Genomic DNA, 57,671 nt, shown 5'->3' with positions numbered 1-57,671 from the left:
CGACCACGCCCGGGTAGTACCGGCCCTGCGACATGGCGGCGACCAGCAGAGACGAGGCAAATTCACCCACGCCTGCCGTCAGGGCGAGCGCGAGCGACGGTGATTCGTCGTCGATGAGGGGCGGTCGGAGGCGCATGATGGCAATCATAGGTCTTCGCGCCCGGGAGGGCGCAAGAATCGGCGAAGCCCGGTCCTCAGTCGAGGGGGAGCTCGGGCGTCGGGGCGGCCGTGGTGCCCTTACGTAGCGCGGGTAGGCCGATCAGCATGAGCACGACCATCGCCCACCCTGCCCCGGCCATGGTGAACAGGCCGCCGCGCGCGCCGATCGCGTCGATCGCGGGTCCGGCGATCGCCGTGCCGAGCGAGATGCCCAGGCTGATCGAGGTGGACATCCAGGTCAGGCCCTCGGTGAGCTTCGCGGGGGAGACGGACTTCTGGATGATGACGTTGACGTTCGTCATCGTGGGGGCGCAGGTAAGGCCCGTGATGAGGATGACGATGGCCATCGTCCAGACGTTGAAGGCCACGGGGAACAGGCTCATGCCGATCGCCATCGCGATCACGCCGATCACGAAGAGCTGCCAGGTGGGTCGCCTCCACGTGCGTGCGCCGTACACGAGGGCGGCCGTCAGCGAGCCGATGGAGAAGAGGGCGAGGAGGATGCCGCCGAGCGCGGGGGTACCCAGCTCCTCGGTGAAGCTGACCATCGACACTTCCATCGCACCAAACGTCATGCCCATGCCGATGTAGGTCGCCGCCATGACGAGGACGACGGGCTTGCGGATGACGGACTCGCGCGGGGCACTCGGATCGTGGGGGATGATCGCGGGTTCGGAGTCGCGGCGCGACAGGAACAGGAAGCCGCCCACTGCCAGGCTCGCGATCGAGATGATGAGGCCGGTCGCGGGGTGCAGGGCGGTGCCCAGGACGGTGGCCAGCACGGGGCCCACGATGTACACGAACTCGTCGACGGCGGATTCGAGAGCGTAGGCGGTCTGCAGCTGGCCCGGCTTGTGCAGGATCGTCGACCAGCGCGAGCGCACGAGCGCGCCGGGAGCTCCCCACGTGGCACCCGCGAGGGCGGCCGGGATGAAGAGCGTCCACGCGGGGGCGTGCATGATGACGGCCGCGACCAGAGCAGACATTGACAGGACTGAAATAGTCCAGGCTGGGCCCATGACGCGCAGCTGCCCGTGGCGGTCGACGCGGCGCGCGAGGATGGGCGCGCAGAGTGCCATGACGATGATGTTGACCGCGGCAACGGCGCCGGCCAGCGTGTAGTTGCCGTACTCGGTGCGCACCATCAGGATCGTTGACAGACCCACCATGGACATCGGCATGCGCAGCACAAGGCAAGCCGCGGAGAATTTCCAGGACTGGCGGTAACGCAGAATGTCAAGATAGGTGCCGAGCATCCATCCATTCTATCACCGGGGTAGCGTCCCGAAAGCCAAGCGGAATAGGGCGTTCGTAACCATTCGAACCCTCCGAACGGGGAGGGGAACCCGCGAAAAAAGCCACGGCCTCGTCAAAAAGGACGAGGCCGTGGCCGGGGAGCGGGGAAAGGTCTAGTCGGTCACCTCGAAGACGCCGAGCTGGCCCTTTTCCGCCAGGGAGAGAGCGTGGTTGACGAAGGCGTAGTGGCCGGCCTCGAGCGGAGTGAACTCGACGAAGCCGCCCTCGGCGGCGCCCAACGTGAGGACCTGTCCCCAGCCGCCGCCGCTTCCGCCGCCTCGGATCACGTAGGCACCTTCGCGCCACACGGTGTCGAACTGGGTGCCGACGACGTGGAAGGTGGTCGCCAGGTTCGGGCCCGCGTCCATGACCCACACGCGCACGCGCTCGTTGGTCTTGATCTGGATCGGGTGCGCCTTGTACTGGAAGGGCACGCCGTTGAAGGCCATCGCGTTGGGCTGCAGGGCCGACAGGAGCGAGGCGTCAGCGGGCTGCCCGTCCGCGCCCAGGTAGAGCTCGGAGGCGACCATGACGTACTCGCGGTCGACCTTATCCAGGTCGGTCGGGTCGATGATGACGGCGCCGAACATTCCGTTCGCGATGTGCATCGACATGGGCGCGGTCGAGCAGTGGTAGAGCCAGATGCCCGCGTTCTTCGCGACGAAGGTGTACTCGAGGGTCTGCCCGGGTTCGATCGAGTGCATGACGTTGTCGGGGGCGACGAGGCCCGCGTGGAAGTCCAGCGAGTGGCTCATCGTCCCGTTGTTGACGAGCGTGATGTGGAAGGTGTCGCCGATGTGTCCGCGCAGGATCGGGCCGGGAGCGTCCCCGTTGAAGGTCCACGACTCGCGCGTCAGCGAGCTCGTGACGTTGACGGTCTGCTCGGTGACCGTGAAGGTGTAGTGGCGCTCGGTCTCGTTCGTGGCCGGCGGCAGGACGGGGTCGCGCGCGTCGATGGAGGCCGCGTAGTCGGTGAGTTCCGTCGCCGTGGTCGGACCGCCGGTTGCATCCTCGCCGTGGTTGTGTCCCGCGTGGCCGCCCGAGGCCGATGCCCCCGACGAGGACGACACGCCAGAGGAGGAGGCGCCCGTGGCCTGCACGTGCAGCGTCATGCCCATCTCGCGGTGACCCGGCAGGGAACACCACCCCTCGACGTCGCCGCCGATGACGCCGAGATCCAGCTCCTTCGTCTCACCCGCCGCCAGGGACCCGGAGGATACGCCAGTCTCGAACACCAGGTCGTGGCGCTGGTCCCCCGAGTTCGTGAAGTCGATGATGAGGCGATCGCCGACCGGCACCTCAATGTGGTTGGGTGTAAAGGCCATGCCCTCGACGCCTACCGACACGCGGGTCGTGTGCCCGGTCGGCGTCACCGACGAGGCCGTGGTCCCCGAGGCGGTCCCCGTGCCCGACGTCGTGGGCGCGGACGGGTTGGACAGGAAGACCGCCAGCGCGAGCGCCACGACGGAGACGACGCCGATGATCGCGCCCGCCGTGCGGCTAATGGGCGAGTGGTCGCCCGCCGGGCTCATGCGCAGCTTCGGCGTTCCCGTCGAGCCGCCCGTCGAAGCGGACGACTTCGGGGTTTTTCCTCCCGATGAGGGTGACGCAGACAGGTTCAGGTCAGCCACGGTGGCCTCCTTGCGTGGTGGTGGGGGTTTGGGCGGCACGCTTGACGCGCGCCTGGGCCACGCCGCAGCGGGCCATGAGGATGATGTCGACGACGTAGGTGGCCAGCAGGACCACCCATGCGGCGATGGTGAGGCGCTCGGCGGACACGCCGCCCAGGGATGCGACGGCGAGGGCAAACACTGCGGCCACGTTGCGCGCCGCCTCCCGGATGGGAGCCCCGGCCTCGAGCACGCCGACCCCGACGCGCACGGCGGACGGGCCGCCGCCGATGACGACGGGCATCAGGTAGGTGAGCGCGCCGACGAAGAGCTGGCCCACGCCGGCCGCGCCGAGGATCGGCAGCCACGGCAGGAACGCCGCGCGCAGGCCGGTCGTGTCCGCTGCCTCGAAGGCACGCAGGGACGCTCCCGCGCCGGCGACGAGAATCCAGGCGGCACCCAGCGTGAGGGACCACGCGCCGTACTCGGCCGGACCCTTTGCGAGGGCCGCGCGAAGGAGCGGAACGCCGACGCCCAGCGCCGCCGCGCCCACGACGACGAGGAGACCCACCGACGCCACGCGCATCGACCCGGCGAGCGTGCCCGCACCCGCGACGAGGAGCGCAGCCACCCACAGAGGCAGGGCGCTCGTCGCGAAGGACACGGCCCGCGGATCCATGCGCGTGCGCATCGCGGTCGGCCCCAGCGTCACCAGGGTCCCGCCCATCGTCAGGCCCACCCAACCGGCGACACCCGCCAGCGCGTGGGCGACCGTCAGGCGGTCCCTGGCCGAGGCCAGCCACGCGGGCGCATTCGCGTCGAACATGGCCGCCGTGACGAAACCGGCCAGCGTCGCGCCGACCACCAGGAAAAACGCCGCCGCGATGTAGTAGCGAATAATCACCGCGAAACGCGACGCCAGGCGCTCGCGGGATGCAGTGAGCAGCGCCCACCCGTGCCATGCGGCAATCGCGCCGACAATGGTCGCGCCCGTGACGGTCGCGTGCCACACACCCGACCACATGCCGCCGATGAGGAGCAGGAGGGAAAGATTGAACGCAATGATGCGCACGGTGTTGTCGCGCCCCGCGCGCCGATCATCCGGGGCCAGGTGTGCGAGCGCGCGCGTGAAGTACCAGGACCACTGGAAGATCCCGTTTGACAGGACGCCGAGGGTTACCAGGTGGATCATCGTCCACAGGTTCTGCGGGATGAGGCCTCGGGCGACGATCGTGATCGCGGCGCACGCCGCCGCCACGCACATCCAGATGGAGGTCGCGCGGTCCGTGCGGGGGACGCGGGGCTTGCTCATCACACCTCCGTTCCGCCCGACGATGCGGGACCCGAGGAGGGCGAGTCGGCCTCGTCGATGAGGCGGCGTTCCCGCGAGACCGCGCGCGCCCGGCGAATCGTCACCGTCAGCGTCGTTGCGACGAACAGGAGGACGCCCACGACACCCAGGGTGCCGCCCAGGCGCCACGGGTAGGCAGCCTCGCGCGCGCCCGCGAGGAGGCGCAGAGCGAGGGAAACCTGGAGGAACGCGAAGGGCACCCACATGGCGACGTGGTAGGGGACCTCGCGCCGGGCGACCGCCGGGATGATGACGGGAGCGTGGGCCAGCAGCATCGAGACGACGAAACCGATCGTGATCGCGTGGACGCCGGCGTCGTAGCCGTACCCGTCGAAGGCCGGGGGCGCGACGACCCACATCAGCGCGGGCACGAGCGCCCACGCGTATCCGCTCAGCATGCACACGGCGGCCAGGCGCGGCAGGCCCTTCATGCGCACGGTGCCGCGCGCGACGTCGTGCCACGCGGTGTCGACCATGAGGGCACCCAGGCTCAGTCCGATCAGCGGGTAACCGATCGCGGGGGAGTAGAGCGCGACGGTCAGGCCCACCATGAGGGCCGCGCTCTCGGCGGTAATACGACGCTCGGTGGAGCCGGACGCGAAGGCGAGTCGCGCGAGTTCGACGCGCTCGCCGACGATCGTGACGATCAGGAACGCCAGCCACCACGGCACCGCGCGCGGCGTCTCGAGGCCTCGCCACCACAGGAGGATGCCGCCCAGGCCGATAAGCGCGCCCATCAGCTGGATGAGGACCGCGTGGGTCGCCTGGCGGCGCGCCCACACGTAGCAGTAGATGGCACACAGCGTCGCCATACCGAGGGTGATGAGGAATCCGGGCATCATGCGCTCGGGCGCGAATCCGGTCAGGTGGGCGGCGAGGAAACGCGGGATCGGCAGGTTCGCGAGCGCCTCGCGCACGCCCGCATTCACGGAGATGACGACCGCGCTGATACCGCCCGCGCCGGTGAGCAGGGGAGCCGCGTACGCCCACGCGCGACGCCCGTCGGACTGCAAGGCGACCGCGCGCTCCAGGCAGATCGCGGTACCCAGGAACCCGTAGATCATGAGGAGCCCGTGCACGGTCCCCAGGCTCGTCGAAGCCACGGGTGCGAGCGCCCCCAGGCGCACGAGGGAAGCGTCCAGTCCCGCCAGGAGCGCGATGCCGGCGAGGAGGAGGAACGCGAGGCGGCCGACGGGCAGGCGGGGGATGGGCGGCCTCGTCACTATCGACGAGGCGTGGGCTGGCGCATCCGGTCCCGCGTCGCGTGCGGGTGGGCGTGCCTCGCTCATGTGGGCTCCTGGAGGTGGTGGGCGTGAGTCGGGCCCCGGCGGGGCGACAGTGCCAAGGTAGCCGCCCCGTCACCAATTTTCTAGGGGTGTGAGCGGTAAAAATGTGCGATAGGGGAGTCAGGGTCCCCTGGATGAATGGGTGCGCATCAGGTTTCCGTCCGGTAATATTGTCCAGGTCACGCATCTATGAACACAGGAGTGGACGATGAGCGATCTTTCATTTGTTGCCGGCGAATTCCCTCGCCTCGCTTCGACGGCGCGCGAGGCCGCAGAGGCAGTTCGTTCGGCTCGCCCCGAGGGCGGAGCCAGCGCCTTCGCCTCGGCAATGCCCGGCACGAGCCTGTCGTCGCAGATGCAAGGCGTCGAAGATAAGTTTGCGGACCAGGCAACCAAGACGGGCACGAGCCTGGATGAACACGCTGACTCGCTCGAAGCTGCCGAGCGCGACTTTATCGCCACCGAAGACGAGAACAGCCAGCTCATCGGTTCCATCATCGACGGCAACAGCTACGGTGGGGGCTCCGGCTCCGGCGGTGGCAACATGCTCAGGGGCCACAGCATCGGCTCGGCCCTGTCGGGGCACAGCCTCGGCGGAGAGGCAATCGACGACATCATCAACGGTGGCGGGAGTGTCAGCGGCCACAGCTATGGCTCGGGTATCAGCGGCCACAGCTACGGCTCCGGTAACGGTGACTCGGGCGATGTCATCGGCGATCCCGATCACGTGATTAACCCCCATTTTGGCTCGCGCCCCGGAGACTGGCGCATGCCGGATCCTATTGTGGGAGGCCCCGCCCTGCCGCCTGACATCTCCGAACCCATCCGCGGTAAGGTCAACGAGGCCGTCGAGGGCGTCAAGGAGACCGTGAAGGAGTTCGTCGAGGGAATCGAGAATCTCGACCCGTCGCAGATTGCTGGCCCGATCAAGGCTCCCGACTCGTCGTGGCTGAATGATCTGTCCGGCAAGTGACGAACCGGCGCTCGCGCGGCCGCGCACATTCACGGTCGGTCGCGCACATCCGCGGCCACGCGTGACCAGCGAACATAGCAGGGGGGCGGCGCTCATATGAGCGCCGCCCCCCTCGCGCAACCCGCGTGAGCGGGCGCCGTCAGAGCATCAGCCGTTCAAGGCGTCGGACACGACCTGCTTGGCGGCCTCCTGGACCTGCGCCAGGTGCTCGGCACCCTTGAAGGACTCCGCGTAGATCTTGTACACGTCCTCGGTGCCCGAAGGACGCGCGGCAAACCACGCGTACTCGGTCGTCACCTTCAGGCCACCGATGGGCGCGTCGTTACCGGGCGCGCGCACCAGCTTCGCGACGATCGGGTCGCCGGCCAGCTCGGTCGCGGTCACGTCGTCCGCGGACAGCGCAGCGAGCTTCGCCTTCTCCTCGCGGGAGGCGGCCGCGTCGATGCGCGCGTAGGCGGAGGCGCCGAAGCGCTCAACCTGCTCCTCGTGCAGCTGCGACGGGGTCTTGCCGGTCACGGCCAGGATCTCCGAGGCGAGCAGCGCCAGGATGATGCCGTCCTTATCGGTCGACCACACGGTGCCGTCCTTGCGCAGGAAGGAAGCTCCCGCGCTCTCCTCGCCGCCGAAACCGACGGTCCCGGACAGCAGGCCGGGCACGAAGTACTTGAAGCCCACGGGCACCTCGATCAGGTCGCGGCCCATCGCGGCCACAACACGGTCGATAAGCGCGGAGGACACCAGGGTCTTGCCCACGGCCGCATCCGCACCCCAGCCGGGACGATGCGTGAACAGGTACTCGATGGCGACGGCCAGGAAGTGGTTCGGGTTCATCAGGCCATCAGGCGTGACGATGCCGTGACGGTCCGAATCCGCGTCGTTGCCGGTCGCGATGTCGTAGGGGGTGTTGCCCTCGGCATCGGGAGTCATGGCCTGACGCAGAGACGCCATCGCGTAGGGCGAGGAGCAGTCCATGCGGATCTTGCCATCCCAGTCCAGGGTCATGAACGGCCACGCCGGGTCGACCTCGGGGTTCACGACAGTCAGGTCGAGGCCGTAGTGCTCGCCGATGGCCGCCCAGTAGTCGATCGACGCGCCGCCGAGCGGATCCGCGCCGATGCGCACGCCCGCCTTACGGATGGCCTCGATGTCGATGACCTGATCCAGCTGCGACACGTAGAAGTCCAGGTAGTCGAAGGGCTTGATGTTCGGGTCGTGCAGCAGGTCCGAGCCGGTCACGCGGGGAACGTTCTTCCACTCACCCGAGTCGAGGAGCTCGTTGGCGCGCGCCGCAATCCAGCCGGTCGCATCGGTGTCGGCGGGGCCGCCGTGAGGCGGGTTGTACTTGAAGCCGCCGTCGCGCGGGGGGTTGTGGCTGGGGGTGACGACGATGCCGTCAGCCAGGCCATCGCCCTCGGCGCGCAGGTTGGCCGGCGCGCCGTTCGCGCCCAGGATCGCGACAGACACGGCGGGGGTCGGCGTGTAGGAGCCACGCGAGTCAATGCGCGTGTCGATGCCGGCGGCCGCGAGGACCTCCAGGGCGGTGCGCCACGCGGGCTCGCTCAGGGCGTGCGTGTCACGGCCGATGAACAGGGGACCGTTGATGCCCTGGGAGGCGCGGTACTCGATGATCGCCGCGGTGATGGCGATGATGTGCGCCTCGTTGAACTTACCGTCCAACGAAGCGCCGCGGTGGCCCGACGTTCCGAACGCGACGCGCTGTCCCACGTCGGTCGGGTCAGGGACGATGTCGTAGTAGGCGGAGATGACATCGTCGACGTTGATGAGGTCTTCTGGAAGGGCACGTGTGCCAGCTCGTTCATGCATAGTGACAGTGTTGCACGTTACGCCGCTTTGTGGCTAGCGCCGTCCCAGGGCGTGGACTTTTCCTTGTTTTCTCTTGTTCGAGGTTGTGGCTGGGAGGGCGCAAAAGGGCAGGTGGCAGCGGGGGTAGCTCCGGCCTCGTCCCCGAGAGAGGACAGGGGGTCTGCACGTTTTCCCAAAACCGCCAGCGAGCGACTATCCTATGAGATATCGGTCACCGAAGACCGTGACTGTGTCGTCAGGAGGAACACCGTGGGATGGTTTGATTCCATCGAACATAACCGTTGGCTGAGCAGCCACATGCAGGCGCTCATTGAAGAGGCAGAAGGCGCGATCGTCGCGACTGGTTTCGCGCACCTCGACGCTGATGGAAAGCCCGACCCGACCCGATCAATCGACCTGGCTGTCACGGGCCGCATGGCCTACGTGTTCTCGCTCGGCGCGCTCATGGGCCTGCCCGGCACACGCCGCTACGCCGATCACGCCGTCAAGGCGCTCACCGACTACTTCACGGACCCCGTCAACGGCGGCATGTGGTTCGCGATCAAGCCCGAACCCGACGAGGACGGACACGGCGTGCCATGGGACGAGGCCTCGCGCGTGAAATCGCAGTACCACACCGTGTACGCGCTGCTCGGCGCGGCCGCCGCGACCGTCGCCGACCGCCCCGGCGCCCACGAGCTGCTCAACCGCATGCTCGACGAACAGAAGGAACTGTGGACCGACGACTTCGGGCGCGTCTGGGACGAATACGACGAGGCCTTCACCGAGGCCGTCCCCGTCCACACGCTCGGCACCCTCATCCACACGATCGAGGCCTACATGGCCGCCGCCGAGGCCACGACCGAACCCGAGTGGCTCGACCGCGCCGAGAAGATGACAGCATTCGCCTACAAGGTCGCCTCCAAGAACGGATGGCGCATCCCGGAGTACTTCGACGAAAACTGGGAAGCCGACCACGAGGCCGGCAAACTCCTCAACGACGGGCGCCGCTACTACAAGGGCTACGTGACCGGCCACTCGATGCAGCTCGCACGCTTCGCCCTCCAGGTGCGCGCGGGCCTGCGCTCGATGGGGTGGGAGGTGCCCGACTACCTCCTCGAGATGGGGACCGAACTCTTTGAGCGCGCCCGCGTCGACGGATGGCGCCGCACCGACGCCTGCCCCGGCTTCTCCACCGGCGTGGACGACGAGGGCGACCCGATCCCCGGCGAAGACGAGCACCAGCAGTGGGTTGTCTGCGAGGGCGTATGCGCCGCTGTCGCCGTTCGTCGCGCGATGCTGGACGACGGTTCGCGCATCTCTGACGTCGAGCACTTCGAGCACTGCTACCGCTCCTTCGTCGACTACATCCACGACTACCTCATCAGCCAGCCCGGCCGCTGGGTGCGCCGCCTCGGCGCCCACAACGAGAACGTGCAGCCCGCCAAGTCCTCGCGCTGGGACGTCTACCACGCCATCCAGGCGACGCTGGCGATCCGTGTGCCGCTGTGGCCGCCGACAGCCCCCGCGATCTCACGCGGCCTCCTCGACCGCCCCGAGGAACCGGCCCCCGACAAGAAGTCCTGGAACTTCTTCGGCCTGCGCGGCTGACGCATCAAGTCTCTGATGGGCTCGGGCCCGGGGATGCGAGGGTCGCATCCCCGGGCCCAGTCCTGTAGGATGATCCGAGTCTGGAGGGCTGTCTGAGTGGCCGAAAGAGACGGTCTTGAAAACCGTTGTGTCAGCAATGGCACCGGGGGTTCGAATCCCTCGCCCTCCGCCGAGCCGACCGCCAATGGGCATCGCGGCGGGCGCACGTTCGCGCTCGCGGCAAAAATGCCCTAAAGTAGTCGGCACTGGAGACGTCGCATAGTCCGGTCGAGTGCGCCTCCCTGCTAAGGAGGTAGGGGTGCATAGCCCCTCGCGGGTTCAAATCCCGCCGTCTCCGCGCATGACCCCCGCGCTTCGAAAGAAGCGCGGGGGTTTTCGTATTCGCTGGGTCGTCGCATTGGCTCGCACGTGGGCCCGATAGGTGGTGGCCCGAGCCCTTTCATGCGCACGTTAACCCGATAGGTGGCGGCCTGGGCAGGCTGCCCACCATGCCACCAATAGGGTTTAGCTGCGCATTAGCGGGTTAAGGTCGCCAGTTGTGGGGCCCAGCTGCCACCAGTGCCGCACTGTCTCACCGCCTCACATGATCACTCCCACGGCGATGAATCCAGTTCTCACGACGCGACTCAGCCTCATGCGGGTTCCACCAACTCGCTCGTGGGGCCGATAGGTGGTGGCCTGGGCCCTTTCATGCGCACGTTAACCCGATAGGTGGCGGCCTGGGCAGGCTGCCCACCATGCCACCAATAGGGTTTAGCTGCGAATTAGCGGGTTAAGGCTGCCAGTAGTGGGGCCCAGCTGCCACCAGCGCCCCGCATGATCACTCCCACGGCGACGAATCCAGCTCTCACGATGCGACTCGGCCTCATGCGAGTCCCACCAATGCGCACGTGAACCCGCTCATACACACCTGGGCCCGACGACTCGCACGCGGGCCCGATGGTCTACACGTGGGTAGTACCGCCCACGCGCATATCTAGGGGTTGATATGCGCATCAAAGGGCTTACGTGCGTATGAAGGGGTTAACGCGCATATTCAGGGGTCCACGTGCGACCAACACGCCACGACAGACACCGTTGCGCCAAAACGCAGGCTACTTCGCCACTAGCAGCCCGTTTTCAGGGTTTTTCGCCGAGGTGGTCTGCGATTTGGGCACTACACCACCACAAGTCACGGCCGCGCCGCCGCCAATCGGGGAGTTGCACTACACGGGGGTTCGACACGCCGGCGACACGCCGCGAGAAGGCTTCGTGTAGTGCAAAACCCCCATCGCAGCCAGCCTGATGTGCGCCGCATCGCCTACAAGTCCTGGGCATAGGGCCAATTGGCACGAAAAGATTCGCCCAGCACGGCCCCTCCGGCGGCTCTTCCGCGAAAAAGTTCTCCCAGCACGCGCAAAAACGCCGAATTTGGGCCAATTTGAGCGCGCAGGGAGAACTTTTTCGCGCTTTCACGATCTACCAGCGACGCAGGGAGGACTTTTTCGCGCGTGCAGACGTAGGCCCTCCAGCGCACTACCCATCAGGACACTAGGCCCCACTGGTATGGAGGGCGCCAGAGGGGCCGGAGGGCACGGGAGGATTCGAGGCGACGCGCAAAGTCGCACATCAGCGACCTGGCCCCACTGGTGTGGAGGGTGTTGGAGGGCCCGGAGGGCTCGGCCGCGGTATCCACAAACAACAGGAGCACCCAGCCCAAGCAAATTTCGCATGCAATTCCCCCACGACACGGATTGACGCGCGCTCAAAAACCGCAGAATATCAACGATCAGATTTCAATAGTTGAAATACTCTTAGGGGAATTGCATGCGAAATTGCCGAGATGCAGTCAGGACTCAGTACCATGCCGCGACCAGGCCCGCTGGTGTGGAGGGCGTCGGAGGGTTTGGAGGGTCTGGCGGCGGTGCCGGTGGGCTGAGGTAGGGCCTGGCCGGACTTCGAGCCGACGTGCCGGGCCGCCCATCACACCAGGCCCCACTGGTGTGGACGGTGCCGGAGGGTTTGGAGGGCCAGGCCGCAGAGCCCGCGGGCGGTGGCGGGGCCTGGCCGGACAACGAGTCGACGCGCCGAGTGAAGCTCGCTGCGCGGACGACTCGCGGGCGGGCCGCCGCCCACGGGCACACCAAGCAGCCCGGCCCAGCGAGCAGCCCGGCCCCACACGCCAACGGGTGGAGCGAAGTGCGAAAGCTGAATGGAGTGGCGGGGCGTGCCTCGAGCTGACATCCAGCTGGGCAATACGGCAACAGGGACCGCCATACTCATCGAAGCCTTATGGATGCTGAGTAATCGCGCGCTGGACAAGTGTTGTGTGATGCGTCACTAGATTGAGTGATTGCGTATCGGCCAATACCTATTGTGCTGGTCATATTTTGATGATGGTCGCAGGGGCGTTCTGATAATTGCTCAGAAATCTCTTGATGCTGCGGGCATGCGCTCACTGACCAGGGGTTCAGAGAAGTTGTTATATAGCCGTTATGCCCGGAATTTCAACGAAATACACCGTTGTAGTTGTGGTTCAGGTGATACCTGTTAGGCATGGTGGCAGCCGCTACTCCTTCACTAGGCTGGGACGCAAGTCCTGTCCATTTTCAGTTAGAAGGAGAAGTCGATGTCTCGACTGCGTCCGTTCCGCGCCCGTGTGGGCGTTGCGGGTGCTGCCAGCTTGGCCGCTCTCTCGCTTCTCGTCACGTCGCTGACGCCTTTCGCTTTGCGAGCCAGCGCCGCTGAGGAAAGTACGCAAGCAACCGACGTGGCGTCCTCGCAAGACGGCGCCACGGCCTCGTCCGAGTCCGAGGCCGCCGCTGCGCCCGCCGCCGATACCGATGCAGCCGGGGCCGAAGCCCCCGCCGCCGACGCTGAGGCCGCTGATACGGAGGCCGGCGCTGAGGCTCCCGCCGCCGAGGTCGCACCCGAGAACCAGCCCCGCACGCGCCGCGCCCGCGCGGTGACGGAAGACCAGGCGACCCTGGCCCTCAACGTTGTCAACGACGCGCAGACCCTGCGCATCCACGACGAGCAGATCACGACGATCAACTTCTCCTGCTCCTCGGTGACCACCCCCTGTAAGCAGGCGGAGATCGAGCTGGCGTTGCCCGGCCCCATCACGCCGGACGGCCTCAAGCTCGCCGAGCGTGGCTACACCGTCGTCCCCGTGACCGGCGACAGCGTCACCAAGACGATCACCTCGACCGAGAAGAACCCTGACGGCACCCGCGTGCAGCGCTACATCTTCAAGCTGAAGGATCCGCTCCCCGCCGGCACGTCCGACCGTATCCAGGTCACCTGGAACTACAGCTACTACGATGCACCGAACAACTCGACGACCACCCAGAAGGTGCGCTTCAGCGCGCTGAACGCTGAGAAGATCGAGAACGAGCTCACCACCACGTGGACCGCCGATACCGACATCGCGATCGAGAAGAGCGGCCCCACGAAGGCCTCTGACTACCCCGCAGTCGGCGGTGAGGCGACCTACAAGCTGCGCTACGGCTATCAGCAGATCGACCAGGACAACCCCAACAAGGTCGGTATCCGCTGGAACGGCTCCTCGCTGAAGAACGGCAACAACGGCCTCGGCTTCGTGGGTGTCCAGAACATCAAGGTTGTGGACCCGCTGCCCGCCAAGGCCGTCTTCGTCACGGCCTCCGACGGCGGCGTCTACGATCCGGCCACCCATACCGTCACCTGGTCCTACGATCGCTGGTTCTGGCAGAACCCGATCGATTCGACCGTCACCGTGAAGTACCCCGAGGGTACGGTTTCGCTCGATGACACGGTCACCAACAAGGCGACCATCAGCGCCGAGGTCATGAACGACCCGACGAAGACCCTGACGAAGAGCTCCGAAATCACGCACGGCTTCGCCGAGCGTAAGGTCGGCGGCCGCATCATGAAGACCGGCAACGACTACCAGTACCAGGTTCGCGGTGGCCTCTACCCGTGGCGTTTCGCCGGCATCAACTCGGGTAACACCACCCTTCACTTCCGCTGGGAAGATACCCTGCCCTGCACCTGGTCCACCCAGGATGCGAAGGCCGCCGGCGATTCCTGTGACCAGCCGACCATGGTGGGCCCCTACCGCTTCACCGTCTTCGGCAAGTCCGGATACGAGGACAACGGTGGCTGGACCCTCGAGTACTGGACCAACAAGGGCAACCACGAGACCGTCACCTACTCGAAGACGAGCCCTCTGACCCTGCCGGACGGCGAGTGGATCACCCGCTTCACCATCGACACCGACGCTGCTCCGCAGACCAGCCCCCAGGCGTGGCTGTACGGCACGACGCCTAAGACGCTGCCCACGACGGAGCCCGCGGACTTCACCTCGCACTACAACCCCGCGCTGCCTCCGGAGAAGTACTACAACTACGTGGCCTCCCCGGACTACGTGCGCTTCCAGAACTGTGCCACCGGCACGGTGACCGATAAGGACACTGGGACCGTCGTCACCTCGAGCGACGAGCTCTGCTCCTGGATGCGCGTGCGCGACGAGTTCCCGAGCGTCCAGGTCTACAAGACCGTGCGCACCAACCCCGTGGTCGTGGGCAAGCCCGCCACCTTCTTCATCAACGGCACCGCCAAGTCGGCCACCGAGGGGGGCACGCCCACGCCGTTCACCGTTGTGGACCTGCTGCCCGAGGGCTTCGACGTCGACGATGCCTCGGCGATCGTTCCCGAGAAGCGTTCCACGCTGAAGAACGCCGACGGCACCCCCTACGACCTCAGCAAGGTCACGGTCGAGATCGAGAAGAACTACAACAACACCGGCCGCACCCTCATCCGCTGGAACGTTCCGGATCCGGTCGAAGGTAGCCTCTACTCGACCTTCAATGTCAACGTGCTCGCGACGGCCGCTGCCGGCCAGAACACGAACGACGCCATGGCGTTCATGCCCGGCGACGGTGCTAAGTCGAGGACCGAGGACCAGAGCCTGCGCAACACCAACTACTGCATCGGTAGCCGTGCAGTCGACACCTTCGACGTCAACGGCAACGGGTCGACCACCGACTACGTGTGTAACGCGGCGACGAACTTCAACGTTGCGACCACCCCGTCGATGAATATCGCGAAGGAAGTCAAGGGCAACAAGAACGCGGACTTCGTCCCCGCCGGTGAGATCGCAGAGATTGACCCGGGTGCGGACGGCGCCTACCGTTTCACGATCGCCAACACCGGTAACACCCCGCTGACGAAGGTCGTGGCCTACGACGTCCTGCCCCACCTGAACGACGTGGGTGTGGGTCCCGCCTCCTCGCAGGCACGCGGCTCCCACTGGAAGCCGAACCTGAACTCCACCACCTGGGCATTCCAGTCGGTGAAGCAGAAGCCGGGTCGTGACCCCGAGATCACGGCCGTTCCGGCCTCGGATATTACGGTCCAGTACTCCACCGTTCCCAACCCCTGCCGCGGCGAGGTTCTCTCCGCGGGCGGCTCGATGAACGATGCACCCGCTGGTTGTACCCCCAACGCGTGGGGCGACGCTCCCGCCGACCTGACGACGATCACCGGTTTCCGCCTGGTGATGAACCGCGACATCGAGCCCGGTGAGAAGATCCAGTTCGTGGCGACCATGACCTCCCCGGTCAACGCCAACCTCATCGCCTGGAACTCCGTCGCGATGTCCGGTGGCTCCATGCAGAACGGCAAGGTGTCCTACCTGCTGCCCAACGAGGCCCCCAAGGTCGGCATCAACGTTTCCACCGATGTCGAGGTCGCCAAGACCGTGTCCCGCGTCAAGATGAACGGCGATCAGCCGGTTCGCGACGCCAACGGTATTCCTGAAACCCTCCAGTCGACGGAACCGATCATGCCGGGCGACTACATGCTCTACCGCATCACCCTGAACAACAAGGGTCCGGCTGTTGCTTCGGGCATGACCGTCAAGGAAGTCCTCCCGGCAGGTGTTGAGTACGTCTCCGCCGAGACGCGCATCTGCCAGGACGGTGCGACGAACCCGTGCACAGGCACCGTGAAGGCAGATTCCGGCTTCGAGGTCCTGGATACGGACTGGCGAGCCATGGAGTCCGGCGTTCTCAACACCAACCTCTACGTGGGTGGCACCGAGACGCTGTACGTCCTCGTGAAGGTTCAGGACGGCACCGAGGGCAAGACCATCACGAACACGGCCTCCTTGGGCGACTTCGACCAGATCGACTCCAACAAGGACAACAACACGGCCAGCGCATCCTTCACCGTGGGTGGCACCATTTCGGGCACCATCTACAACGACAAGGACGCGACCTGGTTCAACGATTCGCCCGTCCTCGACAGTCCCTTCGAAGGTGTGACGGTTCGTCTGCTCGACGCCGACGGTAACCCGGTGAAGGATGCGTCCGGCGCGGACATCACCGCCAAGACCGATGCCGACGGTAAGTACACCTTCACCCGTCTGCCGATGGGCTCGTACAAGGTCGAGGTCGTTCCGGGCGCGGCGAAGGTTGACGGCGCTGACGTGAACCTGTCCGACTACAAGCAGACCTACGGCTACGGCTCGTCGACCAAGCGCAGCGAGGCCGGCAAGGGCAAGCTCGTCACGCCGAACCCGATCGAGCTGACGACCGCCGCCCCCAACGCCACGAAGGTCGACTTCGCGTTCGTGAAGCCCGCCTCGGTGGGTAACTTCGTGTGGTTCGACGCGAACAAGGACGGCATTCAGGACGCGGACGAGGCCGGTGTCCCCGGCGTCACCGTCACCCTGACGGACGGCGCCGGCAACCCGGTCATCGACCTGGACGGCAACCCGGTCAAGCCCGTGGTCACGGACGCCAACGGCAAGTACGAGTTCACGAACCTCATGCCGAACGTTGATCGGATCGTTGCGAACGCGGGCGAGGAGAACTACAAGGTTGTCTTCACGGTTCCCGCCGGCTACTCCGCGACCACGTCCTACGCGGCTGCGGATGGTGAGAAGGACTCCAACGGCGCCGACAGCTCCGTGACGCTCACCCAGGGCCAGAACGACGAGACCGTCGACTTCGGCCTCGTCGCCGACGGCACGATCGGTGACACCCTGTTCTGGGACGTCGACAACAACGGCGGTTCTGCGCCTTCAGGCCCGGACAAGCCGCTGGCCGGCGTGACCGTCACGCTGACCTACACGACCCCCGCGGGCGTGCAGAAGACGCTGACGACCGTCACGGACGCCGACGGACACTACTCGTTCAAGGACCTCGCCCCCGGCGACTACGTGGTCACGGTCGACAAGACCTCCCTGGCCACCGTGTGCCCCGAGTGCACCGCTCAGACCCACGCCCCCTCGGGCAACCTGACGGCCTCGGAGGGCCAGGAGCTCTCCCTCACCTCCAAGGTGACGCTGAGCCCCGGCGCGATGACGAACAACGACCAGGACTGGGCGTTCACCGGCGTCGCGAACACGGCGATCGTCAAGGCGATCGCGGAGCCGACCGAGGTTCCGGCGGGTGGCTTCACCCCCGGCACGTCCGTCACCTACACGCTGACGCTCACGAACGAGGGCCCGAGCCCCGCCACCGGCGTCATCGCGCAGGATAAGCTCCCCTCCGGCGTGACCTTCGTGTCCGCGCAGGGCGATGGCACCTACGACGCCGCCTCCGGCAAGTGGGACCTCAGCTCTGAGGTGATCGAGAAGGACGCGACGCGCACCCTGCGCATCACCGTCACCATCGATGCCTCCGCCGCCGGCTCGGTCGTGACCAACACGGCCACGATCGAGAAGCAGGACCAGATCGGCGACAAGACGACGGACAACACCTCGTCCGCGGACCTCACCGCCGGCTACACGATCGCGGGCAAGCTCTACAACGACGCCAACGCCTCGTTTAGCTCCGATAACGGTGAGAACCCGTACGCGGGCGTGACCGTTGCCCTCCTCAAGAAGGACGGCACCCCCGTCCTCGACAAGGACGGCAACCCGGTCACGGCAGTGACCGATGCCGATGGCAAGTACTCCTTCCCCGGTCTGGCACTGGGCGAGTACACCGTCAGCGTCGTCGACCCGACCTCCGGTCCTCTGGCGGGCACCAAGCCCACCGAGGCCTACACGGGCCGCTACAAGACCACCGCGGACGTGACCATCGCCGAGGCCACAGGATCGGTCATCGACGTGAACTTCGGTTTCGTCAAGCCCGCCTCTGTCGGTGACAAGGTGTGGATGGACGTCAACCGCGATGGCATCCAGGACGCCGACGAGCCCGCGATGCCGGGCGTGACGGTGACGCTGACGCGCGCCGACGGCTCTGCCGTGACGGATGCGTCGGGTAACCCGGTTGCGGCCGTGACTACCGACGCGAATGGACAGTACAAGTTCGAGAACCTGCTGCCCGGCGATTACAAGGTGTCTTTCACGAACCCTGCGGGTTATGAGGCCACCGTGTCGGACGCTGGCAGTGATCGCGCTCTCGATTCCAATGGGACCGAGGCTTCGGTGACCCTCGCTCAGGGCCAGGACGATGCGACCGTGGATTACGGTCTGGTCGGTACCGGCGTCATCGGTGATCAGCTGTTCGTGGATGTCAACCAGAACGGCGGGGGTGCCCCCGATGCTGGTGACAAGCCGCTGGCGGGTGTGAAGGTGACGCTGACGTGGACTGGTCCGGGTGGTATCACTCGTACCTATGAGACCACCACGGACGCTGATGGTAAGTACAAGTTCGAGAATCTGCTGCCTGGCGAGTACAAGGTGTCGGTTGACCCGGAGTCGCTGCTGGCTGCCGAGCCCCTGCTCGATGTGCTGACCCACGCCCCGTCCGGTGACGTGGCGGCCAAGAAGGTCGTGTCCGAGGAGGCGAAGGCCGACAAGGACAAGCTGGCCGCGGCGTTCAACCTGAACGCATCGGTGACGCTGACGGGCGAGAAGAACCAGAATCTTGATCAGGATTGGGGTTTTGGTATCTCGGCTGACACTGCGATTATGAAGGCGATCACCGATCCGGATGAGGCTGCTCAGGAGTCCTTCGAGTTCACCCCGGGTCAGCGCGTGACCTACACGCTGACGCTGACCAATAATGGTCCGGGCGTGGCGACGGGTGTGAAGGCCGCTGACAAGCTTCCCGCTGGCGTTGCGTTCGTGTCCGCGCAGGGTGATGGCTCCTACGACTCGGCCACGGGCGTGTGGGATCTGTCTGATCTGACCCTGGCCAAGGGTGATGTCAAGACGATCACGATCACGGTTACGATTACGGGTGAGGGCGCGGGCCAGTTGGTCACCAACGTTGCTCGTATTACTCACCAGGATCAGGCAGGCGATGACCCGACCAACAACGAGTCTTCGGCCTCGTTCAAGGGCGGATACAACCTGGGTGGCACGATCTACCGTGACTCGGATGCGTCCTACTCCAAGGGCGACGACGAGCAGCGCTTCAAGGGCGTCACGGTCGCGCTGCTGAACGAGGATGGCACCCCGGTGCTCGACGCGAACGGTGATCCGATGACCGCGACGACCGACGAGAACGGTGCCTACCAGTTTGTGGGCCTGGCTCCGGCCTCGTACCGCGTGGTGATCGTGGATCCGAACTCGGGTGATCTGGCGGGGCTGCTGCCCACGCAGGCCTACACCGGTCGGGGTGCCACCCAGGCGTCGGTCACCATCTCTGACGCGTCGGTGCAGGGCGTGGACTTCGGTCTGGTTGCCCCCGCCAGCATCGGTGACCGCGTCTGGAACGACGTCAACGCCAATGGCGCTGACGACGGCGAGCCTGGCATCGGAGGCGTGACCGTGATCCTCACCGACGCTGACGGTATGGAGGTGGCTCGCACCACCACCGATGCGAATGGTAACTACCGTTTCACGGGCCTGATCCCGGGCACCTACACCGTCTCCATCGAGGTCCCGTCCGGCTATGCGGCTGCGACCACCTCGATGAGCGTGAGCGTGGGTGAAGGCGAGGAATACGTGGACGCGGACTTCCCGCTCACCCTGATCCCGGCCCCGACCCCGGCGGTGACGGTGGCGAAGGTCCTGGCTCGTACCGGCTCGGACGCCTCCGTGTTCGGTGGTATGGCGGCCATGGCAGCCATCGCCGGGTTTGCGGCTCTGGCGGGTAAGCGCCGCCGCGAGCGTGAGGAGGCCTAACCCGTAGGCGGGGCCCACACCCCACACGGGGTGCACGCCTGAACAGGAGAGGGGGCGCGAGACCAACACATGGTCCCGCGCCCCCTCCCCTATACCCACAAGGCGACGATCACATCAGGGCCACTAGTGATGTGACCTTGGACACTCGTATGTCTTGTCGTTTGCTCCGCCCGTGTCGTTGATCTGGTCATAATTTGATCAGCTATCGTGGCGGAACTTTTGATGATTATTCGATAAATCATAGGCCTGCGAGCGATTGTCCCACTGACCACTAGTTCAAAGAACTTGCTCAGAAACTGTGTAACCAAATCTCTGCGACATTGCAGTCTTTCGCTGTCATCATGTGTCCTTCTGTAAGGGCTAGAGACGGCTGGTTGCCTTCACTACGCTTGAGATCATCCTGTCCATATTCTGCCCATAGAAGGAGAAGTCGATGTCTCGACTGCGTCCGTTCCGCGCCCGTGTGGGCGTTGCGGGTGCTGCCAGCTTGGCCGCTCTCTCGCTTCTCGTCACATCGCTGACGCCTTTCGCTTTGCGAGCCAGCGCCGCTGAGGAAAGCACGCAAGCAACCGACGTCGCGTCCTCGCAAGACGCTGCCACGGCCTCGTCCGAGTCCGAGGCCGCCGACGAAGCAGCCGACGCCGAGGGTGTTGCCGCCCCCGCCGCTGCCCGCGACGAGTCCGCCACCCTGGCGATGACCGTCGTCAACGACTACACCACTCTGCGCGTGCGCGAGGACCAGATCACGACGATCAACTTCTCCTGCTCCTCGGTGACCACCCCCTGTCAGGGTGCCGTCATCGAAATGACACTGCCCGGACCGATTACTCCGGCGGGACTGAAGCTCATCGAGCAGGGCTACACGGTCGTCCCCGTCACGAGTGACGTCGTCGCGAAGAGCGAAAACTACGTCGAAAAGTCGGCCGATGGAGCGCGCGTGCAGCGCTACCGCTTCACGCTGAAGGACCCGCTGCCCGCGGGCACCTCGGACCGCATCCAGATTCCGTGGCGCTACAACGGCAACGATGCACCGAATAACTCCACCACCACGCAGCACGTCGTCTTCTCGGCCAACAACGCCGCCAGCATCGAGCAGACGCTGAGCACGACGTGGACCGCCTCGACTGACGTCGCCATCGAAAAGTCGGGCCCGACCAACCGCCTGTACTACCCGGCGGTCGGCGGCGAGGCCACCTACGAGCTGCGCTACGGCTACCAGCAGAACGACACGACCAAGCCGAACTCGGTTGGCACCCGCTGGGGCGGGACCGCCTACAACGGCAAGGTCGTCGGCATCGGCTTCCAGCAGGTGCAGAACATCAAGGTCGTCGACCCGCTGCCCGCGCAGGCAGTCTTCGTGAGCGCCTCGAACGGCGGCGTCTACGACGCGGCGACCCACTCCGTGACCTGGTCCTACGACAAGTGGGCGTATCAGAACCCCATCGAGTCGACCGTCACCGTGAAGTACCCCGCCGGCACCGTGACGACCGCGGACACGGTCACCAACAAGGCGACCATCACCGCCGAAGGCATGAACGAGCCGACCAACGTCGTCACCAAGAGCTCCGAGATCACGCACGGCTTCGCCGAGCGCAGGGTCGAGGCCAGGGCTGAGAAGATCGGTACCTACAACCGCGACTACGCGCGCGGCGATACGCTCCCGTGGCGTTTCGAGGGAAGCAACTCCGGTAACACGACGCTCCACTACCGCTGGGAAGACACCATGCCCTGCACCTGGTCCTCCCAGGACGGTAAGGCCGCCGGTGACTCCTGTGACCAGCCCGCCTTCGTGGGCCCCTACGAGTTCAAGATTTCCACCAAGTCCGGATACGAGGAGATGGGCGGCTGGACCTTCGAGTACTGGACCAACAAGGGCAACCACGAGACCGTCACGTACAAGACCAGCAAGACCCTCACCCTGCCGGACGGCGAGTGGATCACCCGCTTCGTCATCGAAACGGACGCGGCCCCACTGTCCAGGCCGACCGTCGACCTGAGCGCCGCGGTCTCGCGCAGCGTCCCGAAGACCGAACCCTCGGACTTCACGAACCACTACAACGCCGTGCTGCCCCCTGAGCGCTACTACGACACCGTCGCCTCCGAGGACTACGTGCGTATCCAGAACTGCGCGTCCGTCGTGGTCACCGACAAGGACACCGGCGCCGTCGCGCTGTCGAACGACAACACGTGTAGCTGGACTCGTATCCGCACCGAGGTCCCCGGCGTCCAGGTCCGTAAGGAACTGAACACCAACCCCGTCGTGGTCGGCAAGCCCGCCAACTTCATGATCGTCGCCGAGGCCCGTAAGGCCGTCGACGGCGGTACCCCCACGCCGTTCACGGTCGTGGACCTGCTGCCCGAAGGCCTCGACGTGGACGACGCTTCCAACATTCGTGCGGAGAGCTACTCCGTCCTGAAGAACCCGGACGGCACCGCCTACGACCCGGCCAAGGTGAAGGTTGAAGTGGAAAAGAACTTCAACAACACGGGACGTACCCTGATCCGCTGGATCGTACCGGATCCGGTCGAAGGCGCGTTCTTCTCGAGGTACAGCGCCAAGGTCCTGACCACCGCTCCGGCCGGCGACACCACGAACACCGCCTGGGCGTTCATGCCGGGTGGCGGAGCGAAGCCCTACGACCAGGACCGCGGTGTCCGTAACCTCAAGTACTGCATCCGCAGTCGCGCTCAGGACACGCTCGATCTCAACCAGGATGGTTCGACGACGGACTTCCTGTGCGATTCCAGCGTGAACTTTAAGATCGCCACGACCGCGGGCATGAACATCGCGAAGGAAGTCAAGGGCAACAAGAACGCCGACTTCGTCCCCGCCGGCCAGATCGCAGAGATCGACCCGGGTGCCGATGGCGCCTACCGTTTCACGATCGCCAACGCGGGCAACGCTCCGCTGACCAAGGTCGTGGCCTACGACATCCTGCCCCACCCGGGTGACGTGGGCGTCGGCCCCGCAGCCAACCAGGCTCGCGATTCCCGCTGGAAGCCGAACCTGAACTCCACGAACTGGACATTCCAGTCGGTGAAGGAACGCCAGGGTCGTGACCCCGAGATCACGACCGTTCCGGCCTCGGACATCACGATCCAGTACTCAACGGTGCCGAACCCCTGTCGTGGCGAGGTGCTGTCCGTGGGCGGCTCGATGAACGACGCTCCCGCTGGCTGTACCCCCGACGCGTGGGGCGACGCTCCCGCCGACCTGGCATCGATCACGGGCTTCCGCATCGTCATGAACCGTGACATCGAGGTCGGCGAGAAGATCCAGTTCGTGGCGACCATGACCTCCCCGGTCAACGCCAACCTCATCGCCTGGAACTCCGTGGCGATGGCGGGTGGCGTCACCGAGAACGGCAAGGTGTCCTACCTGCTGCCCAACGAGGCCCCCAAGGTCGGCATCAACGTCTCCACCGACGTCGAGGTCGGCAAGTCGGTCGCCCGCGTCAAGATGAACGGTGACGAGGTCGCGCGCGACGCAAACGGCCTGCCCGAAACCATCGAGTCGACCGAGGCGATCATGCCGGGTGACTACGTGCTCTACAAGGTCAACCTGTCCAACAAGGGACCGGCCGTGGCCTCGGGCATGAACGTGGCCGACACGCTGCCCGATGGCGTCGAGTACGTCTCCTCCGAGACGCGCATCTGCCAGAACGCCGGTCCGATCCCGTGCACGCAGGGCGTGTACGCCCCCGCCTCCTACGACGAGGCCACCGGCACCTGGAAGGCGATGGAGTCCGGCATCCTCGACACCAACCTGAACGTTGGTGGTACCGAGACGCTGTACGTCCTCGTGAAGGTCAAGCCCGGTACCGAGGGCTCGACCATCACGAACACCGCGACGCTCGGCGATTTCGACCAGATCGACTCCAACAAGAAGAACAACACGTCGAGCGCGACCTTCACGGTCGGCGGCACGATCGCAGGCACCATCTTCAATGATGCCGACGCGTCGTGGACCTTCGGCCCGGGCGACGATAAGCCCTTCGAGGGTGTGACGCTGCGTCTGCTCGACGCGGACGGCAACCCCGTGAAGGACGATTCCGGCGCGGACATCACCACCAAGACGGATGCGGACGGTAACTACCTGTTCAACCGCCTGCCTCTCGGCTCCTACAAGGTCGAGGTCGTTCCCGGCGACGCGAAGGTTGACGGCACCGACGTGAACCTGTCCGACTACAAGCAGACCTACGGCTACGGCTCCTCCACGGACCGTACCCAGGTCGGCCAGGGCAAGCTCGTCACGCCGAGCGCGATCGAGCTGACGGCCGCCGCGCCCAACGTGACGAAGGTCGACTTCGGTTTTGTCAAGCCTGCGTCCGTCGGTGACTACGTCTGGTTCGACGCCAACAAGGATGGCCTCCAGGATTCTGACGAGCCCGCTCTGCCGGGTATCACCGCAACCATCGTGGACGCATCCGGTAACCCCGTCGTTGATGCGTCGGGTCGTCCGGTTTCGGCTGTGACGACGGGTGCGGATGGTAAGTACACCTTCGAGAACCTGCTGCCGGGTGATTACAAGGTGTCTTTCCAGGCGCCTGCTGGTTACGAGGCGACGGTTTCGGATGCTGGTGCTGATCGTGCTAAGGATTCCAATGGTGCTTCGGCTTCGGTGTCCCTGGTTCAGGGGCAGACGGATGACACGATTGATTTCGGTGCTGTTGGTACCGGTGTGATTGGTGATCAGCTGTTCGTGGATGTCAATCAGAACGGCGGGGGTGCCCCGGATGCTGGTGACAAGGTGTTGCCGAATGTGAAGGTGACGCTGACGTGGACTGGTCCGGGTGGTATCACTCGCACGTTTGAGACGGTCACGGATGCTGATGGCAAGTACACGTTCGAGAACCTGCTGCCGGGCGAGTACAAGGTGTCGGTTGATCCGGAGTCGCTGCTGGCTGTCGAGCCCCTGCTCGATGTGCTGACGCATTCGCCCGCGGGTGATGTGGATGCCAAGAAGGTCGTGTCTGCGGATGTGAAGGCCGACAAGGACAAGCTGGCGCAGGCGTTTAACCTGAACGCGTCGGTGACGTTGACGGGTGAGAAGAACCAGAATCTTGATCAGGATTGGGGTTTTGGTATCTCGGCTGATACGGCGATTCGCAAGGCGATCACTACTCCGGATGAGCAGGCTCAGGAATCCTTTGAGTTCATTCCGGGAGCTCACGTGACGTACACGTTGACGCTGACCAATAACGGTCCGGGCGTGGCGACGGGCGTGAAGGCCGCTGACAAGCTCCCCGCTGGTGTTGTGTTTGAGTCCGCTGCTGGTGATGGTTCGTACGATCCGGCTACTGGTGTGTGGGATCTGTCTGGTCTGACTCTGGCCAAGGGTGAGGCGAAGAAGGTTGCTATCACGGTTGTGATCACTGGTGAGGGTGCGGGCAAGCTGGTCACCAACGTTGCTCGTATTACGCATCAGGATCAGGTGGGCGATGACCCGACGAATAACGAGTCCTCGGCCTCGTTCAAGGGCGGCTTTAACCTGGGTGGCACGATCTACCGTGACTCGGACGCCTCCTACTCGAAGAGTGATTCTGAGCAGCGCTTCAAGGGCGTCACGGTCGCTCTGCTGAACGAGGACGGCACCCCGGTGCTCGACGCGAACGGTAACCCGATGACCACAACGACGGATGAGAAGGGTGCCTACCAGTTTGTGGGCCTGGCTCCCGCCTCGTACCGCGTGGTGATCGTGGATCCCGACAAGGGTGATCTGGCTGGTTTGATTCCGACTCAGGCCTACACGGGCCGGGGTGAGACTCAGGCTGCGGTGACGATTACGGATGCGTCGGTGCAGGGCGTGGACTTTGGTCTGGTTGCCCCCGCCACGATCGGTGACCGCGTGTGGTACGACGAGGACGGTAACGGTGCGGATAACGGCGAGCCCGGTGCGCCGAACGTGACCGTGATCCTCAAGGACGCTAACGGCGTGGAGCTGGCTCGTACCACCACCGATGCCAATGGTAACTACCGTTTCACGGGCCTGATTCCGGGGACGTACACGGTTGATATCGAGGTTCCTGCCGGGTTTAACGCGGTCACGACCTCGATGACGGTGACGGTTGGTGAGGGTGAAGAGAACCTGGATGTGGACTTCCCGCTCACCGTAATTCCGGCCCCGACGCCGACCCCGACGCCGTCCACCACGGTGGCGAAGGTCCTGGCCCGTACGGGTTCGGACGCCTCCGTGCTCGGTGGCATGGCGGCCATGGCAGCCATTGCCGGGTTTGTGGCTCTGGCGGGTAAGCGCCGCCGCGAGCGTGAGGATGCCTGAGCCAGGCGCGGGCTGACCCCCACACGGGGGTGATCCCACCAAGGGTGAGGGGGCGCGAGACCAACACATGGTCCCGCGCCCCCTCCCTTTTTCGCACCCTCGCCGACCGTCACCCCGCCAAGCAGAGTGCGGGCCCCAACCCCATAACTGAGCCCAGGCCTCGTCGATGAGCGAACGACCCACAGCGCGTGTGGAACGCGCGGCGCGGGACGCAGATGAGGGTGGGAGCAACTAGGCTTGGAGGGTGACCACTGCTCTGTATCGCCGGTATCGCCCCGACACCTTTGACCAGGTGATCGGCCAGGAACACGTGACGGAGCCGCTGAAGGCGGCGCTGCGCGCGAATCGCGTGACGCACGCGTACCTGTTCTCCGGGCCGCGCGGATGCGGCAAGACCACGTCGGCGCGCATCCTTGCGCGCTGCCTGAACTGCGCGCAGGGCCCCACGGACACCCCGTGCGGCCAGTGCGAATCGTGCCGCGAGCTGGCCACGGGCGGCCCGGGTTCGCTCGACGTCGTCGAGATCGACGCGGCCTCGCACGGCGGCGTCGACGACGCGCGTGACCTGCGTGAACGCGCCACCTTCGCGCCGGTGCGTGACCGCTACAAGATCTTCATCATCGACGAGGCCCACATGGTCACGAACCAGGGCTTTAATGCGCTGCTCAAGCTTGTCGAGGAGCCGCCTGAGCACGTCAAGTTTGTCTTCGCGACGACGGAACCCGAGCGCGTCATCGGCACGATTCGTTCGCGCACTCACCACTACCCGTTCCGCCTGGTGCCGCCGGATGTCCTCGGCCCGTACCTGACGACCCTGTGCGCCGAGGAACATATCGGCGTGGGCGAGGGCGTCCTGACCCTCGTTATGCGCGCGGGCGGCGGCTCGGTGCGTGACACCCTGTCGGTGCTCGACCAGCTGATGGCTGGCGCGATTGACGGCCAGGTCAGCTACCAGACGGCGGTCGCGCTGCTCGGGTACACGGACTCCGCGCTGCTCGATCAGTCCGTTGATGCTCTCGCGGGCGGTGACGGTGCCGCGGCCTTCCGCGTCGTCGAGCGCATGGTCGAGTCCGGCCACGATCCGCGCCGCTTCGTCGAGGACCTCCTCCAGCGTTTGCGCGACCTCCTCATCATCGCGGTGGCCGGCGACGGCGCGCGCGACGTCCTGGCTGACACCCCGCAGGACCAGTTCGAGCGCATGCAGCGTCAGGCGCAGAACTGGGGTCCGCACGGCCTGTCCCGCGCCGCCGACCTGACTGACGAGGCCCTGCGCGCCATGACGGGTGCGACGTCGCCTCGCCTCCAGCTTGAGCTCCTCATCGGCCGCATCCTCGTGCCCGCCCCCGCGCCCGCCCAGGCTCCCGTCCAGGGCACGGTCGGCATGACCGGAGGGGGAGCGCCGCGCGAGGCGTCCTCCGCTTCGTCCGAGGCCTCCTCGGGCCGTTTCGGCGCCCGCGAGGCCCGCGAGGCCCTGGCTCGCAAGAAGCAGGAGCGCGCCGAGGCCTCGGCCCCCGCTGCTCAGGTGGCGTCATCTGCCGCGCCCGCCCCTCAGGGCGTGCCCGCGTGGGGGAGCGGCCCCGACTGGTCCGCGCAGAAGCCCGCCGCACAGAAGCCCGCCGCGCAGAAGCCGGCACCGGAGTCGAGCCCCGCACCCGCGCAGGCTTCCGCACCCGTGCAGGCTGCGCCGCCCGAGGCCCCGCGCCGCGAGGCCCTGTCCACCCGTGACTCGGCGCCCGCGCGCGAGCCCGCGCCCGCCGCCCCTCCGCAGCGCTCGGAGGCACCCGCCTCCGGCCGCGACGCCGATATGCTGCGCGGCCGCTGGAACGAGGTCGTCGAGCGCCTGTCCTCCATCAGCCGCGTCACGTGGTCGATGGTCGGCGGTAACGCGCAGCTGGGGGCCGTCGACGGCTCCCACGTGGTTCTCCTCTTCCCGGTCGAGGCCATGGTCAACGCCTTCTCGCGCGGCCCCCGTGCGGCCGACGTCGAAAAGGCCATCAACGAGGTCACCGGCCTGAGCGTCAGAGTGTCCGCGCAGGTCGGGCAGGCCTCGGGCGGCCCGGCCACGACTGGCCCGTCGGCGCAGGCCTCGCACTCCGGCGCCTCCCAGCGCCCGTCCCAGCCCGGAGGCTGGGTCTCGGAGCCGCCCCCTTTTGATCAGGCCGCCGCGCAGGCGGCACCCGAACCCGAGCCGTGGCACGAGGCCGCGCCTGCCCCGCAGGCCCACGAGCGCACTGAGCAGGCGGCTCCCGTGCACGCTCACGGCGAGGAACCTGCCGCGCAGGCGGCCCCCGCGCACGCACCCGAGCCGGTCGACACCGGGTGGCCGGAGCCTGCGCGTGCACCCGAACCCGCGCCCGATCCCGAACCCGAGGGTGCTGGCTGGCCCGAGCCCACGCGCGCACCCGAACCGGCTCCCGAACCCGAACCCGAGGACGCCGGCTGGCCCGAGCCCGCGACGGTGACGCCGATCCGGCGCGAGCCCGTCGCCTCGGCCCCGACCGCGGCCTCTCAGACACCCGACCGGCAGCCCGACGCCGAGCGCCCCGCGCTGCCCGAGCGGGCGGCCCGCGCCCTCGCCACCGCCTCCTCCGACGCGCCCGAGGGGGCATCGGCCTCGTCCTCGAACGGCGAGGTGGCCCCGCGCAAGCACTCGTTCACGGTCTTCCGCTACCCGGGCGACCCAGAGCCCGCCGAGCAGCCGACGGACGCGCCCGCGCAGCCCGCCCCGGCCACGTCCCCCGTCTTCGACGATGCCCCCATCGCGCCCGCCGCGCACACGCCGTCGACCCCGACGGGGTGGGGTGACCCGGTCGTCATCCCCGGGGGAGCATCCGTCAACTTCGACGACGGCGCTGACTCGTGGACCCCGCCCGAGCCGGCTGCCCCCGCTGAAACGGCATCGATCAGCGCGGCACCGAGCGCCCCCGCGCAGGCACCGGCCTGGCTGGCGGCGGCCCCCGAGCCCACGCATGCCCCGGATTCCGCGCCCGGATTCGGCACCTCGCAACCCCAGCGCGACGCCGCACAAGCGTCCGACGCGCCGCTAACCGGCCGCGCCGCCGCGGAGGCCGCACTGCGCGAGAAGGCTCAGCGCGAGGCCGCCGTCGCCTCGACCCGCACCCACGCGGCCGACGACGACAGCGCCAGCATTGACGACGAAAACATTGAAAACTCGCAGACGATCGGCCTGGCAGCGGTCCTGGAGATCCTCGGCGGACGCGTCATCGAAGAGAAGATGACCGAGGGAGGATACTGACATGTACGACGGCGCCCTGGCCGACCTCATCGATCAGTTTGGGCAGCTGCCCGGCATCGGCCCGAAGTCCGCGCAGCGCATGGCCATGCACGTCCTGGACGCGGAGCCCGAGGACGTCGCGCGCCTCGTCGACGCGATCAACGCCGTGCGCGGGCGCGTGCGCCACTGCGACATCTGCGGCAACCTCACGGAAGAGGACGAGTGCTCCATCTGCCGCGACGTGCGCCGCGACCCCAGCGCGATTTGCGTCGTGCAGGAGTCCAAGGACATCCAGGCGATCGAGGGCGCGCGCGTCTTCCGCGGGCGCTACCACGTCCTCGGTGGCGTCATCGATCCGATCCACGGGGTTGGGCCCGACCAGCTGAACATCGCCTCGCTCATGAGCCGCCTGGCCGACGGGACGGTCACCGAGGTCATCCTGGCGACCAATCCGAACGTCGAGGGCGAGGCGACGGCCGCCTACCTCGCGCGCATGCTCTCCACGATGGGCGTCGAGACCTCGCGCCTGGCGATGGGCCTGCCCATGGGCGGCGACCTGGAGTACGCGGACTCGGTGACGCTGGGCCGCGCGCTCGAGGGGCGCCGCCGCCTCTGAGCCGTCATAGACGAGGCCCGGGCTGCCTCGCGCTCACGACGCGCCGGCGGGGTCGGCCTCGCGTTTTGTATTCGAGCGGGTGGGCGCTCGTCTGTGCTGGTGCCCTCTGAGGCTGCGACCTGCGCTGTTTACTGTCTCGTGGGCCGCGTGTTGCGCTCTCTGTGACGCACGTGTGACACAATCGTAGGGACCGCGCTGCGAGAAGACGAGGAGGCCATGATGGCGACCCAGGCGAGTTCAGGCGCGCCCCGAGTGCTGGTTGTTGACGATGAGGCGATGCTGGCGGACTTGCTGTCGCAGGCGCTGCGTCATGAGGGCTGGGAGACGGCCACGGCAAAGGATGGGTTGGACGCGTTGGCGAAGGCGCCGAGCTTCCACCCGGACGTCGTGATCCTTGACGTGCAGATGCCGCGCATGGATGGCTTGGAGGCGCTGGAGCGTCTGAGGGCTCGCGATCCGGAGCTGCCGGTCCTGTTCCTCACCGCGCGCGACGCGGTCGCCGACCGCGTGCAGGGATTGCGTGCGGGCGCGGACGACTACGTGACCAAGCCTTTCGATCTGGACGAGGTGGCGGCCCGCGTGGAGGCGCTGCTGCGCCGCGCGGGACGCACCCAGCAGGCGGCTTCGACGGTCCTGCAGGTCGCGGATCTGACCCTCGATGTGGACTCCCACGATGTGCGTCGTGGCGGGGAAGAGATCACGTTAACGAACACTGAGTTCGAATTGCTCCGGTATCTCATGGAAAACGCTGGAATTGTGCTGTCGAAGCAAAAAATTCTGGATGCTGTCTGGAGCTACGATTTCGGTGGCCAGGTGAACGTTGTCGAGCTGTACATCTCGTATCTGCGCAAGAAGATCGACGCGGATCGTCCGGCCCTTATCCGCACGGTGCGCGGCGCCGGTTACATCATGCGGGAGCCGCAGTGACGCGGCGGCCGTCCTTGGCCGGGCGCCTGTCGCGCGCCTTGGCTGCGTGTGTGGCGCTCGCGCTGATCGTCATGGTGGCGGCGTCCACGCTGGTGATGCGCTCCTGGATGCTGGGCAACATGGATTCCGAGCTGCATCGTCTCTCGCAGCGCGCGGGCGAGCACTTGGACGTTGAGGACGCGCCAGATGATGGGGTGGGTGCGCACGACGATGCCGACGACGACTCCGACGAGGGCGGTCGCGCGGTCCCGCAGTCGGGCGGGCGCGCGCCTCGTCCCGGTGGACCTGTCGTCCCCGGCGGACCCAAGGGGCCTGGGTTTGGTGGTTCCGGCATCGCCGAGGGCACCCTCCAGTACGTGAGCGAGGACGGCGAGGCGGCCGGTGCGGTCGTCTCCAACTTCTCGGTGACCTACCTGAATGAGCCCGCACTGGCGATCCTGGCCGCGGTGCCGACGGATGGCGCCCCGCGCACCGTGCGTCTCAAAGAGCTGGGCGCGTTCCGGGTGACCTCCCAGGTCGTGGGCGATAAGACCGTGCTCGTTGGCGTGCAGATGGACAGCGTCGACGACGTGGTCTTGATGCTTGTCGCGGTCGAGGTTGGCCTGTCCCTCGTCGTCGCGATTGCGGCCGGGTTCGCGGGCCGGGCGTGGGTGCGCTGCGAGCTGCGCCCGCTCGGGGTTGTGCGCGCGGCCGCCGCGGACATCGCGAGCCGCGACCTGGCTGACGATGCCGAGGACCTCACGCGCGTCGGTGAGGAGGCCACCTCCGGCCCCGTCGAGGTCGCCGACGTCGCGGGCGCGCTCAACTCGATGATTGACGCGGTCGAGGACGGCATGGAACGTCGCGCCCGCAGCGAGGCGAAGCTACGCCAGTTCGTCGCCGACGCCTCCCACGAGCTGCGCACGCCGCTCGCTTCCGTGCAGGGGTACGCGCAGCTCGCGCGCCGCGACATTGACGAGGCCTCCCGGACTCAGGCGCTCGAGCGCATCTCCTCGGAGGGGGCGCGCATGGCCTCCCTCGTGGAGGAGATGCTGACGCTGGCTCGCCTGGATGGAAACCGCGCGCTGAAACGGGACAATGTCGACGTTATCCCGCTGATACTGGACGCCCTGTCAGACGCGCACGTGGTCGCCCCCGACCACGCATGGGAGCTCGGCGAGGCCTCGGACATTCAGGTGCTCGGCGACGAGGCCGCCCTGCGCCAGATCCTCACGAACCTGCTCGCGAACGCCCGCGTGCACACGCCTGCGGGCACACGCGTCACCGTTTCTCTCTCCCGTGCCCCCCAGGGGGTGGAACCCGCGAAGGACGCCCCTGCCTCGTCGATGGTGAGGATCCGCGTTGCCGACGACGGTCCCGGTATTCCCGCCGAGATCCGCGACCGCGTCTTCGATCGTTTCGTGCGCGGCGACTCCTCGCGTACCCGCGACGGGCACGGCTCCTCGGGCCTGGGAATGTCGATCGTCGAGTCGCTGGCGCGAGCGATGGGCGGGTCCGTGCGCCTTGCGGACGCCGACAAGGGGACCGTCATCGACGTGACATTGCCCGCCGCCTGAGCGCCCCCGTGCGTGGGCGACCGAGAGGGCGCTGACCAGGAGCGTTGCAATTCCGGGCCTCACGTGCCCCTGTGTCCTGGGTCGCCCCGGCGCGTCCCATGTCACCCGCGCCCACATGCCGGTCGTTCCCAGCGCGATGCCTGGTGGGCCGTAGGATTGTTGTGGTGGCGTGCGCCACCCGAATACGTGCGTATCGGCACGTACCGACAGAAATGAGGCTCAAGTGGCACTGATCGTGCAAAAGTACGGCGGTTCTTCCGTCGCCGACACCGAAGCCATGAAGCGCGTCGCCCAGCGCATCGTGGACACGCACAACGCGGGACACCGCGTCGTCGTCGTCGTATCGGCGATGGGCGACACGACGGACGACCTGCTCGACTCGGCCGCAGCACTCACGGACAACCCGCCCGAGCGCGAAATGGACATCCTCCTGTCCGCCGGCGAACGCATCTCCATGGCCCTCCTCGCGATGGCCGTCAACGAGCTCGGCGTCGAAGCCCGCGCCTACACCGGCGCACAAGCCGGCATCAAGACGGACAGCCACTTCGGCGCCGCCCAGATTGTCGGCATGGTCCCCGAGCGCGTCGCCCGCGCCGTCAAGGACGGCCAGGTCGCCATCGTCGCCGGCTTCCAGGGCATCTCCAAAGACGACGACGTGACCACGCTCGGCCGCGGCGGCTCCGACACGACCGCCGTCGCCCTCGCCGCAGCCCTCCACGCCGACGTGTGCGAAATTTACACCGACGTCGACGGCCTCTTCTCCGCCGACCCGCGCATCGTCCCCAAGGCCCACCGCCTGCGCACCCTCACCCAGGAAGAAACCCTGGAAATGGCCGCACACGGCGCCAAGATCCTCCACCTGCGCGCCGTCGAATTCGCCCGCCGCTACGGGGTCCCCCTGCACGTGCGCTCCTCGTTCTCCGAAAAGAACGGCACCTGGATCTCCGACTCCCCCGCAAACCCCGAGCTCAAGGGCCTCGTGCCCGACGCCGCCCTGAAGTCCCCAGAGGAAAACGCCATGGAAAAGCCCGTCATCTCCGGTATCGCTCACGACCGCTCGCAGGACAAGATCACCGTCACCGACGTGCCGAACAGCCCCGGCGTCGCCGCCCGCGTCTTCGCCGTCGTCGCCGAGGTAGGCGCCAACATCGACATGATCGTCCAGAACCTGCCGATCTCCGACCCCACGAAGGCCAACATCACCTTCACCCTGCCCGAAGGCGACGCGCAGAAGGCCCTCGACGCCCTCGAAGCCCACCACGATGAAATCGGTTTCAACGAGCTGCGCTACAACCCCAACATCGGCAAGCTCAGCCTCGTCGGCGTCGGCATGCGCACCAACCCCGGTGTCTCCGCGCGCCTCTTCTCCGCCCTGTCCGACGCGGGCATCAACATCGACCTGATCTCCACCTCCGAGATCCGTATTTCCGTGGTCACCCGCCTCGAGGACCTCGACCGCGCCGTGAAGGCCGTCCACACTGCCTTCGGCCTCGACGCCTCCGAAACCGAGGCCGTCGTCTACGGCGGAACCGGCCGCTGATCGTTCATCGACGAGGCCCGGGTCGGCTCCGTTATTTCCGCCCGGTTCCGGGGACCTGAGAACGAGCCCCGGCCTCGTCCCCATAGATTTCACCCAGCGTTCGCCCCGTCGTATGGGCGCGCGCACCAACAAAGGAGAACACCATGAGTGGTTTCAATGTCGCCGTCGTCGGTGCCACCGGCCAGGTCGGCCGAGTCATGCGCACCCTGCTGGAGGAGCGGGGTTTCCTGGTCGAGACGATTCGCTTCTTCTCGTCCGCGCGCTCCGCGGGCCAGACCCTGCCCTGGAAGGGACAGGACATCGTCGTCGAAGACGTTGCGACGGCCGACTACTCCGGCATCGACATTGCCGTGTTCTCTGCGGGCGCCACCGCCTCGCGCGAGTACGCCCCCAAGTTCGCGGCCGCCGGCGCGGTCGTCGTCGACAACTCCTCCGCGTGGCGCAAGGACCCCGAGGTTCCGCTCGTCGTCTCCGAGGTCAACCCCGACGACGTCGACAACCGCCCCAAGGGCATCATCGCGAACCCCAACTGCACCACCATGGCCGCCATGCCCGTCCTCAAGCCCCTCGTCGAGGCTGCCGGCGGCATCAAGCGCCTCTTCGTGTCCTCCTACCAGGCCGTCTCCGGGTCGGGCCGCGCCGGCGTCGCCGAGCTGACCAGCCAGATCGAGGCCGGCGTGAAACAGGACCTCGCGGGCCTCGCCCTCGATGGCCGCGCAGTCACCCTGCCTGAGCCTGCTGTCTACGTTGCTCCCATCGCCTTCGATGTCGTGCCGCTCGCCGGCTCCATCGTCGATGACGGTTCTGAAGAGACCGACGAAGAGCAGAAGCTGCGCAACGAATCGCGCCGCATCCTGCACACCCCGGACCTCGCCGTGTCCGGCACGTGCGTGCGCGTCCCCGTCTACACCGGCCACACCCTCACCATCCACGCCGAGTTCGCCGGCGACATCACGCCCGACCAGGCGCGCGCCCTGCTGGCCGACGCTCCCGGCGTGCGCGTCGTCGACGTCCCGACCCCGCTCGAGGCCGCCGGCCGCGACGAGGTCCTCGTGGGCCGTATCCGCCAGGATCAAGCTGTTGACGGCAAGCGCGGCCTCGTCCTGGTCGTCTCCGGCGACAACCTGCGCAAGGGCGCTGCTCTCAACGCGGTCCAGGTCGCCGAGGTGGTGGCCCAGCGACTGCGCTGAGTGCTTGAGTTCTCGACCGTGCTGAGTGCTTGCACTCTCGATTGTGTTGAGTGTCTGATCTAGTCGCGTGAACGCGCGGCGGCCCTGGCGGGCTGCCGCGCGTTTGCGTTGCTTGTGGCGCCGCTGGTGTTCCGGGCGCCGTCGGGCCCGGCCGCTGTGTGTGCCGGTGGGCGGCGGCCCGCCCGCGAGCCGTCCGCGCCGCGAGCTTCGCTCGGAGTGGTCGATCTCGAGGCCCGGCCAGGCCCCGCCGCCGCCCACGGGCACCGCAGCCAGGCCCTCCGGCCCCGCCACCGCCCACCAGCACTGCGGCCAGGCCCACCGGTCCCTCCGGCACCGCGGCAGGTCCCTCCGGCGCCCTCCACACCGGCGGCATTTACGTTGCAGGGTGTAGCCTGGCGCGTCGACTCGTTGTCCGGCCAGGCCTCGTCTCCATCAACGCTGGGACCGCACCCAATTTCGCACGTAATTCCCTCGCAGGTACTTCAAATCATGAATTGGCGTCGTTGCAATTGCAACGTTTGTGGGCGGTCTCCAAAAGTGACCGTAGGAAATTATGTGCGACTTTTGTTTAGTCCTGGCCCTGCCGCCGCCCTCTGATCCTGTCTCGCCAGTTTCGCATGCAATTCCCTTTTGACTATTTCAAATTTTGAATTCACATCGTTGGAATTGCAACGTTTCTGGGCTTTGTTGAAAGTTCACGCAATCGAATTGCATGCGGAATTGAGGGAGGGGCGCATTGGTGGGTGAGGTGGGGTGTTGGTGCGTGACTTTTTTCGCCCTGCTCGACCTGTTGGTGGTGGAAGCGGTACAAAGTTCTCCCTGCTGGCGCAAAATGGGCCGAAAAGGGATATTTCGGGCGTGCTGGGAGAGTTTTGTACCGGTGTTGCCCGCTGGGCTGCGTGCTGGGAGAGTTTTGTACCGGCATCGGCCCCGCGTGCGGTACAAAGTTCTCCCTGCTCGACCTGTTGGTGGTGGGAGCGGTATAAAGTTCTCCCTGCTGGCGTAAAACGTGCTGAAATGGGCCATTTTGGGGGTGCTGGGGGAGTTTTGTACCGGTGTCGCCCGCTGGGCTGCGAGCTGGGGGAGTTTTGTACCGGTTCGGCCCGCGAGGGCCGCGTGCTGGGGGAGTTTTGTACCGGGTGCGCGCCCACAAGGCTGCGTGAGGGCGCGAGTGGAAGGTAGAAGAGTGCGTGGCTGGCCAGGCGTGCCTGTCGCGGAGGCACAACATAACCGCCCGGCGTGTAGCCGGGCGGTGGTGGAGCGGGCGACGGGAATCGAACCCGCCTCTGAAGCTTGGGAAGCTTCCATTCTACCGATGAACTACGCCCGCAATTCATCGTCCCGAAGGAATCGACCCGTCGATCATATCGTCACGCCGGATGGGCGCGCAACTGGCGCCGCTGGAGTTTGAGGTGGGGCGCTTGGAGGCTGGGTGCTGGCGGAGTGTCGTGGCAGGTCTGGCGTGTGGACAGCTGTGCAACCTGCGCAAGCTGGTGGCGGTTGGGATATGGGGAGGCTAGGAACGGTAGCGGGTGTATGGATATATGCGCAACTGACGCCACTTGCAGGTTCGATAAGGAAGATAAGGAACAGGCGCCGCCAGGTGCACGCCGCTGGCGTCTGCCGTCCAGAACCGGCGTGCGCTCTCCCTCCAGATACACTGGGCTCGCCTGACTGATTGGAGTTCCCATGCCTCGTCCCGTGGTGGCCGCCGCGATCGTCGATTCGCTGAGTGCGCCCACGAAGCTGCTCGCCTGTTCGCGCACCTACCCGCAGGAGCTGCGCGGCCAGTTCGAGCTACCCGGCGGCAAGGTCGAGGATAATGAGGATCCAGTACAAGCCCTCGCGCGCGAAATTGAGGAGGAGCTCGGCGCGCGCCTCACCATGGGTGAACGCGTGTGCCCGGAGGGCGGCCAGTGGTGGCCGATCCTGGGTGGACGCGTTATGGGCGTGTGGCTCGCTGAGGTTGCATCGAACTCGCAAGAGCCGCGCGTGGGCGCGTCGCACCTTGAGGCCCGGTGGGTGCCTCTCGCGGACCTGGGTGACCTGCCGTGGATCGTCGCAGACTTCCCCATCGTCGAGGCCGTGGTCGCCCGCTGCGCTCGCTGAGGACGGGCAACCGGCGCGCAGCCATAATTTGACGACACTAAGGGGAAAGATGTCAGAATAAGCGCATGCCGAAGATTATTGGGGAGTCCCTTGCCTCTCACCGCGAGCTGACTCGCACGCGCCTGTTCGAGGCCCTGGGGTCGCTCATGGGCGAGCAGTCCTTCGAGTCGATCACGATGAGCCAGATTGCGGAGCGTGCGGGTGTTGGCCGCACGGCGGTTTACAACCACTTCGCGGATAAGGAGGTGCTCCTGCTCGCCTACATGCGCGAGGTCACGGGAGAGTTTGCGCGTGTGCTGACTCAGCGCCTCGAAGCCGAGCCGGATCCCCTCATGCGCCTGCGTATCTACATTCGCTCGCATCTGCAGATGATCGGCCGCTACCACGTGAAGGCTGGCATGAGTCTGCGCCGCCACATGTCCGGCCAGGGCGCCTCGCACCTGCATGATCATGCGGGTGTTGTGGGTGAGGTCCTCATCGGCATCCTCGACGAGGCCATGGAGCGTGGGCTGATCGCTCAGCAGAATACGCTCGGTGCGGTTCACCTGATTCACGCGACGCTGCAGGGGCAGCGTCTGCCGCAGGATCCGGAGCATCGCGAGTCTGCGCTCACGCTGGTGGAGACGTTCATTTTGCGAGGCTTGGGCGCCTCGGAGGAGAACGTGCGCCACGTCACGACCGCGGATCTTCCCTCAGGGGAATAGTGGGCGCGCCGCGCCCGTTGAATAAGACAGTTCACGCGTGGGCATCAAGCCTGCGCCTCGACCACCGTCGGGTTAGCCGGCGACAACAGGAGAATCATGGCTACCGTTACTCTCACGCAGGAGAACTTCGAGCAGACCGTGTCCGCCGGCGGCATTGTGCTGGTGGATTTCTGGGCGACTTGGTGCGGCCCGTGCCGCCAGTTTGGCCCCATCTTCGAAGAGGCTTCCGAGAAGTACCCGGACATCGTGTTCGGCAAGATCGACACGGATGATCAGCAGCAGCTGGCGATGGCCGCGCAGATCACGTCGATCCCGACCCTCATGGCGTTCCGCGACGGCATCGCGGTGTTCCGCCAGTCCGGCGCTCTGCCGCTGTCCGCGCTCGAGGATCTGATTTCGCAGATCCAGAACCTGGACATGGATGACGTGCGCAAGAAGATCGCCGAGTCCGAGCAGGCCTGAGCGACACAACGTGGGGAGGGCCCCGAGGTATGACGCCTCGGGGCCCTTTCGTCTATGAGCGTTGGTGCGTGCGCCACTCGCGCGCCAATCACGCGTCACTCACGCGCCGCTCACGCAGTGATCGCTCGCGGGAGGCGGCGCGTGATGAGTTCGTGGTCGGCGTGGTCGCCCACCATGAAGGAGTAGTCGCCGACGATCTCGAAGCCGTGGCGCGCATAAAACCGCTGCGCCCCGTAGTTTTCGCTCCACACGCCGATCCAGATCGTGCGCGGTCCGTCGCGCTCGAGCCAGTCCAGCGCGGTGCGCAGCAGCGCGGTCCCGCGGCCCCCGCCCTGGTGTCCCTGCAGGATGTAGAGGCGCTGAACCTCGCCGTCGCCGGGTGCGACGTCGGGGTGGGGCAGGTGCGCCGGGCATGCGGTCACGTAGCCGATGGGGGCTTGTGAGACGGACGAGGTCGGGGCCTCGTCTCTGGGTTCGGGCGTGCCCGGGAGGTCGTCGGAGGAGAGCGTCGCCCTGGCCTCGTCAACTGGCTCGTCGAAGAGGAGCCATGTCGCGCGCTCGGGGTCGTTGAGCTCGGTGCGCAGGACGGTGGGGGAGTAGGCCTCGTCGAGGAAGGCCTCGAGGTCGGAGGGTGCGTAGAGGTGCCCGAAGGTCTGCGTGAAGCAGGTGCGCGAGAGGTGGGAGAGTGCCTCGGCGTCTGTGGGTGTGGCACGGCGAATCATGGCGGCCTTTCGTCGGTTTGTTCCCATCGTAGGGGGATGGAAGCGGGCCGCCCAAACGGTGGAACCGCCCCTGAGAAAACCCTGATAAGAAGCGGGAAACCTTGCTGCTTGAATGAGGCGCACCTTACAATTGAGCAACGCCGTTCATCGAAGGAGACGCACGTGGCACACAAGACCCGCACCGCCCAGGTGCTCGACGTTGTCAAGGTTCTGGCCTGGGTAGTTATCGCTATCTCCTTGGTGAAGTTCGCGTTCTTCCCGGCCGCTCAGGCGGACGAGAGCAGCGACGGGATGGACCCGGGCGGCAGCTTCGGGCAGATGACGACCGAGGTGGGCCGCGCCGACATCACGAACACAGTGAGCGTCACGGGGACGATCCAGGCGGACGAGCCGGTCGTCGCCCGAGCGACCCTGGACGGCAATGTCGTGCGCACCTTCGTCAACGATGGCGACAAGGTATCCAAGGGTGACTCCCTCGTCCAGATCCGCAAGGAAATCCCCGGCGAAACCCGTCAGGTCACCGACGAGGACGGCAACGTGAGCGTCGAGACCGCCGATCCGACGTACAAGTATGAGACGGTCGTGTCGCCCGGTGATGGGACGGTGTCGACGAGTGTGCTCGTCGGCCAGCAGTTCGCGATCGGCGACACGGTTGCGACCGTTGCCCCGTCGACTTTCTCCGCGGTCGCTTCCCTGAGCGCGGACCAGATGTACCGCCTGCAGGACGCGCCCTCGACGGCGACCGTCACTATCAAGAACGGTCCTGCGCCCTTTGAGTGCTCGGGTGTCAAGCTGGTGAGTCCGACCGGCAAGCAGCAGGATCCGAAGGCGAACGCGGGGTCCGATAACGGCACCTCGTCCTCGACGGACCTGAAGGCCCGCTGCGCGATCCCCGCAGATCAGACGGTGTTCGCGGGCCTTCAGGTGACCCTTGAGATGACGGCCGGCTCGGCGACGGGCGTCCTCGCGGTGCCGATCTCCGCGGTCGAGGGGCGCTACCAGTCCGGCTACGTCTACCTGCCGACCGCCGACCCGACGAAGCCTGACAAGCGCGCCGTCACCCTGGGTATCACCGACGGCAAGATGGTCGAGGTGAAGGAGGGATTGACGGAGGGCGAGGAGATCCTCGAGTTCACCCCGACCTCGAACAAGGACGATCAGGGCGACCAGGACGGTCCCTTGGGCGGTGCGGACTCCGGTCGGGCTGGCGGCGCGGGCGGCTCGAACGGCGGGGTGGGCGCGCAATGAGTCTCGTGTGCCTGCGGGACGTGACCCGCACGGTGACCCTGCCTGACGGGGAGGATCTGCACATTCTGCGCGGTGTCAATCTGGATGTCGCCGAGGGTGAGCACGTGTCCATCGTGGGTCGCTCGGGCACCGGCAAATCTACGATGCTGAACATCATCGGCCTGTTGGACGCCCCGACCTCGGGCATCTACGAGCTGGACGGCGTGGATACGACGCGCCTGGGGGAGGGGCGCCGCGCGCGCATGCGCGGAGAAGACTTCGGCTTCGTGTTCCAGCAGTTCAACATCTTTTCGGCGCGCACGGCGGCCGAGAACGTCGAGGTTCCCCTCCTGTACGCCCCCGGCCCGCAGCTGTTGCGCAGGCGCTCGATCGCGCTCGACATGCTGGAGCGCGTAGGGCTGGCCGATCGCGCCGACTCCTACCCGGGCGAGATGAGTGGCGGCGAGCAGCAGCGCATCGCGATCGCGCGCGCCCTCGTGCGCCGCCCGCGCGTGATCCTCGCCGACGAGCCGACGGGCGCCCTCGATCCGGACACGGGCCGCGTCGTCATGGCCCTCCTCGAGGAGGTCGCCCGCGAGTCCAACGCCGCGCTCATCGTCATCACGCACGACATGGCGGTGGCCGCGCGAGCCCAGCGCGCCTACGAGCTCTACGACGGCACGCTGCACGAGGTCGAGGACGCGTCTGCGCTCACGCAGCGCGCGGAGGCCGGGCACTCGGGCGACGAGGCCGGGGCGCGCAATGCGATACCGGAACCCCCGCCGGCGCCCGCCGACGACGAGGGAGCGCAGAGCGGCGAGGGTGTGCGGACTGATGAGGGTACGGGGACCCACGAGGACGAGCGGGCCTCGGACCCGGCGAGACCGCGGGAGGGGGAACAGTGAACGCTGTCAGCCAGATTCTCGGTGCGCTCATCGAGGCCTGGGGCGAGGTGAAGGTGCAGAAGGCGCGCGTCGTCCTCTCCCTCGTGGGCGTGGTCGCGGCCGTGGCCGCCATGACGATCGTCATTGCGCTCGGTGACCTGCTCCTGCAGTCCTCGCGCGAGTTGGCGGAACTCTACGAGGGACGCTCCGTCACCTTGCGCCTGACCCCCGAAAGCTCCTCGGCCTCGCCGGAGGGGCCATCAGGCAGCGGCCCGTACCAAGATGTGTCCGGGACGGGAGCCGATGCCTCGTCGAGTGGCGAGCAGAATGCCAAGCGCCCCGACGAGAAGGACACGATCGGGGAGGCCATGGCCACCCTGGCCGACAAGACGGACATTCACTACTGGTCGCGCTTTTCCAGCGGGGGTGGAGAGATCGTCGAAGCCCGCCAGGCCAGGGCCAGCGGACAATTCCGCGGCTACCCCCTGACCAAGGTCGGCGAGATGATCGACGGCGTCGCGTTCCAGGGCGTGGACCCCTCCTACGCGGTCATCTACCGCACCCGCATGCTGGCGGGACGCTGGGTCGAGAGCAGCGACGCCGACCAGCGCCTGATTCCCGTCGTCATCTCGCAGTCCCTCTGGGATCAGCTGGGGCGTGCCCCCATCGACCAGGTGCCGATCGTTCTGCACACGAGCGACGGCGTCGCGATGCGCGTCGTAGGCGTCACCAAGTCGAAGAGCTCCTACGACATGCCGACCGTGTTCGCGCACTACGACGCGGCGCGCGTGTCCTTCCCGCAGATGACCTCCCAGGCCATGATCGCGTGGGTGGGCACCGAGAACGCCGACCAGGCTCGCGAGAACCTGCCGCGCGCCCTGGCCTCGATCCTCGGCGAGGGCTGGCGGGTGTCCGTCTCCGGCGGCGAGCACGAGGACATCGGCGAGGAGCAGCTCGGCACGATCTCCAACGTCATCATGGTCATCGGCGGCATCATCGTGTTCCTGGGCGCCCTGGGCCTGCTCAACGTCGCCATCGTGACCGTGCGCCAGCGCGTGCGCGAGATCGGCATCCGGCGGGCCGTCGGCGCCTCCGCGGCGCGCGTCTTCTTCGCCGTCTTCATGGAGTCCGTCGTCGCGACCTTCGTCGCCGGTGTGATCGGCGTGGGTATCGCGGTCGTCGTCGTTCGCTTCCTGCCCCTCGAGGCCCTCGGCGTCACGCTTAGCGACACTCCGGCCTTCCCGGCCGGCGCCGCCATCGCGGGCGTCGCCATCTCCACGAGCATCGGCGCCCTGTGCGGGATTATCCCGGCGCTCGCGGCCGTGCGCATCAAGCCGATCGACGCGATCCGCTACTGACTGATCGACGAGGCCGTGGGTGCCTCCCGGGGCCGCGTTCCTCGGGTGAAGGGTCCCCGGCCCCGGCCTCGTGCTGAGAGTGTTAGCGGGGGAGCGTGACGCGCTTCGTGTCCTCGTCGTAGACGATCATGCCGTCTTTGAGGAGGGCGCGGTACACGCGTGAGGGCTGGTAGCGGTCGCCGCCATCGATGCGGGCGACGTCGAGGACTCGGCGTTTGGTGAGCCCTTCCTTGCCTTCGAAGTGGGCGGTGCGCAGGGCTTTCATGATGCGGCCGCGCGCCTGGCGGTCGGTGCCGACGTAGGGCTGGGGCGTGGGTCGCTTCTCGTCCTTGGGGTATCCGGCGGCGGCCCACGAGCAATTCGCGTGGATCGCGCACTCGTCGCACGAGGGGCTCAGCTGGGTGCACACGAGGGCGCCGAATTCCATGAGCGACAAACTGACGTCGGCGGCGGCGTGTCCATTTTCTGGGAGGAGGGCTTCGGCGCGGGTCGTTTCCGCTTTTGAGGGCGTGGAGTGGGGCGGGAACTCCCGGCCATCGAGAAATCTGACCAGCACGCGACGCACGTTCGTGTCCAGGACGGGCACGCGGATTCCGTGTCGGAACGCGAGGAGAGCGCTGGCGGTGTAGGTGCCGACGCCCGGCAGCAGGGTGAGTTCCTTCATGGTGAGCGGGACCTCGCCGTCGTGCTTCTCGACGATCGCGGTCGCGCAGGCCTTGAGGCGCAGGGCGCGGGAGGGGTATCCGAGGTTTGCCCAGGCGACAATGATGTCTGCCGAGGATGCGGCGGCGAGATCGGCGGGGGTAGGCCAGCGCTCCATCCACTCAAGCCAGATTGGCTGGACCCGTGAGATGGGGGTCTGCTGGCTCATGATTTCAAAGACGAGGGTCCCCCAGTCGGAGACGTCCTGCGCGCGCATGGGTAGGTCTCGCTGATGTGCGGCGAACCAGTGGGGCAGGTCGATCAGGAGTGATCGCGAGGCCTCGGCCGTCGGATTTGTGAACACCCAGTCAGTCTATGGAAGAAAGTTGCAATGCGACGAACGAAAAAAATTAACCTGTGATCCCTGACATAAAAAGGGGAGGGTGTTGTACAAAATATGAATGCTTCGGTAGTCTGACCGTGTTTTCAGAAAGCACCCCTGTCCCAGGGGCCATCAACACATAGGAGACAACATGTCCGCTCCTCAGCAGCCCGGCTACAACGCTCCCGTCCAGGGCAAGTCCCGCGTGGTCGCCGGCCTTCTCAACCTGTTCCTCGGCGGCTTCGGCGTCGGTGACTTCTACCTCGGCTACACCCAGTACGGCATCTACAAGATCGTCATCTCCGTGGCGATCTTGGTGCTGGGCTTCCTGGATCTCGGCTTCCTCTCGAACATCATCACGCTGCTCAGCTACGTTTGGTCGGTCGTTCTGCTCGTCGTGGCCATCATGACCTTCATGGGCAAGTGGATCTACGAGAAGGACGCCAACGGCGTTCCCACCGTCTGAGCACCTGCGCTCCGCGCGTGATGCGCGCGTCAGACTACCCCGTGGGGCCCGGCTTGATGCCGGGCCCCACGTCTTTTCAGTGGCGGAACGCGCTCTCGAGGGTGAGAGCGATCATTTCAGGACGAGGAACCACGGCACGGCTTCGCGGCCTCCGGGATCAATCAGGGGCGTTTCGGGGTGGACGCGACTCTCGCACGAGGGTGTGAGCACGCTAGGCTATGTCAGTACGGCCGTCCGCGGCCCCCCACGACAACCGAAAGGCTCACCCATGACGACGCCCGACCCGCAGGCCACCCCCTTCTCCCCTGAGGATCCCGCGAAGGTTCCCGCCCCCGAGGTCCCCTCGGCCGACTTCTCGATTCCCGACGCTCCTGCGGTTGACGCTGCTGGCGAGATCCCGGTCCCCGAGGTTCCGGCGTTCGACGCGGTTCCCGCGCCCGATACTGCTGCGGCCCCCGACGCCGTCCCCGCGCCCGAGGCGCCGTCCTTCCCCCAGGCCTCGGCCCCCTCCTTCGACGAGGCGACAGCGACGCCCGGCTCGACTACCTACGGCACCGCCTACGACGCTACGTCCGCCCAGGCGGGCCCCGAGGCCGCCGCGAACCAGGCCCCCTACGGTGCGCCCGAAGGTGCGCAGCCTGGCTATGGCGCGCAGCCCGGCTACGAGCAGGCCGCTTACGCCGGCGGCCAGCAGGCGTACGGACAGTCCGGTTACGCCCAGCCCGCGTTCGGGCAGCCCGTCGTCGGCGCCCCCAAGCAGTGGATCGTCGCCCTGCTCCTGGCGTTCTTCCTGGGTGCCCTGGGCATTCACAACTTCTACCTGGGCTACACCGCTAAGGGTGTCTTTCAGCTGATTCTGACGATCACCATGATCGGTGCGCCCATCGCCGCCATCTGGGCGCTCATCGAGTTCGTCTTGATCCTGGCCCACTCCGGCTCCTACGCCTACGACGCGCAGGGTCAGCCCCTCCAGTGATTCGCTGAGGCTGTTGTCGCGGCGCTGAGTGTGCGACAATCGTGTCATGCTGCTCAGTGACCGCGACATCAAAGCCTCCCTGGACTCCGGGCGTATCCAGCTCGACCCGCTGGACCGCGATTTGGTTCAGCCGGCCAGCATTGACGTGCGCCTGGATCGCCTGTTCCGCCTCTTCGACAACCACCGCTACCCGGTGATTGATCCTGCGGCGGATCAGTCGGACCTCACTCACCTGGTGGACGTGGGCCCCGACCAGCCTTTCGTCCTGCACCCCGGCGAGTTTGTCCTGGGAGCCACCTACGAGCTCGTCACCCTGGGTGATGACATTGCGGCGCGCCTGGAGGGTAAGTCCTCGCTGGGCCGCCTCGGCTTGCTCACGCACTCGACGGCGGGCTTCATCGACCCCGGTTTCTCCGGTCACGTGACCCTCGAGCTGTCGAACACGGCGACGATGCCGATCCTGCTTTACCCCGGTATGAAGATCGGGCAGCTGTGCTTCTTTGACCTGTCCTCCCCGGCCGAGCACCCCTACGGCTCCCAGGGCCTCGGCTCTCACTACCAGGGCCAGCGCGGCCCGACGCCGTCGCGCACCCACGAGCGTTTCACGCGTACGCGCATCGAACGGTAAGCCTCAATGTCGGCCCTTCCCCCTCCGCTGCCGTCCCGGCGTGAACGCATGCGCGCCGAGCGTGCCGAGCGCGCGGCTCGCGAGATGAGCTATCCGCCTGCGCCGGATCCCGCCGACCTGCCCGAGCCTCCCGCTCCCGAGCCCGCGGATCTTCAGGTGCCGCCTCTGCCGGAGCCGCCCGCGCCGACGCCCGTCATGGGAGTCCCGCAGGCGCACGCTGCCCCGCAGGGAAGCAGCCGCCGCGAGGCGGAGGTTGGCATTCCGCCCGTGGCTCCGAGCCAGACGCGCACGGGTGTCATTCAGGGCGTCGCGCTGCCCGGCATGACTCCGCGCGCCGAGCAGGTCACCAACAGGGACGAGGCCCCCCAGGCCTCGCCGGTGAGGCGTTCCCTCAAGGAACGCATGGCGGCCACCCCTCATTCCTTCGCGGATCCGACGCCGATGAGCGCGACGGACAATCCGCTCACCCAGACGAACGTCGGGCTGGCGACGATGACCTCAACGGACGCGGCGTTCCAGATCGCGGCCGACGGCGAGGTCACGAGCGCCGAGGCCGCCGTCCCGATCGCCGCCGCCATTGAGGTGAGTGAACCCGCCGGCGTCATCGACCTGGAGGACGCGCGCGCCCATCATCTTTTCCTCGTCTCCGACGCGGTCGATCCCGCCGAACTGGAGGCGCTCGCGATTTCCATGTGGGACGAGGCCGGTTGGATCGCCCCGGGACGCCTGCGCCTGTCCTCCGAGGCTGAGCTGGAGGGGCCGTGGGCGCTCGACCAGCCGACGCGCGCAGCGCTGGGTACCCCGGCCTCGCTCGCGAACGCGTGGGTCCTGCGCTGCCCGCAGGCGCACGCCCGCCAGCAGAATAACGGCGTCATGGGCGAGTGGGACAAGGCCTTCCCCGAGGGCCTGCCCACCGGTCTGGAGTATCGCGTGCTCGAGGCGCTGCGCCGCATGGCCCGCCGCCTCGCCGGCGGCCTGCGCATCGCGGGCAGCGGCTACGTCATGGTCCCCGACGCCGACTCGGCCGTGAATCTGACGGTGTACTCGCCGCGCTGGATTAATCCCGAGGACCTGCTCTCCGCGATGCGTGAGCGCGCCGGGTTCGAACAGATGAAGGACGCGCGCGACATCGCGCCCGAGGCCCCCAAGCCCCCGCCGCTCACCCCCGCGCAGATCGCGCAGATCGAGAAGCTGAAGGCTGAGCTCGGCCCGGTTCGCAAAGACATTGCGTCCAAGATCGCGAAGGCGCGCGAGGAGCTCGAGGCCCAGCGCGACCAGCCGCAGGTCGTCGACGGGTACGCCCTCATGAGCCCGATCGGGCACCGCTCCGACATGATGATCGAGGTCCACGCCGTCCCCACGCCTCCGCGTGTGCTGCGCTGGGAGCCGTGGACGGCCGGGGCCATCATCGAATACCAGGTGCGCTGGCTACCCACGTCCGCGCCGACGCCCGGAGCGGGGGCGATGAGCCGCACCGCGCGCCTCGAGCGTCTGCGTTCCACGCAGGACGTGGAGAAGGCCGCCGGCATGATCGCAACCCTCGTGGGCGGCAACGTCGTCGACGAGGATGGCTTCCTCGTCGGCCTCGAGGAAATCTCCCCGGAGGACCAGGAATAGGTCGCATCCGTAGAAGGAGCGCCGCGCGCCCGCTAGGGTAAGTATGTTTGCAAACCACTATGAACGAAAGGGCACACCATGAAGCTCTCCGCACGCAACCAGCTCCCCGGCACCGTCGTTGAGGTCTCCGAGGGCGCCGTGAACGGCATCGTCAAGATCGAGGTGGCCCCCGGCCTGGTCATCTCCTCGTCGATCACGAACTCTGCCATCGAGGAGCTCGGCCTGACCGTCGGCTCCAAGGCCGTCGCCGTCATCAAGGCTTCCAACGTCATCGTTGGCGTCGAGGACTGATTGTTCTGAGGTTGACGGGCGGCCCAGCAGGTTTTCCTGCGGGGCCGCCCCTTTGTTTGCGGTGCTTGCGCGCGATAGGTGATGCGTGGGCGCGCGATGTGCGCGCTGTGTTGCTCGGCGTGCGCGCGTGCGCTACTGCCCGCGCTTGACGGATTCGAGCAGCATGACGGCCACGTCGCGCACCTCGGGAAGCTTCCCGCCGGGCGAGGCCGTGGCCCCCTCGGCGCTCGAGGAGCCCTGATCGGCGGAGTCGGAGGAGACGAAGCCGGCCGACGTGCCCGAGGCGGAGCCGAGCATCTGGGAGCAGAAGGGGCATGCCGTCGCGACGACGTCCGCACCCGTGGACGCGGCCTCGACGATGCGGGCGTCCGCGATGCGGGTCCCGCGCGTCTCCTCGAACCAGGCGTGCGCGCCGCCCGCGCCGCAGCACATCGCGCGGTCGCGATTGCGCGGCATCTCGACGAGCTCCACGTTCGGCAGGGAGCCCACGAGCTCGCGCGGCGGGGAGTAAATCTTGTTGTGGCGTCCCAGGAAGCACGCGTCGTGGTAGGTGACCTTCAGGGGCGCACCGACCCAGGGAGCGCCCGTGGAGGGTGCCGTGTCCGAGGAGGCCGCCCCGGCCTCGTCCGTGGAGTCCGCGCCCGTAGATGCAGCGGAAGTGGGGGCCACCGGCGTGAGGAGGCCGTCGCGCACGAGGCGGTTGAGGAGCTGCGTGTGATGGACGACGTCGAAGGAGCCGCCCAGCTCCGGGTACTCGCCGGCGATCGTGTTGAAGCAGTGCGCGCAGGAGACGACGATCTTCTGGGGCTTGGCTTCCTTGAGCGTGTCGATCGCCTGGGCGGCCAGCATCTGGAAGAGCGCCTCGTTGCCGGCGCGGCGGGCCGGATCGCCCGTGCAGGACTCGCCCGAGCCGAGGACCGCGAAGGACACGCCCGCCGTGTGCAGCAGCTCGGCGACGGCGGCGCTGGTCTTCTTCGCCGTGTCGTCGTAGGCACCCGCGCAGCCCACCCAGAACAGGTAGTCAACCTCGGAGGCGTCCTCGATGTCCTCGCCGACGATGGGGATGTCGAAGTCCAGCTTCTTCGCCCAGTCCATGCGCTTGCGGGCGGGCTGGTTGTAGGGGTTCGCCTTGGATTCCATGCCGCGGAACGCGCGGCCCAGCTCGCGGGGGAACGCGCCCTCCATGAGGACCTGGTGGCGGCGCAGGTCGAGGATGTGGTCGATGTGTTCGATGTCGACGGGGCACTGCTCGACGCAGGCGCCGCAGTTCGTGCAGTCCCACAGGACCTCTTCGGAGACGACCTCGGGGACCAGGGGAGCGGTCACCGCGGAGACGCCCTCGGGCCCGGTTGCGCCCGACAGGGACAGGGCGGACACCAGGTCGAAAGAGTGGGGCGAGGCCGGCACGCCCTTGTCGAGGAGGACCTCGCCGTCCTCGAGCTTCTGGTGGCCCTCCTCCTGCTCGACGATCTGCACGTTGGAGGCGGACTCCATGTGGTCGCGCAGGCCCATGATGAGCAGCTTGGGGGAGAGGGGCTTCTGGGTGTTCCACGCGGGGCACAGCTCCTGGCAGCGGCCGCACTCGGTGCACGAGTACAGGTCCAGGCGGGCCTTCCACGAGAAGTCGTCGATCGTGCCCACACCGAGGACCGTGTCTTCGGGGAGGTCGTCGAAGTCGTCCTCGCTGGTGACCGGCTTGCCGTCGATCAGCATGTGGTCGGCCGGTCCCAGGGACTTCGTGCCGTTGGCGTTGCGGCGCGTGTACAGGTTGAGGATCGCGACGAAGCGGTGCCAGGCGACGCCCATGCCGGTCTGGATGCCGACGACCGTCAGCCAGGCCATGGAGGTGATGACCTTGAGGGCGCTGACCAGCACGATCGCGTTCGCGAGCGAGGCGGACGAGGAGGAGGCTGCGGCCGCGAAGAGCGCGCCGAGCCAGGCGGTGAGCGGGAAGTGCAGGGCGGTCGCGTGGGTCTCCAGGCCCGGCGTGAGGCTGAACAGCGCGTATTCGAGGCCGCGCAGGGCCACGACGCACGCGCACACGATGAGGATGACCCACTCGACGAAGAGCGCCTGCCAGCGGGTCGAACCCAGGAAACGGGAGGCCAGGCCGCGCGGGGAGGAGTCGCGGGGGTGGGGCTTGGCCAGGGACGAGGGCGGGGTACCTTCGGGGTCGGCCGCGGCAGCAGCGGCATCGGGATCGTCGTTCGAGAGGGCCGCCTCGGCGGCCGTGCCACGCCCGGCGCGCTGGCGCACGACCATCAGAAGGATGATGCCAACCAGGCCGCCCCACGCGAAGACCTCGGTGAGCCACTCCCACGGCGCGAAATGCCCGAGGAGGGGCAGCGTGAAGGTCTGGACGCGCAGCTGGGCGTACCCGGTGACCAGGGTGAGGAAGAGGATCGGGAAGGAGACCATGACCAGCCAGTGGGCGGCCTTGATCCACGGGCGCCCCTTAAACTCACGGTGGGTGAGGGCTGCAGAGATGACGCCCCAGAGGCGCTTGCCCACGGGGGTCAGGCGCCCCGGGTCGGGCGTGCCCGCGCAGACCGTGCGCCACATGTGCGTCAGGCCTCGCGCGAACGACAGGACGGCCAGGGCGCTCACCAGCAGGGCGAGTCCCCACATGATGGCGCTCAGCGTCGGATTGGCCACGTTTCCTCCTCAAGATTGCTGCACTCCATTGTGTCATCTCGACCATGAGGAGACCGACTCTGCCCCGCAAAGCGTGCGCAATTACGCGCTGCGCGTCGTGTTTGCTGGGCCCGCGTGTGCGCGCCACAACGTGGATATATGCCACGAGGAGGGGAAAAGTATGGGAGAGTGAGAGCGTGCTTCCCGTCTCGCAGCCAGACTTGACACTGTCCGACCAGGAACTCTTCGGAGACGATCACCCGCACGATCACTGCGGCGTCTTCGGGGTGTGGGCCCCGGGCGAGGATGTTTCCCGCCTGACCTACTTCTCCCTCTACGCCTTGCAACACCGCGGCCAACAGAGCGCCGGTATTGCGACATCGAATGGCAAGCAGATCCTCGTGTATAAGGATCAGGGCCTCGTGTCGCAGGTGTTCTCCGAGCAGTCCCTCCAAGGCCTGCGCGGCCACATCGCGCTGGGCCACGTCCGCTACGCGACGACCGGCGCGGACGTGTGGCGCAACGCCCAGCCGACGCTGGGCCCCACCCCCACGGGCACCCTCGCCCTGGCCCACAACGGCAACCTCACCAACACGGTCGAGCTGCGCGAGCTGGCCTCCGAGATCGCCGATGACGGCGAGGACTTCGAACGCGGGGCATCCACCGACACCTCCCTCGTGACCGCGCTTTTGGGCATGGCCGACCGCATCCCGGGGCCGACCCCCTTCATCGCGTCCCCGTCCGTCACGCCCGGGCACACCGGCGCGGACGAGGCCGCCCCGGCCTCGTCGGTGGACGACCTGGAGCCCGCGCCCCTCGTCGGCGCCGCCCTGAAGGTCCTGCCGCGCATCAAGGGCGCGTTCTCGCTGGTCTTCATGGACGAGCACACGCTGTACGCGGCGCGTGACCCGCACGGCTACCGTCCGCTCGTGCTCGGCCGCCTCGCCTCCGGCTGGGTCGTCGCCTCCGAGACCGCCGCCCTGGACCTGTGTGGCGCGACCTTCGTGCGCGAGGTTGAGCCCGGCGAACTCATCTCGATCGACGCCTCGGGCGTGCACTCGCGCCGCTTCGCCGTGCGCCGCTCCAACACCTGCGTCTTCGAGTACGTCTACCTGGCACGCCCCGACACGACCATCGGCGGGCGCCGCATCGTGGCCGCGCGCCACGAGATGGGCGCCGCCCTCGCGCGCGAAAACCCCATCGAGGCCGACCTGGTGATCCCCACGCCCGACTCGGGTACGCCCGCCGCGATCGGCTACGCGCAGGAGTCCGGGATCCCCTTCGCCCAGGGCCTGGTCAAGAACGCGTACGTGGGCCGCACCTTCATCCAGCCCACGCAGTCCCTGCGCCAGCTCGGTATCCGCCTCAAGCTCAACCCCCTGCGCGAGGTCATCGAAGGCAAGCGCCTCGTCGTCATCGACGACTCGATCGTGCGCGGTAACACGCAGCGCGCGCTCGTCAAGATGCTGCGCGAGGCCGGGGCCGCGGAGGTGCACGTGCGCATCTCGTCCCCGCCGGTGCTGTGGCCGTGCTTCTTCGGTATCGATTTCCCGACCCGGGCCGAGCTCATCGCCTCGTCCATGAGCGTCGAGCAGGTCCGCGACTCGATCGGTGCCGACTCCCTGGCGTACCTGTCGATCGACGGCATGGTCGCGGCCACCGGACAGGGCACGTCCCTGTGCCTCGGCTGCTTCACCGGCGAATACCCGGAGACGATCCCCGCCGGCACGCCCGTGCCCGGAACCCCCGACGCCACCCCCTGCTAACCCCTACGCCCGCGGCGCACCAGCACCGCGGGCGTTGTTCTCACCCCGACCACCCGACACGGCCTCGTCGAGCGCCACCTGCGAAAGGTACCACCCATGACCGACACCCCCCTGGACTACGCGACCGCCGGCGTTGACACGGCGGCGGGCGACCGCGCCGTCGAGCTGATGAAGAGCGCCGTCGCCGCCACCCACGACTCCACCGTGCTGGGCGCGACCGGCGGATTCGCCGGCATGGTGGACGCCTCGGCGCTGCTGGGCATGGAGAAGCCGCTGCTCGCGACCTCCACGGACGGCGTCGGCACCAAGATCGCGATCGCGCAGGCCATGGACGTGCACGACACGATCGGCCAGGACCTGGTCGGCATGGTCGTCGACGACATCGTCGTGATCGGCGCGCGCCCGGTCCTCATGACCGACTACATCGCCTGCGGGCACGTCGTCCCCGAGCGCATCGCCTCCATCGTCACCGGCATCGCACGCGCCTGCGAGGCCACGGGCACGCCCCTCATCGGCGGCGAAACCGCGGAGCACCCGGGCGTCATGGAGCCGGATGACTACGACATCGCGGGCGCTGCGACCGGCGTCGTGGACGCCTCCAAGCTGCTCGGCCCCGAGCGCGTGACCGACGGCGACGTCGTCATCGCCATGGCCTCCTCGGGCCTGCACTCCAACGGCTACTCGCTGGTGCGTTCCGTCGTCTCCCGCGTGGGCGCGTCGCTGGATTCCCACGTCGCCGAGTTCGGCCGCACCCTCGGCGAGGAACTCCTCGAGCCCACGCGCCTGTACACGCGCCTGTGCCTCGACCTGGTCGAGCGCTTCGGCGTCGGCGGCATTCACGCCTACTCGCACGTGACCGGCGGTGGCCTGGCCGCGAACCTGTCGCGCGTCCTGCCTGTCGGCGCGGTGGCGACCGTTGACCGCTCCACGTGGACCGTCCCCGCCGTGTTCGACTGGGTGCGCCGCGGCGGCGACGTCACCTGGGTCGGCATGGAGGACTCCCTGAACCTGGGCGTCGGCATGGTCGCCGTCGTCTCCGCGTCCGTCGCCTCCGAGGTCCAATCCGCGATCAACGAGGCCGGGGTGGCCGCGTGGGTCCTGGGCTCCGTCACGTCGGCCGGCGCCGACGGCACGGTTGCCGGTTTCGGGTCGGTCTCCGACCTGAGCGCCGATTCCTCCGGCGTGCGCCTCATCTCCGGCACGAAGGGCGTCCAGGCGGGCGCCGTGCTGCTGCACGGCGAGTACCGCGTGGGTTGAGCGTTGCGTGAGCTGAGCTGAGCTTCGCTGAACGGCGCGCCCGCTCTGAATGCGCGTGAGGGGTCGAGGCCTGCGGGCCTCGACCCCTTATTACGTGCGGGCGTGTGGATGGGCGGATGCGCGTGCGAAACCTCGGTGGCCCTCAATAAACCAGCGGTGATGAGAAAACGTGTTTCGGGTACGCCAAAGCGGCGGACCGGTTCTCGGTCCGCCGTGTGGCTGAGCCGTTACTTAGTGGAGGATCCACCCGTCCAGAAGGACTCATCGAGCTGCTTCGGGTCGATGTCGTCATCTTCTGCGGGAATCTCGGCGAAGTCGGCGTATTTCGAGTAGAGGTCGTCGTCGATCGCATCGTCCTCTTCGGGTTCGTCCGCCGGCGCGTGTGCCAGGTACGAGTCCTCATCCGCCAGCTCGCGCTGGAGTGCGTTTAGGTCGGTGTCGGGGCTGAAATACTTCAGCTTCCGAGCGACTTTCATCTGCTTAGCCTTTTGACGGCCGCGCCCCATGGCGTCGACCCCCTCCGCGTCGTTCGGGTCCGCGTAGAGCGGTTCCCTGGGTGTTCAAAATGTTTCGTGGGACCATCATAGCTAAAGACGGGCCTTGACCTCACCTTGGATCGTGTTTTGCGCGCTCAGCTGAGCGGCACTCGGCCCGTGAAAGCCCACGAAAACGGGGAAATGTAACCGGCGCAACCCACGGCCGGTGTGGCCGGAGTTACGCCGGTTCGCGTCAGTTGGTGCTTACAGCGCCTCGGTCACGTCGGACTTGAGGGCCGCGAGCGTGTGTGCGGCGGCCTCGCGGGCTGCGCGGCGGGCCTCGCGACGCGAACGACGCGAGGAGCGGGTCGCCAGCAGGATGATCACGCCGATGGTGCCGATCGCGGACAGGGCGACGACGCCGACCTTTTTCAGGGCCTCGGCGTTGCCGCCGGCCGCGTCCTGCAGAGTCAGCGACGCCGACTCTTTGAAGGAAGCGAAACGGGCGCTGGCCTCGTCCTTCGCCTCCTGGGCGAGGGCGGCGGGCTGGACGCGCGCGTACAGCTGGTCGATCGTGGCGGCCAGTTCGGCGCGCTGGCGCTCGAGGTCGGCCGCGATCTGGGCCTCCGTGCGCGGCTCCGAGGAGGTGGACGCGGGGGCGGATTCGCCGACGGTCACGTTGCGCGGATCGAGGTTCGTGCTCACTTGCCCAGTCCCTTCTCGATGGCTTCCTTGGTGGCGGCGACCGACGCGGCAGGGTCCGGGCGGTGCGCCTGCGCGCTCTTGAGGGAGCGGGCGCCGACGAGGGCGAGGATCAGGACGATCAGGAGGAGGACGCCGACGATGATGAGCGACGCCGCCCACGCGGGCAGGACGAGCGCGAGCGCGATCTCGGCGGTGTGCAGCGTCCAGCCGAGCAGGTAGAGCGCGAAGACTGCGGCGGCCACGAGGAGGGCGATGCCCTTACCGCTCTTGGCTGCGAAGGTGCGCAGCTTCGCCTTGTTGAGCTCGATCTCGCCGCGAATGATCCCGGAGATCTGGCCGGTCACGGACGCGAAGAGGGCGCCGATGCTGGGGCGGGCCTCGCCTGCGGCCTGCGCGGTGTTGACGGGCGGCGGCGGGTACTGCCCGGGCTGGGGGGTGGGCTGAGTCATGGGTGCTCCTGCGCGTGCGGGTGAGCGAGGCGGCGCCTCGCCTGATACGCCTAGTCTCTCATGAAGGAGGTCGGCTCGCAGTGACCGGTCCGTTACTCCTGCGGGGCGATCGAACCGGGCAGATCGGAGAGGATCTTACGGGCGCGCACGACCAGGTCGGAGACCTCGGGCTCGGCCATGGCCGGGTCCTCGGTGTCGACGACGGGAATGCCGCGCATCGCGGTCTCGGTGCGGGGCTCGGGCGAGGCCTGGGGCACCTGCGTTGCCTGGCTTGCCTGGCTTGCCTGCGCGGGCGCTGTCTCCACACGGGTGGTCGCCGCGTCGAGGGCCGCCTCGGCGTGGTCGGCCGTCCCAATCGTGGGGGTTTCCTCGGGTGCGGATGCCTGTTGCGCGTTCGCGGGCTGTGCCCCGGCCTCGTTGGCGCCGAGCGGGTGCCACGCGGGGGCCGAGGAGGACCCGGTGGGGGAGATGACCTCGTCGAAGGAGGAGGGAAGCGCCGAGGGGATCGGGCCGAGGAGGGCCTTCGGGTCCTCGGGGTTGGCTTCTAGGGACGCGTTGATGAGCGCGACGGAGGGACCGGGCGCGTCGAGGGCGACGCGGCCGTTCGTCAGGAGGATCGCGCGGTCGGTGGCGGCGGCGACCTCGGGGTTCGGGGTTGCGAGGACGACCGCGCAGCCCGCGTCCGCGAGGGCGCGCAGGAGGGGGCCGAGTTCCGTGCGGGCGGCGGCGGGCAGGGTGATCGGATCTTCGACGAGGAAGACCTCCGCGCCGGACACGATCGCGCGGGCGATGAGGGCCTTGAAGCGCTCCCACTCGGAAAGCTCGGAGGGGTGGAGTTCGACGCGCTGGGCGAGGCCCGTGATCTGCAGGGCGCCCACAAGGTTGTCCCAGTCGGCGACGGAACCCGTCGCGGACAGGGGGGCCAGGATGTTCTGGCGGATCGTCAGGGACTCATCCAGCGGGGAGTCCGCGCGGATCAGCGCGACCGAGCCGATGCGGCCCGCGAGGCGCGCCGCCAGCGAGCGTGAGGGCGCGGCGACGATGCGGCCCGCCTGCGGCTCCTCGAGGCCCGCGAGGATCAGGAAAAGGGCGCGGGCGCGGCGGCCCGTCGGATCCAGGATCGCGCTCAGCGAGCGCGCGCGGAAGCCCAGGTCGATGTTTGCCAGGAGGACTGCGCCCGACCCGTGATCCGTGTAGGTGATGCCCAGGCCGGCGACCTGGACGCGGCCGCCGCGGCCCTTCGCGGAGAAGGAACGACGCGAGCGGTACCAGGGGCGAGGCTCGGCGGGCGGCAGGTGCACGGGTGCGGCGACGACGAGGTCGTTGCCGGTGGCGTTGCTTGCTGCGGTGTTGGCGCTGTTGGCGGGCGTGAGCTCCTGGGCGGACTGCTGGGGTGCTGCCTGCTGGGGTGCGTTGGTGGTGAACGAGGCGGGGGTTGCCTCGGCCGTGCCGGTCGGGAGGATGGGGCCGTCGGAGACGAGGGTTTCCTGCGGGTCCAGTGCGCCGTCCTCGGCGAGCGTGGCCGCTGCTTCCTGCTCGGAGGGTGCGCCGACCTCGTCGAGGGCGCTGAGCGTCTCCTCGAACGACGGGGTGGACATCTCGGCGAGCGCGTCCGCCATCGACTGGGCGGGCGTCTGCGAGGTAGCCATGTGCATGGCGGCTTGCTCGCCAGCTTGCTCGGCGGCTTGCTCGGCGGCGGCCGTCACGTCGGCCAGCTCCTGGCTATCCGAACCGTGCAGGTTTTCACGCGGGTCATTCGACATGCCCCCATTGTTTCAGGATCGTGCCACTTGTGTCGCCATGGCACGCGGAAGTGGGTGGGGTGATACGTTTGTGAGGTCCTGCGAGCGCTCGACGCGACCCCGGTCGCGGTGTTCCCCGGCAGGGGATGATCCCGTGTAGTGCATCAGGAGGTTGTTTTCCCTGTCGAGATTGCTTTTCCTTGTATTTTGGAATTTTGCTTCTATCGCTTGAAGTTATCCGATGTGTGTTTCTATGCGTGTTATGGGGCTCTTCGCATTTGAGGGTGTAGGGGTGTTCGGTGGGGTTCGGCGTGTCGTGGCCGGGTAGGGGTCGAGGTCTTTCGATGATGGAGATTCCTACACCGTCCATCCGAAAGACCTCGACATGGCCAATACTACCTTTGATCGCCCTGACCTGAGCGCGTTCACGCGCCTGGATGACCTGGGCCTGGAAGTGACCGGCCAGCACATGTGGCCAGACCATGCAGTGTTGGCATGCCGCATTGTTGCTGAGGATCGGTGGTGCCAACGCTGCGGATGCCAGGGCGAGTCGCGTGACACGGTGATCAGGCGCTTGGCGCACGATCCTTACGGGTGGCGCCCCACGATCTTGCACGTGAGCGTGCGCCGCTACCGGTGCCAGGAGTGCGCTCACGTGTGGCGTCAGGATATGAGCCAAGCAGCCGATCCGCG

General features: G+C 67.2%; 36 protein-coding genes, 3 tRNA genes and 1 pseudogene (1 of these 40 running past the window's edge). 26 read left to right on the top strand and 14 right to left on the bottom strand.

The features are described from left to right. From QP415_RS06155 to QP415_RS06135, 5 genes are all read right to left on the bottom strand, one after another. Positions 1 to 148 carry the 5' end (the start) of an App1 family protein gene (locus QP415_RS06155; protein ID WP_285099405.1) on the bottom strand. 1,100 nt of this gene lie to the left of the window's left edge, so only the first 148 of its 1,248 coding nucleotides appear in the window; the start codon lies at positions 146 to 148; the stop codon falls past the left edge of the window. A gap of 46 nt (positions 149 to 194) precedes the next feature. Then, entirely contained in the window at positions 195 to 1,415 is a 1,221-nt protein-coding gene (locus QP415_RS06150; RefSeq protein WP_285099403.1) for an MFS transporter, read from the bottom strand. A gap of 153 nt (positions 1,416 to 1,568) precedes the next feature. Next, on the bottom strand, positions 1,569 to 3,086 hold the full coding sequence (locus QP415_RS06145; RefSeq protein ID WP_285099401.1) for a multicopper oxidase domain-containing protein: 1,518 nt from the start codon (positions 3,084 to 3,086) through the stop codon (positions 1,569 to 1,571). Continuing rightward, on the bottom strand, positions 3,079 to 4,377 hold the full coding sequence (locus tag QP415_RS06140; protein ID WP_285099399.1) for a hypothetical protein: 1,299 nt from the start codon (positions 4,375 to 4,377) through the stop codon (positions 3,079 to 3,081). Before QP415_RS06140 ends, QP415_RS06145 begins: the two co-directional genes overlap by 8 nt. Continuing rightward, entirely contained in the window at positions 4,377 to 5,705 is a 1,329-nt protein-coding gene (locus tag QP415_RS06135) for a hypothetical protein (RefSeq protein WP_285099398.1), read from the bottom strand. The genes QP415_RS06140 and QP415_RS06135 overlap by 1 nt, the downstream gene beginning before the upstream one ends. 205 nt (positions 5,706 to 5,910) lie before the next feature. On the opposite strand from QP415_RS06135, the gene QP415_RS06130 reads away from it, so the two are divergent. Further along, positions 5,911 to 6,675, top strand: a complete 765-nt coding sequence (locus tag QP415_RS06130; protein WP_285099396.1) for a hypothetical protein — start codon at positions 5,911 to 5,913, stop codon at positions 6,673 to 6,675. A gap of 147 nt (positions 6,676 to 6,822) precedes the next feature. Here the strand turns inward: QP415_RS06130 and pgm are convergent, their stop codons facing one another. Then, positions 6,823 to 8,499: a phosphoglucomutase (alpha-D-glucose-1,6-bisphosphate-dependent) gene (pgm, locus tag QP415_RS06125; RefSeq protein ID WP_285099394.1), complete on the bottom strand. Its 1,677-nt coding sequence runs from the start codon at positions 8,497 to 8,499 to the stop codon at positions 6,823 to 6,825. A 249-nt stretch (positions 8,500 to 8,748) separates the two neighbouring features. Between pgm and QP415_RS06120 the strand changes: the two genes are divergently transcribed. From QP415_RS06120 to QP415_RS06070, 11 genes are all read left to right on the top strand, one after another. Continuing rightward, a complete protein-coding gene (locus tag QP415_RS06120; RefSeq protein WP_285099392.1) occupies positions 8,749 to 10,089 on the top strand; it encodes an AGE family epimerase/isomerase in 1,341 nt (446 codons plus the stop codon). A gap of 82 nt (positions 10,090 to 10,171) precedes the next feature. Further along, positions 10,172 to 10,258, top strand: a tRNA-Ser gene (locus QP415_RS06115). Positions 10,259 to 10,336: 78 nt separating this feature from the next. Next, a tRNA-Ser gene (locus tag QP415_RS06110) sits at positions 10,337 to 10,426 on the top strand. A gap of 2,271 nt (positions 10,427 to 12,697) precedes the next feature. Then, positions 12,698 to 20,137, top strand: a complete 7,440-nt coding sequence (locus tag QP415_RS06105) for an SdrD B-like domain-containing protein (RefSeq protein ID WP_285099390.1) — start codon at positions 12,698 to 12,700, stop codon at positions 20,135 to 20,137. Positions 20,138 to 20,570: 433 nt separating this feature from the next. After that, the gene (locus QP415_RS06100; protein WP_285099389.1) at positions 20,571 to 26,417 is read left to right on the top strand and encodes an SdrD B-like domain-containing protein; all 5,847 of its coding nucleotides are present in this window, start codon (positions 20,571 to 20,573) and stop codon (positions 26,415 to 26,417) included. A 244-nt stretch (positions 26,418 to 26,661) separates the two neighbouring features. Continuing rightward, complete coding sequence (locus QP415_RS06095; protein WP_285099388.1) at positions 26,662 to 29,673, top strand: DNA polymerase III subunit gamma and tau; 3,012 nt, start codon at positions 26,662 to 26,664, stop codon at positions 29,671 to 29,673. A gap of 1 nt (position 29,674) precedes the next feature. After that, entirely contained in the window at positions 29,675 to 30,268 is a 594-nt protein-coding gene (recR, locus tag QP415_RS06090) for a recombination mediator RecR (RefSeq protein WP_285099386.1), read from the top strand. Positions 30,269 to 30,487: 219 nt separating this feature from the next. After that, positions 30,488 to 31,195: a response regulator transcription factor gene (locus QP415_RS06085; protein WP_442953467.1), complete on the top strand. Its 708-nt coding sequence runs from the start codon at positions 30,488 to 30,490 to the stop codon at positions 31,193 to 31,195. Beyond that, positions 31,192 to 32,751 carry a sensor histidine kinase gene (locus QP415_RS06080; RefSeq protein ID WP_285099382.1) on the top strand — a complete coding sequence of 520 codons (1,560 nt, stop codon included), beginning with the start codon at positions 31,192 to 31,194 and terminating at the stop codon, positions 32,749 to 32,751. The genes QP415_RS06085 and QP415_RS06080 overlap by 4 nt, the downstream gene beginning before the upstream one ends. 223 nt (positions 32,752 to 32,974) lie before the next feature. Further along, positions 32,975 to 34,291 (top strand): aspartate kinase, encoded by a 1,317-nt coding sequence (locus tag QP415_RS06075; protein ID WP_016460534.1) that lies wholly within the window; start codon positions 32,975 to 32,977, stop codon positions 34,289 to 34,291. 143 nt (positions 34,292 to 34,434) lie between these two features. After that, positions 34,435 to 35,481, top strand: coding sequence for an aspartate-semialdehyde dehydrogenase (locus tag QP415_RS06070; RefSeq protein WP_285099380.1), 1,047 nt, complete (start codon positions 34,435 to 34,437; stop codon positions 35,479 to 35,481). Between the two features lie 1,256 nt (positions 35,482 to 36,737). On the opposite strand, the gene QP415_RS06065 is transcribed toward QP415_RS06070, so the two are convergent. Beyond that, positions 36,738 to 36,811 (bottom strand) — tRNA-Gly (locus QP415_RS06065). Positions 36,812 to 37,170: 359 nt separating this feature from the next. Between QP415_RS06065 and QP415_RS06060 the strand changes: the two genes are divergently transcribed. From QP415_RS06060 to trxA, 3 genes are all read left to right on the top strand, one after another. Further along, positions 37,171 to 37,590, top strand: a complete 420-nt coding sequence (locus QP415_RS06060; protein WP_285099378.1) for a (deoxy)nucleoside triphosphate pyrophosphohydrolase — start codon at positions 37,171 to 37,173, stop codon at positions 37,588 to 37,590. Between the two features lie 65 nt (positions 37,591 to 37,655). Then, a complete protein-coding gene (locus tag QP415_RS06055; RefSeq protein ID WP_016460528.1) occupies positions 37,656 to 38,294 on the top strand; it encodes a TetR/AcrR family transcriptional regulator in 639 nt (212 codons plus the stop codon). 96 nt (positions 38,295 to 38,390) lie between these two features. Beyond that, positions 38,391 to 38,756: a thioredoxin gene (gene trxA, locus QP415_RS06050; protein ID WP_016460527.1), complete on the top strand. Its 366-nt coding sequence runs from the start codon at positions 38,391 to 38,393 to the stop codon at positions 38,754 to 38,756. 110 nt (positions 38,757 to 38,866) lie between these two features. Here the strand turns inward: trxA and QP415_RS06045 are convergent, their stop codons facing one another. Further along, positions 38,867 to 39,478, bottom strand: coding sequence for a GNAT family N-acetyltransferase (locus QP415_RS06045; RefSeq protein WP_285099432.1), 612 nt, complete (start codon positions 39,476 to 39,478; stop codon positions 38,867 to 38,869). A 162-nt stretch (positions 39,479 to 39,640) separates the two neighbouring features. Here QP415_RS06045 and QP415_RS06040 point away from each other — a divergent pair, with 162 nt between their 5' ends. Genes QP415_RS06040 through QP415_RS06030 form a run of 3 tightly spaced genes read left to right on the top strand, consistent with a single transcriptional unit; the run spans position 39,641 to position 42,947 of the window. Beyond that, complete coding sequence (locus QP415_RS06040) at positions 39,641 to 40,726, top strand: efflux RND transporter periplasmic adaptor subunit (RefSeq protein WP_285099376.1); 1,086 nt, start codon at positions 39,641 to 39,643, stop codon at positions 40,724 to 40,726. Then, positions 40,723 to 41,610, top strand: coding sequence for an ABC transporter ATP-binding protein (locus tag QP415_RS06035; RefSeq protein ID WP_285099375.1), 888 nt, complete (start codon positions 40,723 to 40,725; stop codon positions 41,608 to 41,610). Before QP415_RS06040 ends, QP415_RS06035 begins: the two co-directional genes overlap by 4 nt. Next, positions 41,607 to 42,947, top strand: a complete 1,341-nt coding sequence (locus QP415_RS06030; protein ID WP_285099373.1) for an ABC transporter permease — start codon at positions 41,607 to 41,609, stop codon at positions 42,945 to 42,947. The genes QP415_RS06035 and QP415_RS06030 overlap by 4 nt, the downstream gene beginning before the upstream one ends. Before the next feature lie 82 nt (positions 42,948 to 43,029). Here the strand turns inward: QP415_RS06030 and QP415_RS06025 are convergent, their stop codons facing one another. Next, positions 43,030 to 43,866, bottom strand: a complete 837-nt coding sequence (locus QP415_RS06025) for a base excision DNA repair protein (RefSeq protein WP_048677431.1) — start codon at positions 43,864 to 43,866, stop codon at positions 43,030 to 43,032. Positions 43,867 to 44,122: 256 nt separating this feature from the next. Between QP415_RS06025 and QP415_RS06020 the strand changes: the two genes are divergently transcribed. From QP415_RS06020 to QP415_RS06000, 5 genes are all read left to right on the top strand, one after another. Beyond that, positions 44,123 to 44,437, top strand: a complete 315-nt coding sequence (locus QP415_RS06020) for an NINE protein (RefSeq protein WP_048677412.1) — start codon at positions 44,123 to 44,125, stop codon at positions 44,435 to 44,437. A gap of 268 nt (positions 44,438 to 44,705) precedes the next feature. Beyond that, positions 44,706 to 45,413: a TM2 domain-containing protein gene (locus tag QP415_RS06015; RefSeq protein ID WP_285099372.1), complete on the top strand. Its 708-nt coding sequence runs from the start codon at positions 44,706 to 44,708 to the stop codon at positions 45,411 to 45,413. Positions 45,414 to 45,459: 46 nt separating this feature from the next. After that, positions 45,460 to 46,041 (top strand): dCTP deaminase, encoded by a 582-nt coding sequence (gene dcd / locus QP415_RS06010; protein WP_016460519.1) that lies wholly within the window; start codon positions 45,460 to 45,462, stop codon positions 46,039 to 46,041. Between the two features lie 6 nt (positions 46,042 to 46,047). Then, the gene (locus tag QP415_RS06005; protein ID WP_285099370.1) at positions 46,048 to 47,658 is read left to right on the top strand and encodes a hypothetical protein; all 1,611 of its coding nucleotides are present in this window, start codon (positions 46,048 to 46,050) and stop codon (positions 47,656 to 47,658) included. A gap of 78 nt (positions 47,659 to 47,736) precedes the next feature. After that, a complete protein-coding gene (locus QP415_RS06000; protein WP_016460517.1) occupies positions 47,737 to 47,949 on the top strand; it encodes a TOBE domain-containing protein in 213 nt (70 codons plus the stop codon). Positions 47,950 to 48,081: 132 nt separating this feature from the next. On the opposite strand, the gene QP415_RS05995 is transcribed toward QP415_RS06000, so the two are convergent. Continuing rightward, entirely contained in the window at positions 48,082 to 50,604 is a 2,523-nt protein-coding gene (locus QP415_RS05995; protein WP_285099368.1) for a (Fe-S)-binding protein, read from the bottom strand. 176 nt (positions 50,605 to 50,780) lie between these two features. Between QP415_RS05995 and purF the strand changes: the two genes are divergently transcribed. Further along, the gene (gene purF / locus QP415_RS05990) at positions 50,781 to 52,349 is read left to right on the top strand and encodes an amidophosphoribosyltransferase (protein ID WP_285099366.1); all 1,569 of its coding nucleotides are present in this window, start codon (positions 50,781 to 50,783) and stop codon (positions 52,347 to 52,349) included. 96 nt (positions 52,350 to 52,445) lie between these two features. Next, positions 52,446 to 53,606: a phosphoribosylformylglycinamidine cyclo-ligase gene (gene purM, locus QP415_RS05985; RefSeq protein WP_285099364.1), complete on the top strand. Its 1,161-nt coding sequence runs from the start codon at positions 52,446 to 52,448 to the stop codon at positions 53,604 to 53,606. Between the two features lie 227 nt (positions 53,607 to 53,833). Here the strand turns inward: purM and QP415_RS05980 are convergent, their stop codons facing one another. The 4 genes from QP415_RS05980 to QP415_RS05965 all read right to left on the bottom strand — a co-directional run bounded on the left by QP415_RS05980 (position 53,834) and on the right by QP415_RS05965 (position 56,999). Next, complete coding sequence (locus QP415_RS05980; protein WP_285099362.1) at positions 53,834 to 54,112, bottom strand: DUF3073 domain-containing protein; 279 nt, start codon at positions 54,110 to 54,112, stop codon at positions 53,834 to 53,836. Positions 54,113 to 54,346: 234 nt separating this feature from the next. After that, on the bottom strand, positions 54,347 to 54,787 hold the full coding sequence (locus tag QP415_RS05975) for a DUF3618 domain-containing protein (RefSeq protein ID WP_285099360.1): 441 nt from the start codon (positions 54,785 to 54,787) through the stop codon (positions 54,347 to 54,349). Then, positions 54,784 to 55,236 carry a phage holin family protein gene (locus QP415_RS05970; RefSeq protein ID WP_016460511.1) on the bottom strand — a complete coding sequence of 151 codons (453 nt, stop codon included), beginning with the start codon at positions 55,234 to 55,236 and terminating at the stop codon, positions 54,784 to 54,786. The genes QP415_RS05975 and QP415_RS05970 overlap by 4 nt, the downstream gene beginning before the upstream one ends. Positions 55,237 to 55,328: 92 nt before the next feature. Further along, positions 55,329 to 56,999, bottom strand: coding sequence for an ATP-binding cassette domain-containing protein (locus tag QP415_RS05965; protein ID WP_285099358.1), 1,671 nt, complete (start codon positions 56,997 to 56,999; stop codon positions 55,329 to 55,331). Between the two features lie 364 nt (positions 57,000 to 57,363). On the opposite strand from QP415_RS05965, the pseudogene QP415_RS05960 reads away from it, so the two are divergent. Continuing rightward, a pseudogene (locus QP415_RS05960) lies at positions 57,364 to 57,671 on the top strand (ISL3 family transposase); the annotation flags it as partial.

This window comes from Pauljensenia sp. UMB3104, assembly GCF_030217285.1.
Taxonomy (GTDB): domain Bacteria; phylum Actinomycetota; class Actinomycetes; order Actinomycetales; family Actinomycetaceae; genus Pauljensenia.
The sequence above is the reverse complement of the archived record's forward strand: the minus strand, read 5'-3'. Positions and strand labels throughout refer to the sequence as shown.

Excerpts from the sequence above, each read along its gene's own strand:
- QP415_RS06150 (WP_285099403.1), bottom strand. The coding sequence starts at position 1,415 with ATGCTCGGCACCTATCTTGACATTCTGCGTTACCGCCAGTCCTGGAAA.
- QP415_RS06140 (WP_285099399.1), bottom strand. The coding sequence starts at position 4,377 with ATGAGCAAGCCCCGCGTCCCCCGCACGGACCGCGCGACCTCCATCTGG.
- QP415_RS06135 (WP_285099398.1), bottom strand. The coding sequence starts at position 5,705 with ATGAGCGAGGCACGCCCACCCGCACGCGACGCGGGACCGGATGCGCCA.
- QP415_RS06130 (WP_285099396.1), top strand. The coding sequence starts at position 5,911 with ATGAGCGATCTTTCATTTGTTGCCGGCGAATTCCCTCGCCTCGCTTCG.
- pgm (WP_285099394.1), bottom strand. The coding sequence starts at position 8,499 with ATGCATGAACGAGCTGGCACACGTGCCCTTCCAGAAGACCTCATCAAC.
- QP415_RS06105 (WP_285099390.1), top strand. The coding sequence starts at position 12,698 with ATGTCTCGACTGCGTCCGTTCCGCGCCCGTGTGGGCGTTGCGGGTGCT.
- QP415_RS06100 (WP_285099389.1), top strand. The coding sequence starts at position 20,571 with ATGTCTCGACTGCGTCCGTTCCGCGCCCGTGTGGGCGTTGCGGGTGCT.
- recR (WP_285099386.1), top strand. The coding sequence starts at position 29,675 with ATGTACGACGGCGCCCTGGCCGACCTCATCGATCAGTTTGGGCAGCTG.
- QP415_RS06085 (WP_442953467.1), top strand. The coding sequence starts at position 30,488 with ATGGCGACCCAGGCGAGTTCAGGCGCGCCCCGAGTGCTGGTTGTTGAC.
- QP415_RS06070 (WP_285099380.1), top strand. The coding sequence starts at position 34,435 with ATGAGTGGTTTCAATGTCGCCGTCGTCGGTGCCACCGGCCAGGTCGGC.
- QP415_RS06060 (WP_285099378.1), top strand. The coding sequence starts at position 37,171 with ATGCCTCGTCCCGTGGTGGCCGCCGCGATCGTCGATTCGCTGAGTGCG.
- QP415_RS06055 (WP_016460528.1), top strand. The coding sequence starts at position 37,656 with ATGCCGAAGATTATTGGGGAGTCCCTTGCCTCTCACCGCGAGCTGACT.
- trxA (WP_016460527.1), top strand. The coding sequence starts at position 38,391 with ATGGCTACCGTTACTCTCACGCAGGAGAACTTCGAGCAGACCGTGTCC.
- QP415_RS06045 (WP_285099432.1), bottom strand. The coding sequence starts at position 39,478 with ATGATTCGCCGTGCCACACCCACAGACGCCGAGGCACTCTCCCACCTC.
- QP415_RS06035 (WP_285099375.1), top strand. The coding sequence starts at position 40,723 with ATGAGTCTCGTGTGCCTGCGGGACGTGACCCGCACGGTGACCCTGCCT.
- QP415_RS06025 (WP_048677431.1), bottom strand. The coding sequence starts at position 43,866 with ATGCGCGCGCAGGACGTCTCCGACTGGGGGACCCTCGTCTTTGAAATC.
- QP415_RS06020 (WP_048677412.1), top strand. The coding sequence starts at position 44,123 with ATGTCCGCTCCTCAGCAGCCCGGCTACAACGCTCCCGTCCAGGGCAAG.
- QP415_RS06015 (WP_285099372.1), top strand. The coding sequence starts at position 44,706 with ATGACGACGCCCGACCCGCAGGCCACCCCCTTCTCCCCTGAGGATCCC.
- dcd (WP_016460519.1), top strand. The coding sequence starts at position 45,460 with ATGCTGCTCAGTGACCGCGACATCAAAGCCTCCCTGGACTCCGGGCGT.
- QP415_RS06005 (WP_285099370.1), top strand. The coding sequence starts at position 46,048 with ATGTCGGCCCTTCCCCCTCCGCTGCCGTCCCGGCGTGAACGCATGCGC.
- QP415_RS06000 (WP_016460517.1), top strand. The coding sequence starts at position 47,737 with ATGAAGCTCTCCGCACGCAACCAGCTCCCCGGCACCGTCGTTGAGGTC.
- purM (WP_285099364.1), top strand. The coding sequence starts at position 52,446 with ATGACCGACACCCCCCTGGACTACGCGACCGCCGGCGTTGACACGGCG.
- QP415_RS05980 (WP_285099362.1), bottom strand. The coding sequence starts at position 54,112 with ATGGGGCGCGGCCGTCAAAAGGCTAAGCAGATGAAAGTCGCTCGGAAG.
- QP415_RS05970 (WP_016460511.1), bottom strand. The coding sequence starts at position 55,236 with ATGACTCAGCCCACCCCCCAGCCCGGGCAGTACCCGCCGCCGCCCGTC.
- QP415_RS05965 (WP_285099358.1), bottom strand. The coding sequence starts at position 56,999 with ATGTCGAATGACCCGCGTGAAAACCTGCACGGTTCGGATAGCCAGGAG.